This is a genomic window from Streptomyces sp. NPDC054796, from assembly GCF_053611545.1.
The window spans coordinates 1-52,158 of the sequence record NZ_JBSHAO010000060.1; the positions used below are offsets into that span (position 1 = coordinate 1).

A 52,158-nucleotide genomic window follows, 5' to 3' on the forward strand; every position below is an offset into this window, starting at 1 on the left:
GGCACCGACCCCCACCACACAGCACCCCACACGACCACCAGCACAAACCAAGAACCACGCGGCGCCAGCCACACCGCACCGCAACCACACACCGCGCCGAAGCCACCCGCCCGCACCCGGAACACAACGCACCGCCCAGCGCAGCGCCCCGCACCCCGTGCAGCCGCACAAAAATCAGCGCGGGACCCTACGGCACCCACCACACCGGCCAACCGTCCCGCGCAACACCCCTGTGAAGAGGGCAACCCACCAAACGGCGAACCGCCCAGCGCAGCGTTCCGGGGTGACCGTAGGAAGAATCGCTCGTTCTCGTGAACGTGGGATCCCAGGAAGCGACTTCACCGTATCCACCACACCCGTGGGCGCCGGACGAGGCGGTCGGCGTCGAGCAGGCGGAAGCCGCACTGGTGGAGCACTATCCACGTCTCGTGCGGCTCGGTTACCTCGTGCTGCCGCCCTCTCTCGGCCGTCACCGCCGCGTCCTCGCAGCGCACGCCCTGGCCCAGCGCGCCCTCCCCCGAGGCCGCACCACCACGCGCGCGATCCTCACCCAGCGCGCGCCCGGCGAAGCCCTCGCGCCCCGCGAAACCCCCGGCACCGCCCAGGCCGCCTTCGCCTGGATCCGGCTGCGCGTTCTGCGCGCCGCGCTCGCCGCCGAGCGGCCGAGGCGGCTGGGGCCGTGGCAGCCGAGGGCGCTGCGCGCCCTGCCGCCCCTCCCCGCGCCGCTGCCCCGCGTGTTCGGGCTGCGCCTCTTCCCCCGTTCCGGCGGCGCCGACGAACTGGCCCTGGACCAGGCGCTGTCGGCCGTGTCCGGCGCGGCCCGCGCCGTCTACGTGCTGCGTGGCCTGGAGGGCATGGCGGACCACGACATCCGCTCCCTGCTGCGCGCGGCCGACGTGCCGGACCCCGACGCGGCGCTGGCCGGTGCCGACCGCGTCGTCGCCCCGGCGGGCAGCAGGGACCAGTCGCTGCTGGAGTCCGTCGAGTTCGACCCGTGCTCGCTCCAGGCGCGTCCCACGGATCTGATGCGCCGCCGCCAGCACGCGCGCGCGGCGGTCGCCGTCGCCGTGGCGGCGCTCGTGGGCGGCGGGCTGCTGGGGCTGCCCGGCGACTCGTGGGGCCCCGACGGGCCCGCCGCGCCCCCGTACGCGCGCAACGCCACGGCTGAACGGGCCCTGGATCCGGACGCGTTGGCGCGCGCCGCGCCCACCGCGTGGCGCGACGCGGCACGGCTGGACTTCGCCGCGTGGCCCGCGCGCGGCGACCGCCTCGGGGACCGCGAGCTGCTGCGTCGCGCGCTGGCCGTGTGGGCGCGCCCGGGCCCCGAGGTGAGCGTCTCCACGACGCGCGGCACCCCGGCGGGCCCGCCGTCGGGCCCGCCCCGGCTGCTGTACGCGGGGACCGTGGACGGCGCCCGCGTGGTGCTGCTGCACGACGGGCTGCGGGTGGCCCGGTACGCGGAGTCGGCCGGTGCGGAGCGCGGGGGTGCCGCGCTGGACCTGGCGCGTACGGACGGCGCCGACGAGGTCTCGGCCGGCGCGCTCGTCGTCTCGCGAAGCGACAGCAACGTGCGCTATCTGACGGCTCCTTGGGTCGCGGGCGCGTCGACGGCTGACCTGCTGAGGCCCTCGGACGCGGGGCACCGGGTCGAGGTGGGCGGCGACGGGGTGACCGCGCCGCTGCCCGCTCCCCCCACGGGCGGTCGTGACTGCGCGCGCTGGCCGGGCCTGCTGCTGGACGTGCGGGGCCGCTCAGCGCCGTACCTGTACTCCGATCTGGGCGAGCTGACCCCGGCCCGCCTCACGGACGGCGCCCCCGGCGCCGGACCGGAGGGCTCGCGGGGCACCCCGGCGGACGCGACGGGCGCGGCGGCGCGGACCCGGCTCGCGCACGGTGCGTGCCGGCTGCCCGCGCTGGCGGGGCACGGGGTGCGGTCCGTCAACACGTGGCGGTTCGCCGAGCAGCCGCTGCCGGGCCCTGGACAGCCTGGCACGGCCGACTGGCTGTGCACGCGGGCCGAGACCTGGCGGGGCCAGGGGGCGCGGGCGGCGGCGGTGTTCAGGGCGCCCGCCCGCGAGCCGTCGGAGCCTGGCGCCGCTGCCTCCCCCGCCGTCGGCGGCCCGGCGTGCGGGCCTCGGGAGCCGCGGGTGCTGGGCGGGGTGATGTGGCGTTCGCGGGACGGCGACTGGTATGTGCTGGCGGCTGGCAGCGAGGAGGTCACCTCGGTCACGGCGACCGGCGACGTACGGGGCACGGAGAAGGGCCGCACTCTGGCGCTGCGCGCCGCGAAGGGCAGCCGCACCAGGCTCGTCGCGCGACTGGCGGACGGCACCTCGCTCCAGGCGCTCCGCTAGGGGGTGGCCCGTGCGGTCCGGTCGGACCGGCCCGTACTCACCGGGTGCGCAATCTTCTGCCGTACCCCTGTCGCCAACCGATACCCGACAGTACATTGACGCCATGTCTAATACGGCCAAGAGGCAGCCGGGGAAGCGGCCCGTGCCGGTCGCGTCCGAGCACACCGGGCTGAGGCCGCGCCAGGTCGCCTTCGACTGGTCGCGGACCCCGCTCCACTGGGTGCCTGGCGACCCCGCCACCACGCACACCATCAACGTGCTGCATCTGCTGCTGCCCGCGGGCGAGCGCTGGTTCGTGCACGTCTACAAGCAGGCGCTGCCCCTGATCCGCGACGCGCGGCTGCGCGAGGACGTGATCGGCTTCATCGGCCAGGAGGCGATCCACTCGCAGGCGCACGACGACGTGCTGCCGCAGTTGCGGCGCCTCGGCCTGGACCCCGATCCGTACACCGCCCAGGTGGACTGGTTCTTCGAGAAGCTGCTCGGCGACCGCACGCTGCCGCCCGGCAGGCCGCGCCGCTGGTGGCTGCTGGAGCGGATCGCGCTCATCGCCGCGATCGAGCACTACACCGCCTTCCTCGGCGACTGGGTGCTCAACGCCGAGGCCCTGGACCGCAAGGGCGCCGACCCGGTGATGCTGGACCTGCTGCGCTGGCACGGCGCTGAGGAGGTCGAGCACAGGTCGGTGGCCTTCGACCTGTTCCTGCACGTCGACGGCGCCTATTCGCGACGGGTGCGCACCTGGGGGCTCGCCTTCGGCGCGCTGGTCTTCCTGTGGCAGCGGGGCGTGCGGTTCTTCATGGAGAACGACCCGACGCTGACGGACGGCAAGGCCAGCTTCCGCGCGTTCCTGCGCGGCGGGCGCGAGGGCGTGCTGCCCGGGACCGGGGACATGCTCCGCTCCATACCCACGTACCTGGGCCGCACCTACCACCCTTCGCAGGAGTGCAGCACGGCGCAGGCAGTCGCCTATCTCGCGGGCTCGCCCGGCGCCAACGGGCAGGTCCCGGACCGTACTTCGGGAGGTGCCTGAGATGCCGCGCGCCAGGAACGTCGCGCTGGCCTTCGGCGCCGCGCTGCTCGTCAAGCGGGCCATGGGGCGCCGCATAGAGAAGTCCCCGCTGTGGCCGCTGCCCGCGCTGGACCGGCCCACTTCGGGCACGCGGGGGCAGCGTCGCACGGACACCGGCGTCGGCACCGGCACCGGCATGCGGCTCACCGTCACCGAGCGGGACACGGTGGCGGACGGGGTCGTACGGCTGCGGCTGAGCGGCGCCGAGGGTGCGCCGCTGCCCGCGTGGGAGCCGGGCGCCCACCTCGATCTGGTGCTGCCCTCGGGGCTGGTGCGGCAGTATTCGCTGTGCGGCGACCCGGCGGAGGCCGACGCGTACACCGTCGCGACCCGGCTCATCGGCGACGGGCAGGGCGGACGCGGCGGCTCGCGCGAGGTACACGAGAGGCTGCGCGTGGGTACCGAGGTCGAGGTGCGGGGGCCGCGCAACCGCTTCTCGCTGGTGGAGGCGCCCGCCTACCTCTTCGTCGCGGGCGGCATCGGCATCACGCCCGTCCTGCCCATGCTGCGCGCGGCCGAGGCGGCGGGCGCGCGCTGGCACCTCGTCTACGGCGGCCGTACGCGCGCCTCGATGCCGTTCCTGGAGGAGATCGCGAAGCTCGGCGGACCGAGGGGCATGGTGACGCTGGTGCCCGAGGACGAGGCCGGGCTGCCCGATCTCGCCGCGGCCCTGGCCTGGGCTCCCCCGGAGGCGGCGGTCTACTGCTGTGGGCCCGAGCCGCTGATGGCGGCGCTCGGCGCGCTGTGCGCCCAGGACCCGCCGGGTGGCGGGTTCCACCTGGAGCGGTTCGCCCCGGCGGCGGGCCCTGGACCCGGCGGGGGCGGCAGGGGCGGCGGGAGCGGCGGGAGCGGCGAGGACCACCCCTTCGAGGTCGAGCTGCGGCGCAGCGGCACGACGCTGACCGTCCCGGCGGACACGACGGCGCTGGCCGCGATACGCGAGGTGCGCCCCGACACCGCGTACTCCTGCGCGCAGGGGTTCTGCGGCACCTGTCAGACGCGGGTGCTGGAGGGCGCGGTGGACCACCGCGACGAGCTGCTGACGGACTCCGAGCGGGACGGTTCCATGCTGATATGCGTCTCCCGCGCGCGGGACGGGCGGCTGACCCTGGACATGTGAGAAACCGCCCCGCCCCCCCAAAAAAACCGGACCCGGAACCGGCCCCCGGGCCCGGTCAGCGCCGCCGCCCCTAGCACCCCGTGTCCCATGCGCCCCTTCCGCCCCTTGTCTGCCGGGCGGTCGGCGGGCTCGTTAGGGTTGTCCGCATGACCACTGGCGTGCGCCGCAGAATGGGTGTCGAGGAGCGGCGGAAGCAGTTGATCGCCGTCGCGTTGGATCTGTTCAGCCGACGCTCGCCCGATGACGTGTCGATAGACGACATCGCCTCCGCCGCGGGCATCTCGCGCCCGCTCGTCTACCACTACTTCCCCGGCAAGCACAGCCTGTACGAGGCGGCCGTGCGCCGCGCGGCCGACGAGTTGGCGTCCCGCTTCGTCGAACCGCACGAGGGGCCGCTCGGGGCGCGGCTGCTGCGGGTGATGGGCCGTTACTTCGACTTCGTCGAGGAGCACGGGCCTGGCTTCTCCGCGCTGCTGCGCGGCGGCCCCGCCGTGGGTTCCGCGCGGGCCAACGCCATGATCGACGAGGTGCGCAGGGCCGCCTACGGACAGATGCTCGCGCACCTCGGCCTGGAGGACCCGGGGCCCCGGCTCGCCCTCGTCATCCGCTCCTGGGTCGGCCTCGCCGAGACGACGGCGCTGACGTGGCTGGAGGCGCGTGCCATCCCGCGCGAGGAGCTGGAGCTCCAGCTCGTGCACGACTTCATGGCGCTGGCCGCCGTCACGGCCGCCTACGACCAGGAGGCGGCGGACACGGTGCGCCGCGTAGCGGCGCAGGAGCCCGCGGACGGGCCCTTCGGAGATCTCCTGGAGCGTCTGCGTTCGCTCATTTCTGGTTGATTTGTGAAGGTGATGTAACGTCAACTTCCTTCTTGTGTAGGGAATTTGAAGGCGAGAGGATCGGTCGCGGTCGTTCCGTGAACGACCGTGCTCACCATCCCCCGTTTCCGCACACCTGAAGGGCGGCTCCATGCCTGAAACGACCGAGACCCCGCTGTGGCTCCAGGGCCGGGAGGCGGTCATCGCGGCCTCGGACCCCGGCGAGTGGCGCAACGAGGCGCCGGACTATCACCTGTCGCACCAGGTGATGCCGGCGGAGAGAACCCACCACTTCCAGCCGGACCAGCTCGAAGCGATCGTGGAGACCCTCGCCCAGGTCTTCGAGATGGAGGTCTCGCACAAGGAGGACCCGGCGACCTGGGTGTCCATGGTCACCGACAGGTTCCGCACCCGTGTGAACGGCGGCGAGTGGGCCTCGGCCGCCGACATCGCCGAGCAGGGGAGCTACAACGTCCTCATCGGCGACAGCCCGTTCTACCGCCGTGAGCAGGAGGACTTCGCCTCCCAGCACCATGTCTTCCACACCGCCTTCCCCGGCGGCTTCTTCTGGGAGGTACTGGAGGTCCTCTCCCCGCCGCCCGTCATCGCCTTCAAGTGGCGGCACTGGGGCGACTTCTCCGGCGAGTACAAGGGCTTCCTGCCCACGGGCAAGCGCATCGAGATGTACGGGATGAGCGTCGCGACGGTCAGCGACGAACTCCAGTTGGTCGAGGTCGAGCACTTCTACGACCCGAACGCGTTCCTGAGCGGCCTCACGGGCGGCTGCCCCGTCGCGCACACGAACTGACCCGCGTGGTCCCCGGCCCCCTGGACCGGGGACCACGCCGCTCCGAGGACCGCGCCGCGCCCGTCAGCCCCGGGTGAAGACCGCGACGCTGCGGCCCTGCACGGTGAACGTCCCGGTCCGCGCGTCGTAGGCGGACCGCTTCACCACGGGGTCGGCGCCCTTCGCCTGGACGGGGTGGAGCCTGTAGCCGCGGCCCTTGGCGGCTGCGACGGTCTGCTCCTGTCGCTCCGGGGTGGCGTTGACGACGAGGACGAGCCCGTCGAGCCGCGCCGTCAGCACGCCCGGGGTCTCCTCCGTGCCGGAGAGGGGGAAGCTCAGCGCGCGCTGCACGGAGGCGGCGTCCCGCTTGCTGAAGGACGGCTCCGTGGTGCGGATGCGCAGCAGGTCGCGGTAGGCGGCGCTCGTCGCGTTGATCTCCGTGCAGGAGGGGGTGAGCCGGGGGTTGGTGAGCAGCGGCTTCGCGTAGGGCCACTTGGGCTCGTTGTCGGCGGCCGGGGGCAGGCCGCGCCCGAAGCCGTTGCCCAGGCGGCAGTCCCAGTGCAGTGCGTTGAACCAGTCGCCCGAGTCGTAGGAGTTGCGGTCGAGCGATTTGGAGCGCAGCAGGTCCGTGCCCGCCTGGGAGAGCGCGGGGCCCTGTGAGAGCGCGGCCGTGGCCATGGCGAGGACCTGCATGCGGGAGCGGTCGGCCGCCGAGGTGCCTGCGGGGAGTTTGAAGGCGAGGGCGTCGTAAAGGGTCTCGTTGTCGTGCGCGTCGGCGTAGGAGAGGGCGTCGCCCGGGACCTTCGCGTATCCGGCGGGCGCGCCGTTGTAGTCGACGTCGGAGCCCTTGACCTTCCGGCCCCGCGAGTCGGTGAAGGTGTAGTCGGCGAGGTTGCCGGTGAGGCCGACCTTGATCAGGTCCTGGTAGTGGAGGAGCCGGGCGCGCTGCTCCTCGCGGGTGCCGTTGGCAGGTGACGTGTTGGGGTCGGTGAACAGCCCGGAGGCGAAGCCCTGGACGCGGGGGTCCTCGTCGAAGGGGCCTCCGCCGCGCAGCGCGTCGCGGGAGCGGTCGGAGAAGGTGGCGACGCCGGTGCCCGCCATGTTCTTCTGCGTCGCCTGCGTGAAGCGCGCGTCGTCCGCGACCTCGCCGAAGTTCCAGCCCTCCCCGTAGAGGACGATGCTCTTCCCGTCGACGCCGTCCTTCGCCATCGTCAGCCGGTCGAGGGCCGCGCGGACGGCGAGGATGTTGGCCTTGGGGTGGTGGCCCATCAGGTCGAAGCGGAAGCCGTCCACCTTGTACGCGCGGGCCCAGGTGACCACGGAGTCCACGGTGAGCTTGCCCATCATGGCGTGCTCGGGCGCGGTGTTGGCGCAGCAGGTGGAGGTGGCGACGGAGCCGTCGGCGAGCAGCCGGTGGTAGTAGCCGGGCACGATGCGGTCCAGCACGGACTTCGGGTCCTGGCCGCTGGCCGAGGCGTGGTTGTAGACGACGTCCATGACGGTGCGCAGCCCGGCCCCGTTGAGCCCCGCGACCATCTCGCGGAACTCCTTCGTACGGGACGGGCCCGAGGGATCCGAGGCGTAGGAGCCCTCGGGCACGGTGTAGTGGAGGGGGTCGTAGCCCCAGTTGAAGGCGTCCTCGGCGGCGACCTCGCCCACGCACTCCTGCTGGCGGGGCGAGTCGGCGGGCAGCGCGGCGAGGTCGCAGCCGGGCTCGCGCTGGTCGGACCTTCGCTCGGGCACGGTGGAGAAGTCGAAGGCCGGGAGCAGGTGCACGTACGAGGTGCCGGAGCGGGCCAGCTTCCGCAGGTGCCGCATGCCGTCGGAGCCGCGGTCGGTGAAGGCGCGGTAGGCGCCGGGGTGCTTCGACGTGGGGTCGGAGACGGAGAAGTCGCGGACGTGCAGCTCCTGGATCTGCGCGTCGCGCAGCGGGGTGGCGCGCGGCTTGCGCAGGTTCCGCCAGCCGGCGGGGGCCAGCGCGGGGTCGTCCAGGTCGGCGACGACGCTGCGCTCGGAGTCGGTGGTCAGCGCGGTGGAGTAGGGGTCGGTGACCTCGTTGGTGACCACTTTCTGTGCGGCGGGGGCCCAGACGGTGACGCGGTAGCGGTAGGTGGCGCCCGCCCAGTCGTCGGTGTCGCCCGTCGCGCTCCACACCCCGCTGTCCGCGCTGCGGCGCAGGGGCACGGTGCGCCCGTCGATCTCGGCCTCGACCTCGCGTGCGGTGGGGGCCCAGACCGAGAGGGTGACGCGATCGCCATGGGGTCCGCCGTGGGGTCCGCCGTGGAAGTCGGGGCCGAGGGTGGCGCGGGTGGCCTTGCGCGCGTAGAGGTCGTCCAGGACGCCGGGTATCTGCACCCCTGTGGCCGCCGAGAGCGCGGTGCCCGCGTCCTCCCCCTCGCCCTCTCCGGCGACGGCCACGACCTGTCCGCGCAGTGCCTCGCGGAGTACGCCGGTGTCGCGTTCGGTGAGGCGGTAGGCGTCGTAGTCCGCGGCGAGGTGCGGGTGGGCCGCGCGCTGTGCGTCGCTGAGGCCGCCGGGGACGCGGGTGAGGGCGAGGCGCGAGGCGTCGCCCGCGAGGTCGCCGTCCCTGACGGTGAGGCCGCCGTCGGCCGCGTACGCGAGCAGGTGAGTGTCCGCCGCCTCGCCGAGGCCCTTGGGCCAGGCCACGGTGGTGCGGTCGATCCACTGCGCCCTGGCCGAGGCGAGGTCGAGGCCGTCGTCCTCGGCGGCGCCCGCGCCGGGTGCCCCTGCCCCGAGCAGGGTCAGCGGCAGCGCCAGCAGCAGGGCGCACAGGGCGAGTTGGCGGTGCCGTCTCACGTGCGGGGTTCCTCTCTGTCCGGTCTGTACGGGGTGCGGTCCTCCGGTGCGGCGGCGGGGCACGGGTACCCCCTCCCCCGCCGCCGCGCCGGAAGGTGTCAGCGGGTGGTCAGCGGGCGATCAGCAGGTGGTCTTGCCCGCGCAGAGCGCGAGCGCGGTGTTCGGGCCGAGCGTGGCCGTGACCTGGCCGCCGCTGACCGTGCGGGTGGTGCGGGTCTGGACGTCGCAGTACGTGCCGTCGGGCAGCGACGTGCTGTAGGTGCGGGTCAGCGAGGAGCCCTCGTGGTTGATCGCGACGAAGCCCTTGGTGCCGCGGCTGAAGGCGATGGCGTCGTTGCCGTTGTCCCACCAGCCGCGCACGTCGGTGCCGCGCACCGCGTTGCGGAAACCGACCATCGACTGGATCTCGGGCCAGGCGTGCTGGCACTTCCAGCCGCTGAGCCAGCAGGCGTCGACGGTGCCGCCGTTGGGCGGGCCCGCGTCGTTGTCGCCGAACTCGTAGCCGGAGTGGACGTCGGGCGAGCCGTAGGGCCAGGCGAGCATGAAGACGTTGGCCAGCGTGTAATCGGCGCCGTTCTTGTAGCTGAGGGTGGAGCCGTTGCGCTCGGTGTCGTGGTCGTCGACCATGACGGCGGCCCGGCCGCCGTCCATGTAGCCCCAGCCCGTGCCGTAGTTGGTGAGGTAGGCCAGCCTCTCGTTCTGGAAGACCCGCTTGAGGTCGAAGGCGTAGCGGAACTCCTGCACGTCGCCGACGCTCAGATACTCGCTCGGCGAGACGGCCTCGCCCGCGCCGTAGATGGCCTCCTGCTTCCAGACGATGTCCTGCCTGCTGAGCCGGGACCTGATGTCGGCCAGGTCGGCGGCTGGCATGTGCTTGGCCGCGTCGATGCGGAAGCCCGCCGCGCCCAGCGAGAGCAGGTCGTTCATGTACGCGGCGATCCGGCCGCGCACATACTCCTCGCCGGTGTCGAGGTCGGCGAGGCCGAGCAGTTCGCAGCTCTGGACGTGGTAGCGGTCCTGGTAGTTGTTGATCGTCGACTGGCAGTCGTTCATGTCCCAGACGGAGTACGTGCCGGGGTAGTCGTACTTCGTGTACGAGGAGCCGCCGGTGCCGGTGCCCGAGCCGGAGGTCATGTGGTTGATGACCGTGTCGACGACGACGCCGACCCCGGCCGCCCGGCAGGTGTCCACCATGCTCTTGAACTGGGCACGGTTGCCGAGCCGGCTCTCCAGCTTGTAGCTGACGGGCTGGTACTGGGTCCACCACTGGCCGCCCTGGATGTGCTCCTGGGGCGGGGAGACCTGGACGTAGCCGTAGCCGTTGGGGCCGAGCCTGCTGGTGCACTCCCTGGCGATGGAGTCGAAGCGCCAGTTGAAGAGGACGGCGGTGACGTCCTTGCTGCCGGGAGGTGCCGCCTGTGCCCGGGTGGGCGTGACGGCGAGCGCGGCGCTCACGCAGAGGGTGAGCGCGAGGACGAGCAGTGCGGTGAGGGGTCTCTGTCGGTACGCGGTGCGGATCTCGCGCGGGATCGTGGCCATGACGCCTCCGATGAGAAGCGAATGCGGGTGTCCGCCTCGGGGGCAACGCGCCGCGCCCGTAAGGCCGTTGAGGTTGAACCGGTCCGGCCGGCCGGGCGCGTGGAGCCCGGAACGGGCTCCCGGCCGGCCGGACCGGAGCGGTTGAGAACGTAACAGCTTGCAGAAACTTGTGGAAGAGATTGCGCAGAGGTTGCCGGACGGAATCCTGGAGGGGCCCAAGTGCCCCTCCAGGGCCCCGTCAAGCCGATCGTCAGGACGGCGGCGCCTGGCCCGTGGAGCCCCGCACCACCAGCTCCGGCTGGAAGACGAACTCCGCGTGCCGCACCGGGTCCTGGCCCGTCTCCTCCAGCAGCGCGTGCACGGCCGCGTTCGCCATCGCGCGCACGGGCTGGCGCACTGTCGTCAGCGGCGGGTCGGTGAAGGCGTTCAGCTCGGAGTCGTCGTAGCCGACGACGGACACGTCGCGCGGCACGTCGAGGCCCCGTTGCCGCGCGGCCCGCACCGCGCCCAGGGCCATCAGGTCGCTGCCGCAGACGATGCCCGTGCAGCCGCGGTCCAGCAGCGCCCCGGCCGCCGCGTGCCCGCCCTCGACGGTGAAGAGGGTGTGCTGCACCATGCCCTCGGCGGCGCCCACGTCCCCCGCACCCCCGGCCGTGTCGTCCAGCGCCTCGGCGAAGCCCTCCGCCTTGCGCCGCGCCGGGACGAAGCGTGCGGGGCCGACCGCGAGCCCGATCCGCTCGTGCCCCAGCTCGCGCAGATGCCGCACCGCGATGTGCGCCGCCGCGCGGTCGTCGGGCGAGACGAAGGGCGCGCTGATCCGCTCGTTGTAGCCGTTGACCAGCACGTACGGCACCCCGCGCCCCGCCAGCCGCAGATAGCGCTCCGGGTCGGCCGAGAGGTCGGCGTGCAGCCCGGAGAGGAAGATGATGCCGCTGACCCCGCGCTCCACGAGCATCTCGACCAGCTCGTCCTCGGTCGCCCCGCCCGGCATCTGGGTGCCCAGCACGGGCGTGTAGCCGTATCCCGAGAGCGCCTGCTCGATGACCTGCGCGAAGGCGGGGAAGATCGGGTTGGTCAGTTCGGGGATGACGAGGCCGACGAGTCCCGCGCTGCGCCGCCGCAGCCGTACGGGCCGCTCGTACCCGAGCACGTCGAGCGCGGCCAGCACCCGCTGCCGGGTCGCGTCGGCGACGCCCGACTTGCCGTTCAGCACGCGGCTGACGGTGGCCTCGCTGACCTCCGCCTGCTGGGCCACGGCCGCCAGCCGCCCGGTGGGCGGCCGGCCTGCGGGGAGGGGACCGGCGGGCTGGTGTCCGGCCGGAACGGCGGAGGTCACGCGCGATCCCCTTCCGCTTCCCCGCCGTCGCCACCGTGCCCGCCGTCGCCGTCGCCGTGGCCACCGTCGCCGCCGAGTCCGGCAACTGTCCACCAGGCCGTGGTGTCGGCGGGCAGCGCGGTGCCGCCGCCGTCGTACGGGCCGCTGGCCAGCAGCAGCTTCCCGAGCCCCGGCGGGAGCGGGGCCGGACGCGTGCCGGTGTTGGCCGTGCAGACGAGGTCCCCGCGCCGGAAGGCCAGCACGCCCTCGGGCGCCTCCAGCCAGGTGACCTCGTCGCCCGCGCCGAGACCGGGGTGCGCGCGGCGCAGCTTCAGCGCGGCGCGGTACAGCTCCAGCGTGGAGGCCGGGTCGCCGCGCTGCGCGGCGACGGCCAGCTTGCCCCAGCCCTCGGGCTGGGGCAGCCAGGAGCCGCCGGGGCCGAAGCCGTACGAGGGCCCGTCGGTCTCCCAGGGCAGGGGCACGCGGCAGCCGTCGCGCAGGCCTTCCTGCCCGTTGTCCCGGAAGAACGAGGGGTCCTGACGGGCCTCGTCGGGCAGCTCCGTGACCTCGGGGAGGCCCAGTTCCTCGCCCTGGTAGACGTACGCGGAACCGGGCAGCGCCAGCATCAGCAGCGCGGCGGCGCGCGCCCGCTCCAGGCTGCCGCCCAGCCGGGTGCGGTGCCGCACGACGTCGTGGTTGGACAGCACCCACGTCGCGGGAGCGCCGACGGGGCGCATGGCCGCGAGCGACTCCTCGATGACGTCGCGCAGCGCGCCGGCGTCCCAGTCGGTGTCGAGGTAGTGGAAGTTGAACGCCTGGTGGAGTTCGTCGGCGCGGACGTAGAGCGCCGTGCGCTCGGTGGTCGGCGTCCATGCCTCGGCGACGGCGATCCGCTCGCCCGGGTACTCCTCCAGCACGCGCCGCCAGGAGCGGTAGATCTCGTGCACCCCGTCCTGGTCGAAGTAGGGCACCCGCGACGTGCCCAGCAGCCGCGCCCGCTCGGACCCGCCCGCGTCGGGCAGCCCCTCGGCCTTGACGAGGCCGTGCGCCACGTCGACGCGGAAGCCGTCCACGCCCCGGTCGAGCCAGAAGCGCAGCACGGAGCGGAACTCGTCGTGGACGGCGGGGTTTTCCCAGTTGAGGTCGGGCTGTTCCGGGGCGAAGAGGTGGAGGTACCAGGCGCCGTCGGGTGTACGGGTCCACGCTGGACCGCCGAAGACGGACTCCCAGTCGTTCGGGGGCAGTTCGCCGTCCGCGCCCTTGCCGGGCCGGAAGTGGTAGCGGGCGCGTGCCGCCTCGTCGCCGCCGAGGGCCGCGCGGAACCAGGCATGCTGGTCCGAGGTGTGGTTCGGCACGATGTCCACGATCACGCGCAGGTCCAGCGCGTGCGCTTCCTCGATCAGCGCCTCGGCGTCGGCGAGGTCGCCGTAGCGCGGGTCGACGACGCGGTAGTCGGCCACGTCGTAGCCGCCGTCGGCCTGCGGCGAGGCGTAGAAGGGGCTGAGCCAGACGGCGTCCACGCCCAGCTCGGCGAGGTACGGGAGGCGGGCGCGGATGCCCGCGAGGTCGCCCGTGCCGTCGCCGTCGGCGTCGGCGAAGGAGCGCGGATAGACCTGGTAGATCACCGCGTCCCGCCACCACCCCGGGCCGTCGCCCGGAGCTTTGGCGACGAGGGTCGCGCCGGGGGCGGTGTCGTGCTGCGTCATGTCATCCCTGGTGGTGGAGAGTCGTGGTGGTGGGGGCGGTGTGCCGCCCGTGGCCGCCCATGGGTGTACGGGCGCCATGGGCATACGGGCGCGCGGCGCCGTGGCCCCGCGCCCGGAGAGCGGGCGGGGGCACCGTGCCGTGCCTGTGCCGGGCGGCCCGTCGTCAGGACGTGGTCAGTACGTGCTCAGGACGTGCTCAGGACTTGGTCGCGCCCGCCGTCAGCCCCGAGACCAGGTGGCGCTGTGCGAAGCCGAAGACCAGCGCGGCCGGAACCGCGATGATGACCGCGGCGGCCGTCATGGAGCCCCAGTCCGAGCCGTAGCGGTTGACGAAGGTCTGGAGCCCGCCCGCGAGGGTCAGGTTCTCCTCGCCCGTCATGAAGGCGGTCGCGTAGGCGACCTCGGCCCACGCGGTGACGAAGGTGTAGAAGCCCGTCACGGCGATGCCCGGCTTGGCGAGCGGGAGGATGAGGCGCCAGAACGTGCCGAAGGGGTTGAGCCCGTCCACCCGGCCCGACTCGTCGATGGCGACGGGGATCGTGTCGAAGAAGCCCTTCATCATCCAGGCGCAGAACGGCACCGCGATGGTGAGGTAGGTGATGATCAGCCCGACCGGCTGGTTGAGAAGACCCAGCGTGGCCATCGTGTTGTAGAGCGGCACGATCAGCACCGCCATCGGGAACATCTGGGTGATCAGCAGCACCCACATCAGCGGGCGCATCCCGGGGAAGCGGAAGCGGCTGATGGCGTAGCCGGTGGTGGCCGCGATGAAGACACCGATGAGTGTCGTGCCGAGGACGACGAGCAACGAGTTGCCGAACCACGTCAGGAAGTAGGTGTCGTTGACGACGTGGTCGTAGTTGTCGAGCGTGAAGTGGCTGACCAGCGAGGTGGTGAACGCGTCGCTCTTCGGCTTGAAGGAGGTCACCAGCAGCCACAGCGGCGGGAACAGCGCCACGACGGTCGCCACCAGCAGCCCGATGTGCAGCCCTGTGGAGGCGAGCGGTCCGCGCTCCCGGAAGGAGCGCCGCCGCTTCGGGCTGTCGTGTACGTCGGTACGCGCTTCGGCGCCGACGTCGGCGTTGGCACGGGCGGGCATCGTCACCACACCTCTCCCTGTCGGCGGAGCGACCGCCGGTAGAACACCGTGAACAGCGAGAGCAGCACGAGGATGAGCACTCCCCAGGCAGCGGACGTCGCGAAGTCACGGGGGCTGTTGACGAAGGAGAGCCGGAACGCGTACGTCACGAGGATCTCCGTGGAGTCCCCTGGCCCGCCCTTGGTGAGCAGATAGATGACGGGGAACATGTTGAAGGTCCAGATGGTGCTGAGCAGGACGACGGTGCTGCTGACGGACCGCACGCCGGGCAGCGTGATGTTGCGGAAGCGCTGCCACGCGTTGGCGCCGTCCATCTCGGCCGCCTCGTACAGCTCGCCGGGTATCGCCTGGAGCGCGCCCAGCATGGCGACGATCATGAAGGGGACGCCGAGCCACACGTTCACCGCGATGACGGCGATCTTGGCCCAGACGGGGTCGCCCAGCCAGGGCACGGCGTCGATGCCGCCGCCGTCGAGGACCTTGTTGAGGATGCCGTCGCGCTCGTTGAACAGCATCTTCCAGGCGAAGACGGAGACGAACGCGGGGATGCCCCACGGCACGATCATCGCGACGCGGTAGAAGGAGCGCCCCTTGACCTGCCGGTTCAGCATGTTGGCGAGCCCGAGCCCGAGCAGGAAGGTGACGCTCACACAGCCCACGGTCCACACCAGGGTCCAGCCGAGCCGGTCCCAGAAGACGCTGTCGGACAGGATCGCCTTGTAGTTCTCCAGCCCTGTGAACTCGTAGGTGGCGGGGATGTGGTTGACGCCGATGGTGCGCTCGACGTTGGCCTCGTCGGCGTCGGTCACCGACAGCCACAGGCCGCGGCCCAGCGGGTAGCCGATGATGACCCCGATGACGATCACGACGGGCGCGACCATCGTCCAGGCGTACCAGTGGGTGGCCAGCGCGCGGCGCAGCGGTCCCGGTGTGCCGGGCGGACGGCCGCCGCTTCCGGCGGTGCGGCCCGAGGAGCGGCCCGCCCCGCGGGCGGGGGCCTTCCGGCCCCCGCCCGCTCCGGCGTCCGCGCCCGCGCCGCCGCCCTGCGGCGCGGAGGGATCAGCAGTGTTCACAGCGGTCACTTGTAGCTCTTGAGGAGCTTGCGGAACTCGTCACCCGTGTTCTTCGCCGCGTCCTCCGGTGAGGTGTCGCCGAAGAGGACGCCGTCGACCTGGCCGCGGATCGGCTCGAAGAGGGAGTTGCCCTCCGCGATCCAGGGCCGCTGCACGGCCTTGTCCACGGCGGGCTTGAAGAACTCGACCATCTCGTTCTTCTTGACCGAGGGCTCCTCGTACACCGACTCGCGGGTGGGGAGCAGGCTGATCTCCTCGGTGGTGCGCTTCTGCACCTCGGCGCTGCTCATGTACTTGGCGAACTCCTGCGCGGTGCGCATGTTCTTGGTGCCCGCGTAGACGGAGAGGTTCCAGCCGCCCTGCGGCGAGCCCTGCGCCTTGCTGCCCGCCGGGACGGCCGCGACGCCGAGGTTGTCCTTGTTGTCCCCGGTGAACTCCTTGCCCTCGCGGGCTCCGGCGATGTCCCAGGGCCCGTCGATGATCATGGCGGCCTCGCCGTCCTTGAACGCCTTGAGCCCGTTCTCCTGGCCGTCGCTGCTGTCGGTCATGGCGGCCTTGGAGTCGACCAGGTCCTTCATCGTGGCGAACGCCTTGGCGCCCGCCGCGTCGTCGACCTCGACCTCCTTGGCCGTCGCGTCGACGAGGTCGCCACCCTCGCCGTAGAGGTAGGGCAGGAACCAGTACGGGTCGTCGCCGCGCAGGTAGAGCGCGGTGGCCCCGGTCTTGTCCTTGATCTTCGGCGCGGCCTTCTTCAGGTCGGCGAAGGAGGTGGGCACCTCGACGCCCGCCTCCTTGAGCAGCCGCCTGTTGTAGAAGAGGCCGAGGGTGTCGGTGACCTGCGGCACCGCGTAGGTCTTGCCCTCGTAGCGGGTGCTGCCCGCGGCCGTCTTGAGGTAGTCGGACTCCTCGTCCAGCGCCGGGGTGCCGTCGAGCGGCGCGAGGTAGCCGAGCTTGGCGAAGTCGGCGACCCACGCGACCTCGGTACGCATCACGTCGGGGGCACCGGAGTTGCCGCCCGCCGCGTTCTTGAACTTCTGGTTCGCGTCGCCGAAGTTGACGTGCACGTACTTGACGTTCACCTTCGGGTGCTTCTTCTCGAAGTCCTCGGCGATCTTCTTGTACGTGCCCTTCTCCGCGTCGTTCGAGGTGTCCCAGTAGGTGACGGTGCCCGCGATCTCGCCCTTGGCACCGTTGTCGCCCTCGTCCCCGCCCCCGCCGCATGCCGTCGCCGTCAGTGCGAGCACCGCCGCTGCCGCGGTGGCCCCTATGCCACGCCGCATGTCCCATTCCTCCCACATGTACGCCTGCGCCGTTGCGGCGCCGGGCTGCGGAGGAACGTAACAGCGCGTCAATCTCTGCGAAAGACCTTGCGGCAAATTTCTGCAAGTTAAGTTGCACGATCTTTCGCAAAACCTTGCACTGCTGCTACGTTCGCGTCCGCGGGGCCCGCCGGGTGACCCCGGGACGAACGGCCGCGTTGAGCCGCGTGCGGCTCCCCGCAGTAGGCGACCTTGCCGGTCCTACCCGAGAGGGATGGCTCATGCCCCAGCCCCAGTACGCCGTCAACACCGACCCCGCCGCCGACGGCGACTCCGCAGCCCCGTCGGGCTGGTGGCGCGACGCCGTCATCTACCAGGTGTACGTCCGCTCCTTCTCCGACAGCGACGGCGACGGCATCGGGGACCTCCCCGGCATCCGCCAGCGCCTCCCCCACCTCGCCGAACTGGGCGTGGACGCCGTCTGGCTCACCCCGTTCTACGCCTCGCCCCAGGCCGACGGCGGCTACGACGTGGCCGACTACCGCGCCGTCGATCCCCGCTTCGGCGACCTCCAGGACGCCGACGACCTCGTCCGCGAGGCCCACCGCCTCGGCCTGCGCGTGATCGTCGACATCGTGCCGAACCACACCTCGGACCAGCACGCCTGGTTCCGCGCGGCCCTCGGCGGCGACGAGGCGGCACGCGCCCGCTACCACTTCCGGCCCGGCAAGGGCGCGGACGGCGAACTGCCCCCGAACGACTGGGAGTCCGTCTTCGGCGGTCCAGCGTGGACCCGTACACCCGACGGCGCCTGGTACCTCCACCTCTTCGCCCCGGAACAGCCCGACCTCAACTGGGACAGCCAGGAGGTGCACGACGAGTTCGAGTCGGTGCTGCGCTTCTGGCTCGACCTCGGCGTGGACGGCTTCCGCATCGACGTGGCCCACGGCATGGTCAAGGCCGAGGGGCTGCCCGACATCGGCCGCAAGGAACAGGCCCAGCTCATCGGCGCCCAGGAGCTGCCCTTCTTCGACCAGGACGGGGTGCACGAGATCCACCGCTCCTGGCGGCGGCTGCTCGACTCCTACGAGGGCGAGCGCGTCGGCGTCGCCGAGGCGTGGGCGCCCAACGCGGGCCGCCTCGCGCTCTACGTGCGCCCCGACGAGCTGCACCAGGCGTTCAACTTCCAGTTCCTGCGCGCCTCCTGGGACGCCGTCGAGATGCGCGCCGTCATCGAGGAGTCCATGGCCGCGACCACCTCCGTCGGAGCCCCGACCACCTGGGTGCTGTCCAACCACGACGTCGTCCGGCACACCACCCGCCTCGGCGGCCTCGACCGCGCGCGGGCAGCGGCCATGCTGCTGCTCGCGCTGCCCGGCTCCGCCTACCTCTACCAGGGCGAGGAACTGGGCCTCCCCGAGGTCACGGACCTGCCCGACGAGGTGCGCCAGGACCCCGCCTTCTTCCGCTCGGGGCACGACGCCGGCGGCCAGGAGGGCCGCCGCGACGGCTGCCGCGTCCCGCTGCCGTGGGAGAGCGAGGGCCCCTCGTACGGCTTCGGCCCCGGCGGCTCCTGGCTGCCGCAGCCCGAGGAGTGGAAGGAGCTGTCCGTCGAGGCGCAGACCGGCGACCCCCGCTCCACCCTGGAGCTGTACCGCTCGGCCCTCGCCCTGCGGCACCGGCTGCCGGGGCTCGGGGACGGCCCGCTGGAGTGGCCGGAGGCGCCCGAGGGTGTGCTCGCGCTCGGGCGGCCTGGCTTCGTCTGCACCGTCAACACGCTCGACAAGGAAGTGGAACTGCCTGTACCGGGCCGTCCGCTGCTCTCCTCGGCTCCGCTGGACTTCTCCGGTGGCCAGGCCCGGCTTCCCGCGAATTCGTGCACATGGTGGGAACTCTGAGATGAGGCCGGTAAGGTCCGGTCCTGTGACCGCACGGCTAGCTGACATCGCAGCACAGGCGGGGGTCAGCGAAGCCACGGTCAGCCGGGTCCTGAACGGCAAACCCGGCGTCGCCGCGACCACCCGTGAATCCGTACTCGCCGCTCTCGACGTCCTCGGGTACGAGCGGCCCGTCAAGCTGCGCCAGCGCAGCGCCGGGCTGGTCGGACTGATCACGCCCGAGCTGGAGAACCCGATATTCCCCGCGTTCGCGCAGGTCATCGCGCAGGGCCTGACGCGGCAGGGCTACACGCCCGTGCTCGCCACCCAGACCCCCGGCGGCTCGACAGAGGACGAGCTGACGGAGATGCTGGTGGACCGGGGGGTCTCGGGCATCATCTTCGTCTCCGGGCTGCACGCGGACACCACGGCCGACATGCAGCGCTACGAACGGCTGCGCGGCCAGGGCGTCCCCTTCGTCCTCATCAACGGCTTCTCCACCAAGGTCCAGGCCCCCTTCGTCTCGCCCGACGACCGCGCCGCCATGCGGCTCGCGGTGACCCACCTCGTCTCGCTCGGCCACCGCGGCATCGGGCTCGCGCTCGGGCCGAAGCGGTTCGTGCCCGTGCGGCGCAAGATCGAGGGCTATCTGCGCACCATGGAGGAGCAGCTCGGCCTGCCCGAGCGGGAGGCGGAGCTGCTCGTCCAGCACTCCCTCTACACCCTGGAGGGCGGCCAGGCCGCCGCCTCGGCGCTGCTGGAGCGGGGCTGCACGGCGGTCGTGTGCGCCAGCGACATGATGGCGCTCGGCGCGATCAGGGCAGCGCGGCAGCGGGGGCTCTCGGTGCCGGGCGAGGTGTCCGTCATCGGGTTTGACGACTCCCCGCTGATCGCCTTCACCGACCCGCCGCTGACCACCATCCGGCAGCCCGTCACCGCCATGGGGCAGGCCGCGGTCCGGGCGCTGCTGGAGGAGATCGAGGGCACTCCGGCCCCGCACAGCGAGTTCGTCTTCCTGCCTGAACTGGTCGTACGCGGTTCAACCGCTTCCGCTCCCATGGTCCTCAAGAAGTCGGCCGATCGGATGACCGAAACGGCCGAAGACCCGACCGCAGGATGATCGGCGACGGCCCCCCTTCTGGCAAACTGATTCCCATGGGGGCACCGACGACGAGGACGACGGACACACGCCACCCGGCCGGCGCGACACCCGACGAGGAGCAGCGCGAGACCGGGGCCGAAGCCGAGGCCGGGGGGCCTCGGGACGGCGGACCGCGGGACGGCAGGGCGTGGCGGGCCGGCACACTGCTGGAGCGCGTACGCTCCCCGAAACGGCCCCGCATCTGGTTCGAGATCGCCCTCATCGCCGTCAGCTATTGGACGTACTCCCTCATCCGCAACGCCGTGCCCGAGCAGCGCGCGCAGGCCCTGCGCAACGCGGACTGGATCTGGGAGATCGAGCGGATCCTCGGCATCGCGGTGGAGCAGTCCATCAATCACGCGGTGAACAGCGTCACCTGGCTCATCGTGACGATGAACTACTACTACGCGACGCTCCATTTCATCGTCACCATCGCCGTCCTGGTGTGGCTCTATCTCGCCCACCCCGGGCGGTACGCGGCCACCCGCCTGGTCCTGTTCGCCACCACCGGCGTCGCCCTCCTGGGCTACTACCTCTTCCCCCTCGCCCCGCCCCGCCTGATGAACGGCGGCGATTTCATCGACACCGTCCAGGTCCACCACACGTGGGGCTCGATGGCCTCGGGGAACCTCGCGGAGATGTCGAACCAGTACGCGGCGATGCCGTCCATGCACATCGGGTGGTCGGTGTGGTGCGGGGTCACCATCGCCATGCTGGCCAGGACGGCGTGGGTCCGCGCGCTGGGGTACGCGTATCCGCTGACCACGCTGATCGTCATCGTCTGCACGGCCAACCACTTCTGGCTCGACGCCGTGGGGGGCCTGCTGTGCCTGGCCTTCGGCTTCGTCCTCTCCTACGGCTGGTACGGCCGCCTCTCCTACCGCCTCCCCCAACTGGTCCCGGCCACGGCGTAGAGGCCGCGCCCCCCATGGCGGGCCGGGCATGCGGGGTCGCTATTCGGCCGCGTCGTAGAAGAGCCGCTCCATCACGCCGCGCGCCCGGCGCGTCGTACGGCGGTAGTCGTCGAGCATGTCGCCGACGTGCCCCGGCTCGTACCCGAGATAGCGCCCCACCGCCGACAGCTCCCGCGACTCCGAGGGGAACGTGTCACCGGCACGCCCCCGCACGAGCATCGTCGCGTTGCGCACCCGCGTGGCCAGCAGCCACGCCTCGTCCAGGATCTCGGCGTCGTCCGTGTCGAGCAGCCCCGCCGCGTGGGCCGCTGCCAGCGCCTCGCGGGTCCGCGTCGTGCGCAGTCCCGGCTCGGCCCAGCCGTGCCGCATCTGGATCAACTGGACCGTCCACTCGACGTCCGTCAGGCCGCCGCGCCCCAGCTTCGTGTGCGTGGTCGGGTCGGCGCCACGCGGCATGCGTTCCGCCTCCATGCGGGCCTTGAGCCGACGGATCTCGCGCACCGCGTCCTCGCCGAGCCCCTCGTGCGGGTACCGCAGCGGGTCGATCAGGCCGATGAAGCGCTCGCCGAGGTCGGCATCGCCCGCGACGGGCTGGGCGCGCAGCAGGGCCTGGCTCTCCCAGACCGCCGACCAGCGGCGGTAGTAGGCGGCGTAGGAGCTGAGCGAGCGGGTCAGCGGCCCGCTCTTGCCCTCGGGGCGCAGGTCCGGGTCGATGATCAGGGGCGGGTCGGAGCTGGGGAGCTGGAGCAGCCGCCTGATCTCGGTGGCGACGGCCAGCGCCGCCTTCGACGCCTCCTCCTCGCCCACCCCCTCGCGGGCCTCGTGCACGAACATCACGTCGGCGTCGGAGGCGTAGTTCATCTCGTGGCCGCCGAAGCGGCCCATGCCGATGATGGCGAACCTGGCGGGCAGCTCGTCGCCCCACTGCTGGCGCACGGCGGAGCGCAGGGCGCCAGCGAGGGCGGCGGCGTTGAGGTCGGTGAGCGCGTTGCCGACGCGGTCGACGGCCGGGGCCGGGTCGTCGGCGACGGGGACCTCGTCGGTGCCGTAGGCGCCGATGACGTCGGCCGCCGCCGTGCGGAACAGCTCGCGCCGCCGCACGCCCCTGGCCACGGCCACGGCCTGCTCCGCGTCCCCGGCGCGGCCCACCGCTGACAGCACCTCCTGCGTGAGCGCCTCGCGCCCGCGCGGGCGCAGGTCGTCCGTCGAGCCGAGCAGCGCGACGGCCTCGGGTGCGCGCAGCAGCAGGTCGGGCGCGAAGCGTCCGGCGGACAGGACGCGGGCCAGGTTCTCGGCCGCGACGCCCTCGTCGCGCAGCAGCCGCAGGTACCAGGGCGTCTTGCCGAGCGCGTCGGAGACCTTGCGGAAGCCGAGCAGGCCCGCGTCCGGGTCGGCCGAGTCGGCGAACCAGCCGAGCAGCACCGGCAGCAGGGTGCGCTGGATGGCGGCCTTGCGGCTGACGCCGCTGGCCAGCGCCTCCAGATGGCGCAGCGCCCCGGCCGGGTCGGCGTAGCCGAGTGCCTCCAGGCGCTGGCGCGCGGCGCGCGGGGAGAGCCGGGCCTCGCCGACGTCGAGCTGGGCCACCGCGTCGAGCAGCGGCCGGTAGAAGAGCTTCTCGTGCAGCCGCCGCACGGCCGTCGCGTGCCGCCGCCACGTCTTGTGCAGCTCGGCGACGGGCTCGCTGCGGTAGCCGAGGGAGCGGGCCAGGCGCCGCTGGTCGGCCTCGGTCTCCGGCATGAGGTGGGTGCGGCGCATGTGGTGGAGCTGGATACGGTGCTCCATGGTGCGCAGGAAGCGGTACGAGGCGTCCAGCGCGGCGGCGTCCTGGCGGCCGACGTAGCCCCCTGCGGCGAGTGCTTCGAGGGCTTCGAGGGTGGTGGGGCTGCGCAGGGTGGCGTCGGAGCGGCCGTGCACGAGCTGGAGGAGCTGCACGGCGAACTCGACGTCCCGCAGCCCGCCGGGCCCCAGCTTCAGCTCGCGCTCGACCTGCGCGGCGGGGATGTTCTCGACGACGCGGCGGCGCATCTGCTGGACGTCGGTCACGAAGTTCTCGCGCTCGGCCGCCTGCCAGACCATGGGCCCGACGGCCTCCACGTACTGCTGCCCGAGCGCCAGGTCACCGGCCATGGGACGGGCCTTCAGCAGCGCCTGGAACTCCCAGGTCTTGGCCCAGCGCTGGTAGTAGGCCAGGTGCGAGGAGAGGGTGCGCACGAGCGGGCCGTTGCGTCCCTCGGGGCGCAGGTTGGCGTCGACGGGCCAGATGGTGCCCTCGGCCGTGGTGTCGGAGCAGATCCGCATCATGCGGGAGGCGAGGCGGGTGGCGGCCTGGAGCGCCTTGTCCTCGTCGGCGCCTTCGGCGGCCTCCGCGACGTAGATGACGTCGACGTCGGAGACATAGTTCAGCTCGTGGCCCCCGGCCTTGCCCATGCCGACGACAGCGAGGCGGCAGGAAGCGGCGTCCTCGGGCGCCTCGCACTCGGCGAGGGTGAGGGCTGCGCGGAGGGTGGCGGTGGCCAGGTCGGCGAGTTCGGCGGCGGTCTGGGCGAGGTCGCTGGTGCCGCACACGTCGCGCGCGGCGATGGACAGCAGGCAGCGCCGGTAGTGGTGGCGCAGCGCGTCGGGGTCCGTCACGTCTCCGAGTGCGGCCTCGAACTCCTCGACGCCGGGGTTGAGGTCGGCGGCCGACTCGTAGGTGACGAGCGCCTTCCAGTCCTCGGGGTGCCGGGCGAGGTGGTCGCCGAGTGCTTCGGAGGCGCCGAGCACGCCGAGCAGCCTGTCGCGCAGCGGCTTGCTGGCCAGCAGGGTGTCCAGCAGCTCCTGGCGGGGCCGCGCGTCGGGCTGTCCCCCGGCGCCGACGGCGCCCGCGCCCTCGACGGGCCCGGTGGACCCGGTGGACCCGGTGGACCCGGCCGCTCCGGGGGCCCCGGTGGACCCGGCCGCTCCCTCACCGGCGCGGCCCGGTACCTGCTCGGGCAGGGCCTCGGCGAGCCTGACGAGGCTGACCAGCGCGAGGTCGGGGTCCGCCGTGGCGCCGAGGGCGTCCAGCAGCCCGGCGTCGTCGCGGAGCGCGGCGAGGGCGGGGGCGTCGAAGAGCCGCTGCGCAGCGGCCGGGTCCGTGAACCCGTGCCGCAGATACCGCCCGAACCGGCTGTCCCGCCGCCCGCCCTGTGGCACGTTCGTCTCCGCCTCTCGTCTCTCTCGGGGTGGCCTGCTGATCGCTCACTCGCCGGAGGCCCGTCCCGCCCCATGATCTGCCTGTGTGCCGCGTCCCGCGCGGCGCCCTGTGACACGGGAAGCGACACACGGGACGCGGCCACGCCGACGGCGAGCACGCGCCCGAGGAGGCTTGCCCGTGCAGGGGCGCCGGGCCGGGGCCGGGGCGCGGCGGGCCGGTTACAGGACCGGCAGGGACTTGCGCAGCTCGAACGCCGTCACTTCGGAGCGGTACTCCTCCCACTCCTGCTTCTTGTTGCGCAGGAAGAAGTCGAAGACGTGCTCGCCCAGCGTCTCGGCGACCAGCTCGCTCCGCTCCATCAGCGTGATGGCCTCGCCGAGGTTCTGCGGAAGCGGCTCGATGCCCATCGCGCGGCGCTCGGAGTCGGACAGCGCCCATACGTCGTCGTCGGCGCCCGGCGGCAGCTCGTAGCCCTCCTCGATGCCCTTGAGCCCGGCGGCGAGCAGCACGGCGTAGGCGAGGTACGGGTTGGCACCGGCGTCCAGCGAGCGGACCTCGATGCGGGTGGAGCCCATCTTGCCGGGCTTGTACATCGGCACCCGGATGAGCGCGCTGCGGTTGTTGTGGCCCCAGCAGATGTACGAGGGGGACTCGCCGCCCTCGCCCGCCGTGCGGTTGGCGCCGCCCCAGATGCGCTTGTAGGAGTTGACCCACTGGTTGGTGACGGCGGAGATCTCGCCCGCGTGGTGGAGGAGCCCGGCGATGAAGGAACGGCCGACCTTGGAGAGCTGGTACTCGGAGCCGGACTCGTAGAAGGCGTTGCGGTCGCCCTCGAAGAGGGAGAGGTGGGTGTGCATGCCCGAGCCGGGGAACTCGGAGAACGGCTTGGGCATGAAGGTGGCCTGCACGCCCTGCTCCAGCGCGACCTGCTTCATGACCAGCCGGAACGTCATGATGTTGTCCGCCGTGGACAGCGCGTCCGCGTACCGGAGGTCGATCTCCTGCTGGCCCGGCGCTCCCTCGTGGTGCGAGAACTCGACGGAGATCCCCATCGACTCCAGCATGGTGATGGCCTGGCGGCGGAAGTCCATGCCGACGTGCTGCGGGGTGTGGTCGAAGTAGCCGGAGGAGTCGGCGGGCACGGGGCGGGTGCCGTCGACGGGCTTGTCCTTGAGCAGGAAGAACTCGATCTCGGGGTGGGTGTAGAAGGTGAAGCCGAGGTCGGAGGTCTTGGCGAGGGTCCGCTTGAGCACGTAGCGCGGGTCGGCGTACGAGGGGGAGCCGTCGGGCATCAGGATGTCGCAGAACATCCGGGCCGTGCCGGGGGCCTCCGCGCGCCACGGCAGTATCTGGAAGGTGCTCGGGTCGGGCTTGGCGATCATGTCGGATTCGTAGACCCGCGCGAAGCCCTCGATGGCCGAGCCGTCGAAGCCCATCCCCTCGTCGAACGCCTGTTCCAGCTCGGCGGGGGCCACTGCGACGGACTTCAGGAAGCCCAGCACGTCGGTGAACCAGAGCCGGACGAACCGGATGTCGCGCTCCTCCAGAGTGCGGAGCACGAATTCCTGCTGCTTATCCATATCCATCCATCCTCGCTGGTCAGGCCGCCCACTCCATGCCGAGGGGCATTTTGCGGGCACTTGAGCATCCCACCACACAGTTTCCGGGACATTGCGTACCCGTGCCCCGTGGGTGTACCCCCTTCCCGGCTCATGGTGCCTCCCGCCGGCGTCCCGGCTGCCCTCATTGTGGGGTACGTGCTGGATCTTGGTCGACCCGTGTTCGGAACGGACGGCCAACGGATGACCACGGAACGGCAAACAGCCGCGGCCCGGCATGTGGGGTACCGGGCCGCGGCCGTGGTGTGCGGTGACGCGGGTGGTGCTGACCGAGAGGGTGAAGCGGGCTGTGTGCCGGTGGGGGCCGGGTTCCGGTGTACGGGGTGGGGGGTACGGCGCTGGCGTCGCCGGGCCCGTACACCGGAGTCGCTCACCCGGAGCGGCTCACCCGGGAGCCCTTATTCGACGACGTTCAGCAGCAGGTTCGGGGAACCCTCGCCCGGGTTGCCGACGACGTCCTTGGAGGCGCCGTCGGTCAGTCCCTTGGCGACCGCCTCGGGCGTGGCGTCGGTGTGGCCCGAGAGGTAGACCGCCGCGGCGCCCGCGACGTGCGGGGAGGCCATGGAGGTGCCGGAGATGGTGTCGGTGGCGTCGTCCCCGGTGTTCCAGGCGCCGGTGATGTCCACGCCGGGGGCGTAGAGGTCCACCACGGAGCCGTAGTTGGAGAAGTCGGCCTGCGCGTCGGTGTTGTCCGTCGCGCCGACCGTCAGGGCCTCGGGGACCCGGGCCGGCGACGAGTTGCCCGCGTCGGTGCCCTCGTTGCCCGCGGCCACCGCGTAGGTGACGCCGGAGGCGATGGAGTTCGACACGGCCTCGTCCAGCGCCTCGTCGGCGCCGCCGCCCAGGGACATGTTGGCGACGGAGGGGCCCTCGTGGTTCTTGGTGACCCAGTCGATGCCCGCGACGACGCCCTCGGTGGTGCCGGAGCCCTGGTCGTCCAGCACGCGGACGGCCACGATCTCGGCCTTCTTGGCGACGCCGTGCGCCTCACCGGCGACGGTGCTGGCCACGTGGGTGCCGTGGCCGTTGCCGTCGTTGGCGTCCTCGTCGCCGTCCACGGCGTCGAAGCCGCTGGTGGCACGGCCGCCGAAGTCGGCGTGCGAGGTGCGGACGCCGGTGTCGATGACGTACGCCTTGACGCCCTCACCCGCGCTGTCCGGGTAGGTGTACTTCTTGTCGAGGTTCAGCTCGGGGGTGTCGATGCGGTCGAGGCCCCAGGAGGGCGGGTCGGCCTGCTCGCCGGTTATGGAGTGCTTCTGGTTCGCGTAGACCTTGTCCACGGCCGGGTCGGCGGCGAGCTGCTTGGCCTCGTCGGCCGACATGGAGGCGGAGTAGCCGTTGAGGGCGTGGGTGAAGGTTCTGTCCACCTTGCCGCCGTGCTCCTTGACGACGGACTTGCCCTCGGCCGAGGACGCCTTCACGGCCGACTTCTTCATCGTGACGATGTAGCTGCCCTTGACGGCCTTGGCGGAGTTCGCTCCGACGACGGTGCCTTCGACCGGGGCCGCGTTCGCGGGGAGGGCGGCGCCCGCTCCGACGGCGGCTGCTGCTACGGCCGCGGCGATCCCGACGGCAACCTTCTTACGCGTCACTGCCATTGCGAGGGTTCCTCCTCGTGTGGGGGGTGCGCTGTGGGGTGCGCGATCGAAGCTCAGCACAGTGACGCGGGCAGGACAAGGGTGGCCCCGAAAGGGGCTTTCCGGTCATTGGCGCAGGTTCAACTCACCTCGGACGCGGGCCCGATGACGGATTCCGCGTCCGGTGACGGACCCGAGGACGGACCCGGTGACGGGTTCGACGACGGGGTCCGCGACGGGTCCGCTGACGCATCCGGTGACGCGTCCAGCGACGGGTCGGGCGAAGGGGCCGTCGACGGGCTCGGCGGCTGGAGCACCCAGCCCAGGCTGGCCGCGCGCATGCCGAGCTGGAAGCGCGTGGACGCGTTGAGCCGGTCCATCAGCCCGTGCAGACGGCGCTGGAAGGTGCGGTAGCTGACACCGAGCTGACGCGCCATGACCTGGTCCGTCATCCCCGTCGTCAGCAGCGCCAGCAGCCTCGACTCGTCCGGCGTCGGACCGTCGGCCGCGCCCTTCGGGCGGCCACCGAGGTAGTCGGAGAGCGGCAGCGCACGGGCCCACAGCACCTCGAAGAACTCGCACAGCGAGTCCAGCAGCCCCGAGGGGTGTACCACCACGCTGCTGACCAGCTCGTGCGGGGCCGCGCGCAGCGGGATGAGGGCGATGCGATCGTCGGCGATGAGGAGCTTGGTGGGGGTGTCGGCCATCACCCGCGCGTCCTCGCCGAGTTCGGCGCAGTGCCCGATGTCGGTGTCCAGCCGGTGGAAGCTGGCCAGGCCGTCGGTGTCGTAGATGACGCGGTAGCCGATGCCCTGCCGCATCATCTGCTCCTGCACCGGCATGATCCCGGTCTTCGGGTCCAGCTGGTCCGGGTCGCTGTTGGCATACGGGGGCCGGTCGATGCCGCGTATCTCCTGGCGTGCGCTGCGCTGGAGCTGGTCGACCTGACGGATCACGGCCGCGCGGCCCGTGACGATCTCCACGAGGTCGACGGGGTCGCGGCCCGCCGCGTTGGCCCGGAAGCGCGCCGCCAGCACCTGGATATGGCGGCGGGTGCGGTGGATGGACTCCTCGCGGGCCAGCAGCAGGGACTCGAAGGCGACCTCGGGCGCGACGGGCAGATAGCGCTCCTCGCCGCCCCGCTCCCCGGAGAAGCGGCCTACCAGGCTCAGGCGTTCCAGCGAGGTCAGGCTCTCGCGGATACGGGGCGCGCCCAGACCGAGCGCCGCGCGCAGCTCGGAGACGGTGACCGCGCCGTCCACGAGCGCCTCGTAAGTCCGCTGCTGGACGGGGTCAAGTCCGAGTGCCTCCAACATGCACGCATCCTCCGTGGGGTGGCGAGTTCGCGTCAATGACCGAAGCCCGCCACGGCCCCCGCATTCCCCTCCCAACCCCCTGATACCACCCATACCGCTGGCGTGGTCCCGCCTCCGGCGTGCGACGGCCGGGGCGCCTCGCGCCTGGCCGGAACCGGACGTACCGGCCGGTCCGTCGCCACGCGGCAGAAGGGGGGACGGGCGCGCCCCGCCCCCTCCCAGAGGCATCGCGTCACTTTGACGGTTACGCGGTTACCCTTGGACCCGTGCCTCAACTACGTCTCGCCCTGAACCAGATCGACTCCACCGTCGGCGACCTCGACGGGAACGCCGAGTCGGTAGTCCGCTGGACCCGGCACTCCGTCGAGCAGGGGGCGCACCTCGTGGCGTTCCCCGAGATGATGCTGACCGGGTATCCCGTCGAGGACCTGGCCCTGCGGTCCTCGTTCGTCGAGGCCAGCCGCGCCGCGCTGCGCGCGCTCGCCGGGCGGCTCGACGAGGAGGGCTTCGGGCAGGTGCCGGTGATCGTCGGCTATCTCGACCGCGCCGAGCGGGCCACCCCCGCCTACGGGCAGCCCGCCGGCGCCCCGCAGAACGCGGCGGCCGTGCTGCACGGCGGCGAGGTCGTGCTGACGTTCGCCAAGCACCACCTCCCCAACTACGGCGTCTTCGACGAGTTCCGCTACTTCGTGCCCGGCGAGACCCTCCCGGTCGTCCGCGTGCACGGCGTGGACGTGGCACTCGCCATCTGCGAGGACCTGTGGCAGGACGGCGGCCGGGTGCCCGCGGCGCGCACGGCGGGCGCGGGGCTGCTGGTCTCCGTCAACGCGTCCCCGTACGAGCGGGACAAGGACGACACCCGCCTGGAGCTGGTGCGCAAGCGCGCCCAGGAGGCCGGGTGCACCACCGCCTACCTCGCCATGATCGGCGGCCAGGACGAGCTGGTCTTCGACGGCGACTCGATCGTCGTGGACAGCGCGGGAGAGGTCATCGCGCGGGCCCCCCAGTTCGAGCAGGGCTGCGTCGTCCTCGATCTCGACCTGCCCGCCGCCTCCGCCACCCCGCCCAGCGGCACGGTGGACGACGGGCTGCGCGTCGAGCACGTGGTGCTGTCCGAGGACCCGCTGCCCGCGTACGAGCCGGAGGTCACCGGCAGCGAGGCGCCCCGCCTGGAGGACGACGAGGAGATCTACACCGCGCTGGTCGTGGGCCTGCGCGCGTACGTCGCCAAGAACGGCTTCCGCTCCGTGCTCATCGGCCTCTCCGGCGGCATCGACTCCGCACTGTGCGCGGCCATCGCCTGCGACGCGGTCGGCCCGGACAACGTCTACGGCGTCTCCATGCCCTCCCGCTACTCCTCGGAGCACTCCAAGGGCGACGCGGCCGAGCTGGCCGAACGCACGGGGCTGCACTTCCGTACGGTGCCGATCGGGCCGATGTTCGACGCGTACATGGAGTCGCTGGAGCTGACGGGGCTCGCGGAGGAGAACCTCCAGTCCCGGCTGCGCGGCACCATGCTGATGGCGCTGTCCAACCAGGAGGGCCACATCGTGCTGGCCCCCGGCAACAAGTCCGAGCTGGCCTGCGGCTACTCCACGCTGTACGGGGACTCGGTCGGCGCGTACGGGCCGATCAAGGACGTCTACAAGACGAACGTCTTCCGCCTCGCCAAGTGGCGCAACCGCGCCGCTGCCGAGCGCGGCCACACCCCGCCGATCCCGGAGAACTCGATCACCAAGCCCCCGAGCGCCGAGCTGCGCCCCGGCCAGGTGGACACGGACTCGCTGCCCGACTACGACGTGCTGGACCGCGTCCTCAAGCTCTACGTGGACGGGGACAAGGGCCGCGAGGAGATCGTGGCCCGCGGCTTCGACGCGGAGCTGGTCACCCGCGTGCTGCGGATGACGGACACGGCGGAGTACAAGCGGCGCCAGTACCCGCCGGGCACAAAGATCTCCGCCAAGGGCTTCGGCAAGGACCGCCGCCTCCCCATCACCAACCACTGGCGCGACACGGGGGCGCCCCGGCGGGCGTGACCTGGGCTGCGGCACGCCGTGACGGGGTACGCCGTGGCACGGTGCGCCATGACGCGGCGCGTTCTTACGTGAAGGGCCCGCTCCCTCCGAGGGTGCGGGCCCTTCCGCGTGCTGTCCGGGCCGGACAGACGAGCGGCCCCTGTCAGGCCCAGGCGCCACCACCGCACGGGACCGGCCGGTCAGGCGGACCGGCCACGAGGCCGGTGCCCCCTCGGCGGCCGAGGCGCCCCCTGGCCACGCGGCCCACGGCCACCGCGAAGCGAAGAGCCCGCCCCCGAAGGGGCGGGCTCTCCTGCGTCACCGGCCGGGCCCGACGAACGGGGCCCGGGGCCCGGAGTCAGCCGGAGATCTCCGCGTGCTCCTCGCGGGCGGGAGCCGCGCCCCGTGCCACGACGCGCGAGATCGACCCCGTCGCGCCCCGGTCCAGGAAGCCCGCGAGGAGGGCCGTGGCCAGGCCCGCGAAGGCGAGCACCGCGCCGACCAGCGTGGGCGACGTCCAGCCGAAGCCCGCCGAGATGACGGCGCCGCCGAGCCAGGCGCCACCCGCGTTCGCGATGTTGAACGCGGAGTGGTTGGAGGCGGAGGCCAGCGTCGGCGCGTCATGGGCCTTGGTCATCACGAGCATCTGGATCGGCGTCGTCGTGCCGAAGCCGACCGCGCCGAGCACCACCACCATCACGAGCGCCGCCCACTGCACGTGCACCGCGTAGTTGAAGACGATCAGCGCGACGCCGAGCGCGGCCAGCGCCCCGTACAGGGTGGGCCGCAGGGCGCGGTCCGTCAGCGGGCCCGCGGCGAAGGCGCCGAGCGTCATGCCGATGCCGAACAGGGCCAGGACCAGCGTGACCGTCGAGTCGCCGAAGCCGGTGATCTTGGTCATCATCGAGGCGAGGTAGCTGTAGACGGCAAAGACGCCGCCGAAGCCGAGCACGGCGGTGAGCAGCCCGAGCAGCACCTGCCGGTTGCCGAGGGCCCGGATCTCGTGCCCGACGCCGCTGTGCTTCTCCAGCGGCAGCTTCGGGATCAGCACCGCGAGCGCCGCCATCGAGACCAGTCCGATGACGGTGACGACGAGGAAGGTGGCGCGCCAGCCGAGCTGCTGGCCGAGGGCCGTACCGGCCGGGACGCCGACGATGTTGGCCACCGTCAGGCCCATGAACATCACCGCGACGGCCCGCGCGCGCCGGTCCTCGGAGACCAGCCGCGCCGCGACCACCGCGCCGACGCCGAAGAACGCGCCGTGCGGCAGCCCGGCCAGCACCCGCCCTGCCATGAGGGTGCCGAAGCTGGGGGCGAGCGCGGAGGCGAGGTTACCGACGGTGAACAGTGCCATGAGCGCCAGCATCATGCGCTTGCGCGGGATGCGGGCGCCGAGCGCGGTGAGGAGGGGCGCGCCGACGACGACGCCGATCGCGTACGCGGAGACGAGGTACCCGGCCGTGGGCACCGACGTGCCCAGGTCGTCCGCGACGTTGGGCATGAGGCCCATCATGACGAACTCGGTCGTACCGATCCCGAAGGCCGATATCGCCAGGGCGAGCAGGGCCATGGGCATAGAGCAGGAACCTTTCCAGGCAGTGGTGGTCGTCGGGACAAGCCGACAGATGTAACAGAAGGGGTACTGCGGAGAAAAATTGTGCGAAGCGGAGCGTTCCACCCTGAACGACTCCGTAAGTTCTCCAGCAGAACAAAGTCTCGCACCCTCATTGTTCCTGGATGCCAACATCGCGTTTCGAGCGGGCTACAACACAGCGGCGCCCCGGTCGCGCACGGAGCGTGACCGGGGCATCGGGGCCCGTGAAAGCAGGAAGGGCTACAGCTTGACGGAGGCCGCCACCGGGAGGTGGTCGCTGCCCGTGGCCCCTAGGGTCCAGGACGAGACCGGCTCCAGCCCCTTGACCATGATCTGGTCGATCCGGGCCATCGGGAACGACGCGGGCCAGCTGAAGCCGAAGCCGTCGCCCGCCGCGCCCTGCGTGGAGCGCATCTGCGCGGTGACGGGGGCGAGCGCGCGGTCGTTCATGGTGCCGTTGAGGTCACCGAGCAGCACGATCCTGTCGGCCTTCTCGTGCTTGATGGCCTCGCCCAGCGCTGTCGCGCTGTCGTCGCGCTGCCCGGCCGTGAAGCCCGAGCGGAACTGCACCCGCACGGACGGCAGATGCGCGGCGTAGACGGCGACGTCGCCCTTGGGGGTCTCGACGGTGGCGCGCATGGCGCGCGGCCAGCCCATCTTGATGTCGACGCTCTTCGCGTCCTTCATCGGGTACTTGCTCCACACGCCGACCGTGCCCACCACCTTGTGGTACGGGAAGGTCCCGTCGAGGTGCATCTCGTACGAGCCCGCCTTGCCCGACGCGATCTCCTCCAGCGCGACCACGTCGGCGCCCGACCGGATCAGCCCGCGCGCGGTGCCCGCGAGGTCCTGGTTCTCCGCGTTGACGTTGTGGGTGACGACGGTGAGGTCACCGCCCGTCCCGGACTTGTCGGTGACCTGTCCGGCGAAGAGGTTCATCCACACGAGGACGGGCAGCAGCAGCGCGATCAGCGCCGTGGCGGAGCGGCGCAGCACCGCCAGCAGCAGGAGCACGGGGATGAGCACCCCGCCCCAGGGGAGGAACGTCTCCCACAGCGAGCCCAGGTTGCCGACGGCGTTGGGGACTTCGGAGTGCAGGATCAGCGCGAGGCCGAGCAGTACGGCGATGACCGCGATGATCCAGCCGCGCCGCCACATGCCCTCGCCGCCCCATCGTGCGAACGCGCGTCGCGCCCGGCTGCCGCTGTGCCGGAGGCGGGGGCCCTGACCCCGGTCCCCCTCGGCAGTCTCCGAGGCTTCCGCCATGTCCGCGCGTGCCATCCGCTGTCCTCACTCGCCTGTGCCGTATGCCCGTATGCCCGTATGCCCGTATGCCCGTATGCCGGAAGAACGATAAGCGCCGCAGGGAATGTCATGAAATTCCCGTCAGCCCGACCGCTTTGAAGAGCCGTACGGTGCCGTGCCGTACGGAGTGCAGGACGAATGCCGCGGCACGTGAGGTTCCGGTACCCGGAGATCATTTCTGGCCTGTGACAAAAACCGCACATTACCCTTCGTACATCAGCCCGCGGGGCCCACGCGGACGTTCTGCCGAGCCGGTGCGCGCGTGCCCGCGGGCGGGCAGGTCGCAGGGTAGGCAGAGAGCCGGATCACCGCGCAACTCGCCTGTCTCCGGCCCGCGTCACGGCACACCCCGCGAGCATCCCGCGCGCACTCCGCGAGCGCCCCGTGCAGCGTCTCACGGCGCCGACGGGGACGGGGACACAGGCGCGCGCAGCCGCTACCGGCGCGCCCCCACCGAGCGCTCGCCCCGCCCGCCGCGCCCGTCGCGTCCGCCCCGCTCCGGCCCCTTCGGCGCCGGGGGCTTCCCCGGCAGCCACAGGAGCACGACGAGCGCGCCCAGCACGGCGACGGCGGCCGAGCCGAGCACGGTCATGTGCATCGCGTCGACGAACGCCGCCTTGCCCTGCTCCACCAGCGCGTGCCCCGCCGGGCCCATCCGCTCCGCGACGGTCAGGGTGGCCTCGATCGACTCCCCCGCGGCGTGCCGGGCGCCCGGCGGCAGCGCGGACAGCTCGTCCTCGACGCCGTCGCGGTACGTCGTCGAGAGCAGCGATCCGAGGACCGCGACCCCCAGGGCGCCGCCGACCTGCCGGAACGTGTTGTTGACCGCCGAGGCGGAACCCGCCTTCTCCCGGGGCAGCGACTGCATGATCGAGACCGTGGCGGGCGGCATGATGTGCGCCATCGCCGTGCCCTGGACGAAGAAGAGGGCCTCCAGCCCCCAGACGGGTGTGGTCTCGTCGAAGAGGAGGAACGCCGACATGCCCGCCGCGATCAGCAGCATCCCCGTCGCGCACACCGCCTTGGCCCCGAACCGCTCGACCACCAGGCGTGCCCGTGGCGCGAAGACGAGCTGGGCCAGGGCGAGCGGCAGCATCAGCAGTCCGGCCTCCAGGGGGCTGTAGCCGCGCACGCTCTGGATGTAGAAGACGGAGAAGAAGGTCACGCCCATGAGCGCGAAGAAGACGAGCGCGATGGCGACGACGGCGGCCGAGAAGGCGGGCTTCCCGAAGTGGCGGACGTCGAGGGCCGGGTGGTCGACGCGCCGCTCGTACAGCACGAACCCGGCCAGCACCAGCAGCCCGCCGGCCACGGTGAGCAGCACCCGCGGGTCGGTGAAGTCGGCCAGCTGGCCGCCCCTGATGATCCCGTACACCAGCAGGACGAGACCGGCGACGGACAGCAGCACCCCGACCGGGTCGAGGCGCCCCGGCGCGGGGTCGCGGGAGTCGGGCACCAGCACGGCCATGGCGATCAGCGCGACGACGACGATGGGCACGTTGACCAGGAAGACCGAGCCCCACCAGAAGTGCTCCAGGAGCAGCCCTCCCGTGATCGGCCCGATGGCGATGGCGAGGCCGACGCCGCCCGCCCAGATGCCGATGGCCTTGGGCTGCTCGTCGCGCTCGAAGACGTTCATCAGGACCGCCAGCGTCGCGGGCATCACGAACGCGCCGCCCAGGCCCATCACGGCCCGGAACGCGATCAGCTCGCCCGGTGAGGAGGAGACGGCGGCCAGCACGGAGCCGGTGCCGAAGACGAGGATCCCGGCGAGCAGTACCTTCTTGCGGCCGAGGCGGTCGCCGAGCAGCCCCGCGGTGAACAGGAGCCCGGCGAAGACCAGGGTGTAGGAGTTGATCGCCCACTCCAGCTGGCTCTGCGTCGCGCCGAGCCCGGTGGGCGGGGGCTGGGCGATGGTCTTCATCGCGACGTTGAGGATCGAGTTGTCCAGCACGACGATCAGCAGGCTGAACATCAGCACGGCGAGGATGGCCCAGCGACGCCGGTGCACCGCCTCCGGCACCTGCCTGGCCACGGGTACGTCCGCGGGTGCGCTCATGCGAGCCAGGCTAATGTGATTTCCGATACGGCACCGTCTCGTATCACCGAGCTCTCGCCGAGTTCTCTCCCAGGGGGGAGAGGGAGAGGGACCAAGCTCTCCCCCGGGCACACTTCCCCCGGCGCTTCGCGCCGTGCCAGCATGGCGGGGTATCCGGGGACGCCGTAAGGGCGCCTCGAGACGACGGACACAGGGAGCACGTGCGATGACGCATGCCCAGAAGCAGCCTGCCCGGAAGACGCCCGCGCAGCAGACGCCCGCCCAGGAGACGCCCGGCCAGCAGGACAAGGCCCAGGCCCAGGGCCCGGCCTCGGCCCCGGCGTCCAAGAAGCAGCCCGCGACGCTCTACGGCGGCGCGAAGAACCGCCGCGTCACCATCCGCGACCTCGCCGCCGCCAAGGAGCGCGGCGAGAAGTGGCCCATGCTGACCGCCTACGACGCGATGACCGCCTCCGTCTTCGACGAGTCCGGCATCCCCGTCATGCTCGTCGGCGACTCCATGGGCAACTGCCACCTCGGCTACGAGAGCACCGTGCCCGTCACGCTGGACGAGATCGCGATGCTCTCGGCCGCCGTCGTACGGGGCACCAAGCGCGCCCTCATCGTGGCCGACCTGCCCTTCGGCACGTACCAGGAGGGCCCCACCCAGGCGCTGCGCAGCGCCACCCGGCTCATCAAGGAGGCGGGCGTGGGTGCGGTCAAGCTGGAGGGCGGCGAGCGCTCGGCGCACCAGGTCGAGCTGCTCGTGCAGTCCGGCATCCCCGTCATGGCCCACGTGGGGCTCACCCCGCAGTCCGTGCACTCCATGGGGTACCGCGTGCAGGGCCGCGGCGAGGAGGCGGCGCAGCAGTTGCTGCGGGACGCGAAGGCGGTCCAGGACGCGGGCGCGTTCGCCGTCGTCCTGGAGGCCGTGCCCGCGGCGCTGGCCGCCGAGGTGACGCGCTCGCTGTACGTGCCCACCGTCGGCATCGGCGCTGGCGCCGAGTGCGACGCGCAGGTCCTGGTGTGGACCGACATGGCGGGGCTGACGCCGGGGCGCGTGCCCAGCTTCGTGAAGCAGTACGCGCGGCTGCGCGAGACCCTGGGCGACGCGGCGAAGACCTTCGCCGAGGAGGTCGTCTCCGGTTCCTTCCCGACCGAGGACCACAGCTTCGCGTAAGCCCCCGAACGGGGCCGCTGAACGGGGCCGACGAGCGGGCCTGAGCGGAATTGGCGGGCGCGGGCCCGAGCAGGGTTCCGCGGGCGGGGCGCGGCCGGGTGCCGCGTCCCGCTCCGTGCCGTGTCGGCGGGCTGTCGGCGGCGTATCGGCGGATTGTCGGTGGCTGCTGTCACTCTGGGCGACATGACGCGACAGAACACGAAAGCCGGCCGCGGCCCCCATGCCGTCGAGGTCCGCGGGCTGGTCAAGCACTTCGGGGAGACGAAGGCGGTCGACGGCATCGACCTGGACGTGCGCGAGGGCACCGTGATGGGGGTCCTCGGGCCGAACGGCGCGGGCAAGACCACCCTCGTGCGCATACTGTCCACGCTGCTGGCCCCGGACGCGGGCACGGCCACCGTGGCGGGGTTCGACGTGGTGCGCCAGCCCCGCGAGCTGCGCCGCACCATCGGCCTGACCGGTCAGTACGCCTCGGTGGACGAGAAGCTCTCCGGCCGGGAGAACCTCTACATGATCGGGCGGCTGCTCGATCTCTCCCGCGCGGACGCGCGCAAGCGGGCCGACGAGCTGCTGGAGCGGTTCTCGCTGACGGAGGCCGCCAAGCGCCCGGCGAGCAAGTACAGCGGCGGCATGCGCCGCAGGCTCGATCTCGCCGCTTCCATGATCGGGCGCCCGCGCGTGCTCTATCTGGACGAGCCGACGACGGGCCTGGACCCGCGCACCCGCAACGAGGTGTGGTCCGAGGTGAAGAACATCGTCGCCGAGGGCAACACGGTGCTGCTGACCACCCAGTACATGGAGGAGGCCGAGCAGCTCGCCGAGGAGCTGACCGTCATCGACCGCGGCAGGATCATCGCCGAGGGCCGGGTGCCGGAGCTGAAGGCCAAGGTCGGCGGGCGCACGCTCCGCATCCGCCCCGCCGAGCCCGGCGAACTGCACCGCATGGTCGGCGCGCTCGCGCAGGCGGGCATCGACGGCGTCGGCGGCGCGAGCATCGACCCGGACGAGGGGGACGTGAGCGTGCCCATCGTCAGCGACGAACAGCTCACCGCCGTCGTCGGCCTGCTGGGCGAACGCGGCTTCGCCATCGCCGACATCGCCACCCATCTGCCCAGCCTGGACGAGGTGTTCCTCGCCATCACCGGCCAGAAGGCCACCCACCTGGACAGCTCCGACACCCACGAGGAGGTCGCGGCGTGACCACCGCCACCGTTTCCGAAGCCCCCGCCACCACGACCGGCGGCGGCCCGGCGCAGGGCCCGCCTCGGCAGCGCGCGGCCGAGGGCCGCATCGGCCTGCGGGCCAATCTGCGGCACATCGGCGCCCTCGTGCGCCGCAACGCGCTCCAGATCAAGCAGGACCCCGAGTCGATGATGGACGCGCTGCTGATGCCCATCATCTTCACCCTGCTGTTCGTGTACGTCTTCGGCGGCGCCATCGGCGGCAGCGGGGGCGGCGCGGCCCGTGACCAGTACACCGCCTATCTGATCCCCGGCATGATGGGGATGATGGGCCTGAACATCGCGATGGCGGTGGGCACGGGCATCAACGAGGACTTCCGCAAGGGCGTCATGGACCGCTTCCGGGCCATGCCCATAGCCCGGTCCTCCGTGCTGATCGCCAAGGTGCTCGTCGAACTCGTCCGGATGCTCGTCGCCATGTGCGTGCTGCTGACGGTCGGCGTCGTGGTCGGTTTTGACATCAACGGGCACTGGCTGGGGCTGCTGGGCGCGATCGGCGTGGCCACGGCGTTCGGCTCCGCGCTGGTGTGGATCTTCATCCTGCTGGGGCTGACGATGCGCACGGCGCAGGCCGTGCAGGGCATGTCCATCCTGATCCTGATGCCCCTCCAGTTCGGCTCCTCGGTCTTCGTGCAGCCCGACACGATGCCGGGTTGGCTCCAGGCGTTCACCGAGGTCAGCCCGCTGACGCATGTGGCGGACGCGGCACGCGGCCTGATGCTGGGGCACGGCTCCGTGGCCTCCCCCGTGCTCTGGACGCTCGTGTGGTCGGTGGGTCTGACGGCCGTCACGGCGCCCGTGGCGATCATGAAGTTCCGCAAGAAGACCTGACGGGCCACCGCGGGCACAGCGGGGGCATGCGGGAGTGTGAGGGGGACAAGGGGGGTGAGGGGGCAGGGAGACTCAGGCGCGCGGGCCGGGCCGTCCCGCGCCCCTCTCCCGGGCCGCACGGCTCACCAGCGCTGTGGCCTCCTCGATGGAGAGACCACCGCCTCTCGCGTACGCGTGGACGTACGCCTCGTCGGCACCGGCACCGGCACCGGCCGCGTGCCCGTCCGCGCTCCGCGCCGCGAACACCGCACGCACCGCCGTCTCCGCGCTCCGTCGGCTCTCCACCTCGACCGGCTGCGGCTGATAGCCCTCGGGATGGACGCTGTGGGCGTCGTTGACCGCGAGGAGTGTGGCCGCGAGTTCCGGATCGCCCAGCTCCGCCAGCGCGTGGGCCGCGGTGACGACCTCATGGAGGAGAAAGTTCGGGGAGACGAGGTTGCCCAGCCTGGTGCTGACGCGGCCGATGGCCTCGTCGGCCTTGGACAGCGCGGGCGCGTACTCGCCGTCCAGCACGAACAGCCAGGCCAGCAGGCCCTGCGCGATGCCGCAGAACAGGTCGGGTGCCCTGTCGCGGAACTGCCCCTCCATCGCCGACACCAGCGCACGCGCCCGCGCCGTCTCGCCGGTCCTGCCGAGCCGGACGGCGTGCTGCACGGCCGCGAAGTTGGGGACCTCGCCGCCCGACGCCCGCTCCAGCTCATCGACGGCCCGCGCCAGCAGCTCGTCGCCCTCGGCCACGGCGTCGGGATCGCCCGTCTCCGTCAGCGCGCTGCCCAGCCTGGCCCGCAGCACGGGCATCTGGCTGAGCGCACCGAGCGCCTCGGCGTGCTCGATCGCGCGCCGGTAGTCCTCGGCCGCCGCGGCGAACTCGCCCCGCATGCAGTGCGATTCGGCGCGGCCCGCCAGCGCCTCCGCGGCGCCCCACGTGTCGCCGAGCCGCCGGAAGATCTCCAGGCTCTCCTCCGTGTCCCGCGCCGCCTGGAGCACGGCGCCGGGGTGTTCGCCGGTCAGCTTGGCGCGCAGTTGCAGCACGAAGGCCAGCTCCCAGTCGTACCCGTAGCGACGGCAGCCCTCGACCGTCGCGGCAAGCATCCCGTGGAAGCGGTCGGCCTCTCCGTCCAGCAACCAGGCGAAGATCCACATCATGCCCGGCAGCCGGCAGGTCTGCGGCTGGCCCGGCGTGTACGTCTCCCTGACGCGGCGGAAGTGCGCCTGCCACTCCGGGCTCTCCGACCAGATGACGCTCTCCTGCTTCTCGGAGAGCGCCATCAGGGCCACCCCGCGCCTGGCCTCCTGGAACAGCTCCTCGCGCATGGGCGGCGGCGCGTCGGTGCAGCGCTCCATGAGGGAGGGCGCCTTGGCGGTGACGGGCCCGCCGAAGGGGTCGGGGCCGAGCCCCATGACGGTCTCGGCCCATGTACGGGCCTCGACCCGGTGGTCCCGCACCTGCCAGAACCAGCTCATCGACAGCACCAGGCACAGCGCCTCGTGCTCGTCGCGCGCGGCGACGGCCCGCCGCAGCGCGGTACGGATGTTGTCGTGCTCGCGCTCCAGGCGCTCCAGGTGGCTGCCCTGGTCCGGGCCGTGCAGCAGGGGTTCGGCGGTACGGGCCAGCTCGCGGTACGCGACGAGGTGCCGCCGCTCCGCTGCCGCCCGTTCGCCGGGCACCTCGTCCAGCCGCTCCCCCGCGTACTCGGCGACGGTCTCCAGCAGCCGGTACCGCATCCGACCCGACGGCCCGCCCCCGTCCGACGGCACGGGGCTGGCCACGACGAGCGACTTGTCGACGAGGGAGCCGAGCAGCGCGGTGACGTCGCGGGGCGGGACGGGGGCGGGGACTCCCGTAGCGGGGTCGGGGCCGGGGTGCGCGAGGCCGGGGTGCGCGAGGCCGGGGTGCGCGGGGTCGGGGTCGCCGCAGACCTCCTCGGCCTGTTCCAGCTCGCAGCCGCCGGAGAAGACGGACAGCCGCCGCAGCACGGCCCGTTCGCCGTCCTCCAGCAGGCCCCAGGACCAGTCGACCACGGCGCGCAGGGTCTGCTGACGCGGCAGTACGGTGCGGCTTCCGCTGGTCAGCAGCCGGAAACGGTCGTCGAGCCGGTCCGCGAGCTGACGCGGGGTGAGCGAGCGCAGCCGGGCAGCGGCGAGTTCGATGGCGAGCGGCAGCCCGTCGAGACGGCGGCAGATCTCCGCGCACGCCTCGGGGTCGTCGGCGGTACGGAACCCGGGCCGCGCGGAAGCGCCCCGGTCGTCCAGCAGTTGGAGCGCGAAGGGATCGGGCAGCGGTTCCACGGTCCGCACGGACTCCCCCGGCACGCCCAGCGGCTCCCTGCTCGTGGCCAGCACCGTCACCCAGGGGCAGTCCGTGAGCAGGCGCTCGACGAGGGTGGCGGCGGCGTCGATGACGTGCTCGCAGTTGTCGAGGACGAGCAGCATGCGGCGGGCGGCGCAGCGCTCGGCGAGCTGCGCGAGCGGGTCGAGCGCGTGGGGGTCGGCGGCGGCGCGCAGCTCCTCGGCCGTCGAGCCGCGCAGGACGGTCTCCCGGCCGCCGAGCGCGGTGAGGACGGCCTCGGCGAGATATGCGGGGTCGCGTACGGGGGCGAGTTCGGCGACCCACACCCCGTCGGGCCACGGGCCGCCTTCCGGCGCGGCGGGTCCGGCTGGCTCGGTGCTGGAGGCCGCCGCCTCGGCCGCCTCCAGCGACAGCCGTGTCTTCCCGGCACCACCGGGCCCGGTCAGCGTCACCAGCCGCGCCCCGGCCAGATCGTCACGCAGCGCACGGATCTCGGCGTCCCTGCCGACGAACGAGGTCAGCCGGGCCCGCAGATTGCCCGGCCTGGCGGGCCCGAGGTGCCCGACACCATGCGCACCGGACCCGGCGAAGACACCGGGCACGGGCGCGAACGGGGCCCCGGACGCGGACCCAGCTCCGGGTACGGGCCCAGGCCCCGGACCGGCTCCAGGCGCGGGTGCGGGTCCGGTTCGCGGACCAGCCCCGGGCGCAGGCCCAGGCCCCGCTCCGGGCACGGAACCAGGCGGAGCCACCGGTCCGGGAGCAGCGGCAGGTCCAGTCCCGGTCACCGGCCCGGCCCCGGATGCGGGCCCAGCTTCAGACGCGGACACGGACGCGGCGCCAGCCCCGCTCCGGGAGCCGGACGCGGGCGTAGGCGCGGACTCAGCCCCGGTCCCAGGCTCAGGTGCGTGCGCGGACGCGGGCGCGGGCGCGGACTCAGCACCGGTCCCAGGCGCAGGTGCGGACTCAGCACCGGCCCCAGGTGCGGGCCCCGGCCCGGGCACCGGCCCGGTCTCGTGCCCGGCCCCAGGCGCAGGTGCGTGCGCGGGCGTAGGCGCAGACTCAACACCGGTCCCAGGCTCAGGTGCGTGCGCGGACGCGGGCGCGGATTCAGCACCGGCCCCAGGTGCGGGCCCCGACTCGGGCACCGGCCCGGTCTCGTGCCCGGCCCCAGGCTCAGGCGCCGTTCCGCTCGTCGGCGCGGTCCCGGGTACGGGCCCAGACCCGGGCGCGGACGCGGCACCGGCCCCAGGCGCAGGCGCGGACTCAGCACCGGCCCCAGGTGCGGGCCCCGACTCGGGCACCGGCCCGGTCTCGTGCCCGGCCCCAGGCGCAGGCGCCGTTCCGCTCGTCGGCGCGGTCCCGGGTACGGGCCCAGACCCGGGCGCGGACGCGGCACCGGGCGCGCTCCCGGTCCCAGGTGCGGGCGTCACCGGACCAGTTCCGGGCGCAGGCCCCGGCGAGGTCGCCGGTCCTGGTGCAGGCGCGGGCGCGGGCGCAGGTGCCGGGCCAGTCCCCGGAGAGGGGCCGGGCGTGCCGGTCGCTTTCGGGGGCTGCCGGCGTTCGCCGCCGCTCAGCAACTCCTCGTGCAGGGCCCGCAGTCCGGGGCCAGGGTCGGTGCCGAGGCGGTCGGCGAGAGTGGTGCGTACCTCCTCGTACGCCGCCAGCGCCTCCGCCGGGCGGCCCGCGTCGCGCAGGGCGCGCAGGAGCAGCGCCTGGAGGGGTTCGTCCAGCGGGTGGCCTGCGGCGAGCTGACGCAGCGTGGGCAGCGCGCTGTCCGTGTGGCCGAGGGCGAGCGCGGCCTCCAGCCGGGTGCGGCGCGCGGCGAGGTGCAGGGCCTCGGCGCGGACGCCCGCCGCGCCGCCCCCGTCGGGGAGGTCGGCGAGGGGCGGCCCGCTCCACAGGGCCAGCGCGTCGTCCAGCAGGGCCGCGCACTTCTCCGGGTCGCCGTCCTTGAGGGCGCGGGCGCCCTCGTCGGCGAGGTCCTCGAAGCGGAAGAGGTCGATGTCGTCGCGTGCGGCCACGAGCCGGTAGCCGCCGTCGCCCGAGGCGACGTGGTCCCGGCCGAGGGCGCGGCGCAGCCGCCCCACCAGGGCCTGGAGCGCGCCGATCTCGTCGGCGGGCGCGTCCTCCCCGTCGGACCACACCTCGGCGATGAGCGCGCTCACGCGTACCGTGCGTCCGCCTGCCAGCGCGAGCGCCGCCAGCAGCGCGCGCAGCCGCGCTCCGCCCAGGGGGACGGCCGTGCCGTCCTCGCGGAGCGCCCGCGTGGATCCCAGAACGCGATATCGGTAGCGCACTCGTTCATATTGCCAGGCGCGCGGGGAGGACAGCGGCGCGGTGTTCCGCGCACCGCCCCAGCGGTCCTCCGCACACCGCCCCACCCGCGCCTTCCACCACACGCCCCCGGCGGCTACGCCCCGTCGCCGTTCTCGTCGAGGTCGATGGCGACCTCGTCCGGGACGATGCCCTTCACCGGGGGGAACATCATGGAGCCCTCCTCGTCGGCGACGTCCACGGCCACTCCCGCCGGCACCCCCAGCTCCGGAACCATCACGTCCAGCAGCCGCGCGCCCAGTACGGCCGCGTACTCCCACTCCTCGTCGGGCGCCGCGCCCCGGGCCCGTGCGAACCGGGCCAGCGCGTCCTCGTCCGTGAAGGCGTAGATCCAGCGGATGCCGCCGTACTCGGCGGTCCACATCCCCGACTCGGCCAGCGGCACCAGCACCGCCGTGCGCCGGAACTCCCCGATCATCGCCTGTGGGTCGCCGACTCCCGCGCGTACCGCGGCGATCTGCTCAGTCAATTCCACCGAGTTCCCCCGACTTCGCTCCCGCACCTGCCACTGCCCCTGCCACGGCCGTCTGCGTGCCGTTCCTCTGCACCGTACCCAGAGCGGTCAGGAGCGTCCCACCCCACGGACAGCGCCGTAGCGAAAGTCGCGGGCCACCAGCGGGCGTGCGCGGGAAAGTACGGTTCCCCCTCGACCCGGCACCCGCACAACTCGCCCCCGCGCACCGGTCACCGGTACGGTCTGGGCTCATGACCAGCGCCTCCACCCATCCCGAACACCATCGCATCAGCCCGGTCTTCCTCGGGCTCGTCGTGCTCATGCTTGCCTCGGGGTGGGCCGTCTGGTCGGGCTGGGCCGACATCACGGGGCTCGCCGTCTTCCTCTTCGTCGTCTCCGGCTGGATCGTCTCGCTCTGTCTGCACGAGTACGCGCACGCCCACACGGCGCTGCGCGGCGGCGACACCTCCGTCGGCGCGAAGGGCTATCTGACGCTCAACCCGCTCAAGTACACGCACGCGCTGCTCAGCATCGTGCTGCCCGTCATCTTCGTGATCATGGGCGGCATCGGGCTGCCCGGCGGCGCCGTCTACATCGAGCGGGGCCGCATCAAGGGCCGCTGGAAGCACAGCCTGATCTCGGCCGCCGGGCCACTGACGAACGCGCTCCTGGCCGCGCTGCTGACGGCGCCGTTCTGGCTGGACGCGATGGCGGACGTGCCGTACGCCTTCCGCTACGCGCTCGCGTTCCTCGCGATGCTCCAGGTGACGGCGGCCATCCTGAACTTCATCCCGGTTCCGGGCCTGGACGGCTACGGCGTCATCGAACCCTGGATCTCACCGAACCTGCGCCGCCAGGCCGAGCCCTTCGCGCCCTTCGGGCTGCTGATCGTCTTCGGCTGCCTGTGGATCCCGGCGGTCAACGGGGTCTTCTGGGACGGGATAGGAGAGGTCATGGGCTGGCTGGGCGTCTCCGACCTCGACGTCAGCTACGGCTACGAGTTCTTCCGCTTCTGGCAGGGCGAGCCGCAGATCACGGTCACTCCCCCGCTGTAGCCGGGGGCCCGGCGGGGGCGGCCCGGCGGGCGCGGCGCGCGTAGTACCAGGCCATGTTCGACGTCAGCCCCGTCAGCAGCACCCACACGATCCCCAGCACCAGGCTGCCCTTCGTGAAGGAGACGACGGCCGCGGCCACGGCGAGGACGCAGACGACGACGGCGCAGAGGGCGAAGCCCCGGGAGGAGCGGGGGGTCAGGGCTGGCATGGGGGTGATCTCCAGAGGGTCCGGCGTGTGCGGTACGGCCCGCCCATTGTCCCCCATGCCAGGACACGTCCCTCGGCCCCCATGCCCGGACACGTCCCTCGGCCCCCATGCCCGGACACGTCCCTCGGCCGCCGTCCCCGAAGCGTCCCCGGGCGACGGGGTGCCGGTGCGCCCCCGGGCCGGGTGCCGACGGGTCTAGATGTCGGTGAGGCGGACGCCCGCGTGCGCCTTGTAGCGGCGGTTCACGGAGATCAGGTTGGCGACGAGGGACTCCACCTGGTGCGCGTTGCGCAGGCGCCCCGCGAAGACGCCCCGCATGCCGGGGATGCGGCCCGCGAGGGCCTGGACGGTCTCGCAGTCGGCCCGTACTTCGCCGAGCACCATCACATCGGTCTCGATCTCCTCGACCTCCGGGTCGGAGAGGAGGACGGCGGAGAGGTGGTGGAAGGCGGCCGTCACGCGCGAGTCGGGCAGCAGGGCCGCGGCCTGCTCCGCCGCGCTGCCCTCCTCCGGCTTGAGCGCGTAGGCGCCCTTCTTGTCGAAGCCGAGCGGGTTGACGCAATCCACGACGAGCTTGCCGCTCAGCTCCTCGCGGAGGGACTCCAGGGTCTTGGCGTGCCCGTCCCACGGGACGGCGACGATGACCACGTCGGAGCGGCGCGCGCACTCGGCGTTCTCCGCGCCCTCGACGCCGTGCCCCAGTTCGTCGGCCGCCTGCTGGGCGCGCTCGGCCGCGCGGGAGCCGATGATCACCTTCTGGCCCGCCCTGGCCAGCCGGTAGGCGAGGCCCCGGCCCTGGTCACCGGTGCCACCGAGGACTCCGACGATGAGCCCGGACACGTCGGGAAGGTCCCAGGGGTCCTTCTTGGGGGCAGGCGCTGCGGGGGATGAGGGAGAAGTCATACGGCGATCCTGCCACCCTGGCCCGCGCCCCGTCCTGACGGCATGCAGTGAAGGTGATCACGTGCCCGCGCACCCCGACGGGGTCACACGGTCACGCCTTGACGCTCCCCTCCGTGAGCCCGGTGCGCCAGTACCGCTGGAGCGCGCCGATCAGGAGCATCAGCGGGACGACGGAGAGGAAGGCGCCGCCCACCGTGTACTGGTACAGCTCGGGCTGCCTGTCCGCGTAGCCCTGCCAGCCCGTCAGGCCGAGCTGGATGGGGTAGAGGCTGGAGTCGGAGAGCATGACCAGCGGCAGGAAGAAGCTGTTCCAGATGTGCACGAACTGGAAGAGGAAGACCGTCACCAGCGCCGGGCTCATCATCCGCAGGGCCAGCACCCGGAAGATGCGCCCCTCGCCCGCGCCGTCGATGCGCGCCGCCTCCAGTAGCGAGTCGGGCACGGCGGCCGTCGCGTAGATCCGGCACAGGTACACCCCGAACGGGCTCACCATGCTGGGCACGAGCACGGACCAGTACGTGTTGACGAGGCCCAGCTCACTGAAGAGCAGATACAGGGGCAGGGCCAGCACGGTGTGCGGGAGCAGCACGCCCGCCAGGACGATGTTGAAGACGGTCTCCCTGCCCCGGAAGGCGAACTTGGCGAGCGCGTATCCGGCCGCAGCCGACAGCAGCGTGGCGGCCACCGCGCCGCCGCCCGCGTACAGCAGGCTGTTCAGGGTCCAGCGCAGGAAGATGCCGTCGTCGTACGAGAGCATCTCGCCGAGCCGCTGGAAGGGGCGGGGGTCGGAGAACCAGAAGCCGAAGGTGCCGAAGAGGTCGCCGGTGCTCTTGGTGGCCGAGACCACGAGCCAGTAGACGGGGAGCAGGAAGTAGAGCGCGGCCACCGTCAGCAGGGACAGGGTGATGATGCGGTAGCGCGCCGGGACGCGGTCCACGGGCCGGACGCCGCTCACGCGCCGCTCCCCCCACTGCCCCGTCGGCCGTCCCCTCGGCGGCCGACGAGCCGCAGGAAGCCGAAGGACAGGACGCAGGCGACGAGCGCGATCAGCACCGCCTCGGCGGCGGCCACGTGCTGGTCGTTGCTCTTGAACGCCTCGTGGTAGGCGTGCAGGTTCGGGGTGTAGCCCGAGTCGATGACCGAGGCCAGGGGTTTCAGGACCATGGGTTCGGCGAAGAGCTGGACGGTCCCGATGATGCTGAAGACGGTGGTGAGGACGAGCGCGGGACGGATGAGGGCGAGCTTGATGTGCCGGGCGATCTGCCAGGACCCGGCGCCGTCGATGCGCGCCGCCTCGTACAGCTCCTGCGGTACGGCCTTGAGCTGGGCGATCAGGACCAGCATGTTGTAGCCGGTGAACTGCCAGGTGACGATGTTGGCGATCGACCACAGCACCGTGCCCCGGGAGAGGAAGTTGACGTCCCAGCCCACCGCCTGCGCCATCTCCACCAGAGGGCTGATCCCGGGCACGTAGAGGAAGCCCCAGAGGATGGAGGCGATCACTCCGGGGACCCCGTACGGCAGGAAGTACGCCGTGCGGAAGAAGCCGACCCAGCGCGCCGAGGCGGCCTCCAGGAGCAGCGCGAGGGCCGTGGCGAGCAGGATCATCAGCGGGATCTGCACGGCGGCGAAGAGCAGCACGCGCCCGAAGCCCGCGAGGAAGCGGCCGTCCTGGAGCGCGTGGGTGTAGTTGGACAGCCCGGCGAAGGCGGTGGTGGTGCCGCCGAGTCCGAGGGGTCCGCTGCGCTCGGGCCGCAGCAGGCTCTGGTAGAGCGCGTAGCCGATGGGCGCGACGAAGGTGAGCAGGAAGAGGGCCGCGAAGGGCAGCAGGAACCCGGCCGCGGCGCGCGCGTTGCGCGCGCCGTGCCGACGCGCGCCGTTCACGGCCAGCAGCCCTGGCCCGGGGCGCACGTCGGGCCCCGCGCCGCCGGGCCCGGGCTCGGGCTCAAGTCCGGAACCGCCGCCGGAACCGGGAGTGCCGAGCGGGCCGCCGGGCGGTCCAGGACTGCCCAGCGGGCCCGCGCCCGTCGTGCCTTCGCTCACCCGGCCTTCACCTTCAGCCCCTTGCCCTTGAGGTCGTCGAGGGTCTGCCGCTGCACGGTCTTCAGCACCTCGCGGAAGGAGATGGACGTGTCCGAGAGCGCGTCGGTGAAGGCGTCGCCGAGGCGCTGGTAGAGGGTGTCCATCAGCGGCCCCCACTGCCAGCTCGTGTCCACGGCCTTGTCGGCCTTCTCGAAGACCTCGCTGTACCGCTGGCCGCCGAAGAAGTCCTTCTCCACGTCCAGGTCGGAGGGCGCCCAGCCCTCCGCCGCCGCGGGCCAGCCCGCGCCGCCCGCGATGAGGGCCTCGATCGCCTCGGGATCGGAGTTGAGCCAGACCGCGAAGTCCATCGCGTCCTCGGGGTACTTGGTCTTCGCGAAGACGGCCGTCGTGGAGCCGCCCCAGTTGGCCTGCGCGTTGTCGCCCTTCTTCCACTGCGGGAGCGGGACGACCCGCCACTTGCCCTTGGTCTTGGGCGCGTTGCCGACGAGCAGCGCGTCGCCCCAGCTCGCGCCGATCCAGGCGACGATCTTCCCGGTCTGCACGTTCTTGTACCAGGCGTTCTGCCGGTCCGGGTCCGTGGTGATCAGCTTCTCGCGGACCAGGTTCTCCCAGTAGTCGGCGATCTTTCGGGTGGGCCCGTCGTCGATGCTGACGGTCCACTCCTCGCCCTCGACGGAGAACCACCTGGCCCCCGCCTGCCAGGCGTAGCCCGCGAAGCGGTTGCCGTTGGGCGGCGAGAAGGTCTCGATGTAGGCGCCCTTGTCGCGGATCGCGCGGGCCGCCTCCTCGTACTCGTCCCAGGTCGTGGGGACGTCGATGCCCCACTCGTCGAAGAGGTCCTGGCGCACGAACAGGCCCATGGGCCCGGACGCCTGCGGGATCGCGAAGACGGAGTCACCGAAGACGGACTGCTTCCACTGCCACCCCGTGAACTTCTTGCGGACGTCCTCGGCGCCGTGCTCGGACAGGTCCAGCAGCCCGTTGTCGAGGAGGAAGCTGGGCACGGCGGGGAACTCGATCTGGCCGAGGTCCGGCGGGTTGCCCGCCTTCACCGCCGCGTGCATCTTCGCGTACTGCGCGCCGTCGACGGCCGACACCTTCTCCACGTCGACCTGGACCTCGGGGTGCTGCTTGTTCCACATCCCGACGGGCTTCTCGATGCCCGGCACCCAGGACCAGAAGGTGAGGGTGATCTTCTCGCCCTTCTTGCGGCCCTTGGGCTCGTCCCCGTCGTCGTCCGAGCCGCACCCGGCGACCGCGAACGCCGCCGCGGCACCGGCCCCGGCGAGCACCGCCCGCCTGCCGGGCGACTGCCGTCCTTGCGCAGGCGTACCGCTCATACCAGCTCCTCCACGGGAACGCGCCGGAAAGTGATGGTGGAGTAGGGACTGGAGTCCCCCGTCTCGTACAGCAGGCCCACCGTCGTCCCGTCGACGCGGACCAGGTCGGAGTAGGCGGCGGGCCGCTCGTCCACGACGTGCGCCGCCACCCATGTGACGCCGCCGTCCGGGCTTCTCCGCACGACCATGCGCTCGCGCCGCTCCGCGTGGGAGGGACCGGAGAACAGCAGCACGTCCGGATCGCGGAGCTGGAGCACGCTGCCCTCGCACACCGGCACCGTCAGGCCCGTCTCGGGCTGGAAGGGCTCGGTCAGGGTCTCGCCGCCGTCGGCCGAGTAGGCGTCGGCGCGGTTGCCGGGGGCCGTGGCCTCGGTGCGGGTATTGAGGTAGATCCGGCCGTCGGGGAGTTCGGCGCCCGTCGTCTCGTTGACGTTCACATAGCCGTCGGGGTTGTCGTCGACGTAGCCGATCCGCCAGGTCTGGCCACCGTCGTCGCTGAGCAGGTCGTGACCGCCGTTGTACTTGCCCTCGGTGCCGTCGTCGCCGCCCGTCGGCGGGATCGAGTGGTTCGCCGGGACGACGAGCCGCCCGGCGTGCGCGGCACCCGTCAGCTCCATGGCATGGCCCGGCGTCGTCGCGTACCAGCGCCACTCCGGGCGCTTCGCCGTCTCGGTGATCTCCCGCGACCGGGTCCAGGTGGCCCCGCTGTCACCGCTCTCGCACACCCACACCCGGCGCCCGTCGGCCGCCGCGACCCGGCCGCGCCGGATGAGGCTCTCGGTGGCCGAGGCGGCGTTGGTGACGTAGACGAGGACGAGGGTGCCGTTCTGGCGAACGATGGGCGACGGGTTGCCCGCCGTACCGCTGCCGTGCACCGCTACCACCTGCAACGGGCCCCAGTTCAGGCCGCCGTCGGTGGAGCGGCGCTGCACGATGTCGATGTTGCCGGTGTCGGACGTCGAGTTGACCCGTCCCTCCGCGTACGCGAGGAGCGACCCGTCGGGAGCCTTCACACAGGCGGGGATCCGGAAACTCGCATACCCGTCGTTTCCCGCCCGGAACGGAACAGAGGTCTCGTACGGCATGGAGCGGCTCCCCAACTCCCAGAGGTAGGACGTCCCTTGTCCTGTCGCGACAGTAGGCACGCCCCAACTGGCCGTCAAGGAAGCGGACATGAACGATCACGGCCCGGCTCATCCGCCACGGGGAGCGCTCGGGCACGGCGCGCACCACGCCCCCCGGGCACGCCGGACGCCCCACTCGTTCCGGGCCCGATCGACGGAAACCGCCCGTCCGGGTGGTGACGTACGGCATCATGCCGGGCCATGGATGCCGTGAGGGTCGCGCTGCTGCGCGAAGTGCTCGCCGGAACGGAGTGGTTGCAGTCCACCCGACGGTTCGCCGGGACGCTGCGGTCGTCCGTGACGCCACGGGGCGGCGGGCTGCTGCTGGTGGGTACGGAGTCCTACGAGCCGTGGCACCTGGCGGCGCACCTCGACGACGAGGCCGCGTGGTCGGGGACGCCCGAGCTGTCGCCGACGCTGGTGCGGTACCGGGTGCCGCATTCGGCGCCCGCGCATCTGTCGGTCGGGCTGGGGCGGATCGAGGCCGCGGGGCGTGCGGAGACGCTGCTCGTCGTGACGCCCGAGGAGCCCGGTGAGGGGCTTCTCGAACGTGTTCAGGACGCGCGGCGCGCGGGGGCGACGGTGTTGGCGCTCGACGAGGACGCGGCGGATTCGGCGTCCGGGGAGCTGAGGGGGATCGCGCACGATGTGCTCACCGCCGACGCCGCGGAGGTCGACCTCGACACCGTGCAGCACCTGGTGTCCGCGGCGGCCGGTGAGAACAGCCTCCCCGTCGCGGGCCCGCGCAAAGGTTTCCGCGACCGCCTCTCCCGCCTCGCCGACCAACTGACGTCCCCGCCCCCGCCCCGCTGGTAGGGGGCGAAACGGGGGGTGGCCTGTAGACGGGGGTGTTGCGCGGGACGGTTTGCCGGTGTGGTGGGTGCCGCAGGGTCCCGCGCTGATTTTTGTGCCGCCGCACGTGGTGGGGGGCGCTGTGTGGGGCGGTTCACCGTTTCCGGGTGCCTGGCCGGTGGCTTCGGCGCGGCGTGTGGTGCGGTGCTTTGCGGCTGGCGCCGCGTGATTCCGGGTTTCCGTTGGGGTTGTGGGCGCGTGGGTGCGGGGTGTCCGGTGCCGCGCCGGGGTGTCTCCTCGGCGTGAATCTTTCGTTTTCGGCTTTCCGCCGTCGTTCGTCTCGACCTGCGGGGACACCCCACCGCGTCCCCGTCCCGCCGGTGGCCCACCTCCACTCCGGGTCCGCCGGGGCCGGTTCCATGGCGTGCTGCGGCACGCTCTCAGCGCGGGACCTCCGGTCCCCACTCCACGGGCCCACCGTCCCGCGCAACACCCCCTTCGCAGGGCGCCTACCCGAGTGCCCCCTTGGGGGGTCGTCCGCGTGCAGCGACCCGGTGGCGCGGGTTGTGCCCCTCCCGCGAGGCGCACAGTGGTGGTGTATCGGTGCCGGCACGGCACCGATACACAGCATGGGAACAACCGAAGTGGTCACCGGCGTGCGGTTGGCCACCGGGTGGGAGGTGGTGCGGTGGGGTGTCCCCGCAGGTCGAGAAAGTCACCGGCGGAAAGCCGACAACGAGACCTTCACGCCGAGGAGACACCCCACCGCGGCGCCGACCCCCACCACACAGCAACCCCACACGGCCACCGGCACAAGCCAAGAACCACGC

At 72.4% G+C, this 52,158-nt stretch carries 34 protein-coding genes and 2 pseudogenes; 14 read left to right on the top strand and 22 right to left on the bottom strand.

What is annotated here, in order from left to right; genetic code table 11:
- Positions 1–317 precede the first annotated feature (317 nt).
- From ACWGJ2_RS33630 to ACWGJ2_RS33650, 5 genes are all read left to right on the top strand, one after another.
- Positions 318–2,354, top strand: a complete 2,037-nt coding sequence (locus ACWGJ2_RS33630; protein ID WP_453350146.1) for a hypothetical protein — start codon at positions 318–320, stop codon at positions 2,352–2,354.
- Positions 2,355–2,457: 103 nt separating this feature from the next.
- A complete protein-coding gene (locus ACWGJ2_RS33635) occupies positions 2,458–3,387 on the top strand; it encodes a metal-dependent hydrolase (protein ID WP_453350119.1) in 930 nt (309 codons plus the stop codon).
- A 1-nt stretch (position 3,388) separates the two neighbouring features.
- On the top strand, positions 3,389–4,546 hold the full coding sequence (locus ACWGJ2_RS33640) for a PDR/VanB family oxidoreductase (protein WP_453350120.1): 1,158 nt from the start codon (positions 3,389–3,391) through the stop codon (positions 4,544–4,546).
- A gap of 146 nt (positions 4,547–4,692) precedes the next feature.
- A complete protein-coding gene (locus ACWGJ2_RS33645) occupies positions 4,693–5,385 on the top strand; it encodes a TetR/AcrR family transcriptional regulator (RefSeq protein WP_453350121.1) in 693 nt (230 codons plus the stop codon).
- Positions 5,386–5,515: 130 nt separating this feature from the next.
- Positions 5,516–6,172: a SnoaL-like polyketide cyclase gene (locus tag ACWGJ2_RS33650; protein WP_453350122.1), complete on the top strand. Its 657-nt coding sequence runs from the start codon at positions 5,516–5,518 to the stop codon at positions 6,170–6,172.
- Between the two features lie 63 nt (positions 6,173–6,235).
- Here the strand turns inward: ACWGJ2_RS33650 and pulA are convergent.
- The 7 genes and pseudogenes from pulA to ACWGJ2_RS33685 form a co-directional block, all read right to left on the bottom strand.
- Positions 6,236–8,890 (bottom strand): annotated as a pseudogene (pulA, locus tag ACWGJ2_RS33655) (pullulanase-type alpha-1,6-glucosidase); the annotation flags it as partial.
- Between the two features lie 198 nt (positions 8,891–9,088).
- Positions 9,089–10,507, bottom strand: coding sequence for an alpha-amylase (locus tag ACWGJ2_RS33660; RefSeq protein ID WP_453350123.1), 1,419 nt, complete (start codon positions 10,505–10,507; stop codon positions 9,089–9,091).
- A gap of 250 nt (positions 10,508–10,757) precedes the next feature.
- Positions 10,758–11,771: a LacI family DNA-binding transcriptional regulator gene (locus tag ACWGJ2_RS33665; RefSeq protein WP_453350147.1), complete on the bottom strand. Its 1,014-nt coding sequence runs from the start codon at positions 11,769–11,771 to the stop codon at positions 10,758–10,760.
- Between the two features lie 155 nt (positions 11,772–11,926).
- A pseudogene (locus tag ACWGJ2_RS33670) lies at positions 11,927–13,528 on the bottom strand (glycoside hydrolase family 13 protein); the annotation flags it as partial.
- Positions 13,529–13,724: 196 nt separating this feature from the next.
- A complete protein-coding gene (locus ACWGJ2_RS33675; RefSeq protein WP_453350148.1) occupies positions 13,725–14,627 on the bottom strand; it encodes a sugar ABC transporter permease in 903 nt (300 codons plus the stop codon).
- Between the two features lie 2 nt (positions 14,628–14,629).
- Positions 14,630–15,508 (bottom strand): carbohydrate ABC transporter permease, encoded by an 879-nt coding sequence (locus tag ACWGJ2_RS33680; RefSeq protein ID WP_453350149.1) that lies wholly within the window; start codon positions 15,506–15,508, stop codon positions 14,630–14,632.
- Between the two features lie 197 nt (positions 15,509–15,705).
- Positions 15,706–16,980, bottom strand: a complete 1,275-nt coding sequence (locus ACWGJ2_RS33685; RefSeq protein ID WP_453350124.1) for an extracellular solute-binding protein — start codon at positions 16,978–16,980, stop codon at positions 15,706–15,708.
- A gap of 260 nt (positions 16,981–17,240) precedes the next feature.
- On the opposite strand from ACWGJ2_RS33685, the gene ACWGJ2_RS33690 reads away from it, so the two are divergent.
- The 3 genes from ACWGJ2_RS33690 to ACWGJ2_RS33700 are packed head-to-tail and all read left to right on the top strand — an operon-like array spanning position 17,241 to position 20,891.
- Positions 17,241–18,857, top strand: a complete 1,617-nt coding sequence (locus tag ACWGJ2_RS33690; protein ID WP_453350125.1) for a glycoside hydrolase family 13 protein — start codon at positions 17,241–17,243, stop codon at positions 18,855–18,857.
- A 25-nt stretch (positions 18,858–18,882) separates the two neighbouring features.
- Positions 18,883–19,956 (top strand): LacI family DNA-binding transcriptional regulator, encoded by a 1,074-nt coding sequence (locus ACWGJ2_RS33695; RefSeq protein ID WP_453350126.1) that lies wholly within the window; start codon positions 18,883–18,885, stop codon positions 19,954–19,956.
- Positions 19,957–19,991: 35 nt separating this feature from the next.
- The gene (locus ACWGJ2_RS33700; RefSeq protein ID WP_453350127.1) at positions 19,992–20,891 is read left to right on the top strand and encodes a phosphatase PAP2 family protein; all 900 of its coding nucleotides are present in this window, start codon (positions 19,992–19,994) and stop codon (positions 20,889–20,891) included.
- 39 nt (positions 20,892–20,930) lie between these two features.
- Here ACWGJ2_RS33700 and ACWGJ2_RS33705 read toward each other — a convergent pair whose 3' ends face one another.
- From ACWGJ2_RS33705 to ACWGJ2_RS33720, 4 genes are all read right to left on the bottom strand, one after another.
- A complete protein-coding gene (locus tag ACWGJ2_RS33705; protein WP_453350128.1) occupies positions 20,931–24,065 on the bottom strand; it encodes a bifunctional [glutamine synthetase] adenylyltransferase/[glutamine synthetase]-adenylyl-L-tyrosine phosphorylase in 3,135 nt (1,044 codons plus the stop codon).
- A gap of 219 nt (positions 24,066–24,284) precedes the next feature.
- Positions 24,285–25,646: a type I glutamate--ammonia ligase gene (gene glnA, locus ACWGJ2_RS33710; RefSeq protein WP_453350129.1), complete on the bottom strand. Its 1,362-nt coding sequence runs from the start codon at positions 25,644–25,646 to the stop codon at positions 24,285–24,287.
- A 437-nt stretch (positions 25,647–26,083) separates the two neighbouring features.
- Positions 26,084–27,283, bottom strand: coding sequence for a S8 family peptidase (locus ACWGJ2_RS33715; protein WP_453350130.1), 1,200 nt, complete (start codon positions 27,281–27,283; stop codon positions 26,084–26,086).
- Between the two features lie 119 nt (positions 27,284–27,402).
- A complete protein-coding gene (locus tag ACWGJ2_RS33720; RefSeq protein WP_453350131.1) occupies positions 27,403–28,578 on the bottom strand; it encodes a helix-turn-helix transcriptional regulator in 1,176 nt (391 codons plus the stop codon).
- A gap of 266 nt (positions 28,579–28,844) precedes the next feature.
- Between ACWGJ2_RS33720 and ACWGJ2_RS33725 the strand changes: the two genes are divergently transcribed.
- Complete coding sequence (locus tag ACWGJ2_RS33725) at positions 28,845–30,614, top strand: NAD+ synthase (RefSeq protein WP_453350132.1); 1,770 nt, start codon at positions 28,845–28,847, stop codon at positions 30,612–30,614.
- A gap of 337 nt (positions 30,615–30,951) precedes the next feature.
- Here ACWGJ2_RS33725 and ACWGJ2_RS33730 read toward each other — a convergent pair whose 3' ends face one another.
- The 3 genes from ACWGJ2_RS33730 to ACWGJ2_RS33740 all read right to left on the bottom strand — a co-directional run bounded on the left by ACWGJ2_RS33730 (position 30,952) and on the right by ACWGJ2_RS33740 (position 35,551).
- Entirely contained in the window at positions 30,952–32,169 is a 1,218-nt protein-coding gene (locus ACWGJ2_RS33730; protein WP_453350133.1) for an MFS transporter, read from the bottom strand.
- Positions 32,170–32,427: 258 nt separating this feature from the next.
- The gene (locus ACWGJ2_RS33735) at positions 32,428–33,345 is read right to left on the bottom strand and encodes an endonuclease/exonuclease/phosphatase family protein (protein WP_453350150.1); all 918 of its coding nucleotides are present in this window, start codon (positions 33,343–33,345) and stop codon (positions 32,428–32,430) included.
- Between the two features lie 583 nt (positions 33,346–33,928).
- Complete coding sequence (locus ACWGJ2_RS33740) at positions 33,929–35,551, bottom strand: MFS transporter (RefSeq protein WP_453350134.1); 1,623 nt, start codon at positions 35,549–35,551, stop codon at positions 33,929–33,931.
- A 205-nt stretch (positions 35,552–35,756) separates the two neighbouring features.
- On the opposite strand from ACWGJ2_RS33740, the gene panB reads away from it, so the two are divergent.
- The 3 genes from panB (at position 35,757) to ACWGJ2_RS33755 (ending at position 38,782) form a co-directional block, all read left to right on the top strand.
- A complete protein-coding gene (gene panB / locus ACWGJ2_RS33745; protein ID WP_453350135.1) occupies positions 35,757–36,710 on the top strand; it encodes a 3-methyl-2-oxobutanoate hydroxymethyltransferase in 954 nt (317 codons plus the stop codon).
- A gap of 183 nt (positions 36,711–36,893) precedes the next feature.
- Entirely contained in the window at positions 36,894–37,910 is a 1,017-nt protein-coding gene (locus tag ACWGJ2_RS33750; protein WP_453350136.1) for an ATP-binding cassette domain-containing protein, read from the top strand.
- Positions 37,907–38,782 carry an ABC transporter permease gene (locus ACWGJ2_RS33755; protein WP_453350137.1) on the top strand — a complete coding sequence of 292 codons (876 nt, stop codon included), beginning with the start codon at positions 37,907–37,909 and terminating at the stop codon, positions 38,780–38,782. The genes ACWGJ2_RS33750 and ACWGJ2_RS33755 overlap by 4 nt, the downstream gene beginning before the upstream one ends.
- 72 nt (positions 38,783–38,854) lie before the next feature.
- Here ACWGJ2_RS33755 and ACWGJ2_RS33760 read toward each other — a convergent pair whose 3' ends face one another.
- The gene (locus ACWGJ2_RS33760) at positions 38,855–43,372 is read right to left on the bottom strand and encodes a BTAD domain-containing putative transcriptional regulator (RefSeq protein ID WP_453350138.1); all 4,518 of its coding nucleotides are present in this window, start codon (positions 43,370–43,372) and stop codon (positions 38,855–38,857) included.
- Positions 43,373–43,485: 113 nt separating this feature from the next.
- A complete protein-coding gene (locus ACWGJ2_RS33765; RefSeq protein WP_453350139.1) occupies positions 43,486–43,884 on the bottom strand; it encodes an SseB family protein in 399 nt (132 codons plus the stop codon).
- A gap of 230 nt (positions 43,885–44,114) precedes the next feature.
- Here ACWGJ2_RS33765 and ACWGJ2_RS33770 point away from each other — a divergent pair, with 230 nt between their 5' ends.
- Positions 44,115–44,918: a site-2 protease family protein gene (locus ACWGJ2_RS33770; protein WP_453350140.1), complete on the top strand. Its 804-nt coding sequence runs from the start codon at positions 44,115–44,117 to the stop codon at positions 44,916–44,918.
- Here ACWGJ2_RS33770 and ACWGJ2_RS33775 read toward each other — a convergent pair.
- The 6 genes from ACWGJ2_RS33775 to ACWGJ2_RS33800 all read right to left on the bottom strand — a co-directional run bounded on the left by ACWGJ2_RS33775 (position 44,902) and on the right by ACWGJ2_RS33800 (position 50,497).
- Positions 44,902–45,126 carry a hypothetical protein gene (locus ACWGJ2_RS33775; RefSeq protein WP_453350141.1) on the bottom strand — a complete coding sequence of 75 codons (225 nt, stop codon included), beginning with the start codon at positions 45,124–45,126 and terminating at the stop codon, positions 44,902–44,904. The genes ACWGJ2_RS33770 and ACWGJ2_RS33775 overlap by 17 nt on opposite strands.
- 195 nt (positions 45,127–45,321) lie before the next feature.
- Entirely contained in the window at positions 45,322–46,029 is a 708-nt protein-coding gene (gene npdG, locus ACWGJ2_RS33780; RefSeq protein ID WP_453350142.1) for an NADPH-dependent F420 reductase, read from the bottom strand.
- A 91-nt stretch (positions 46,030–46,120) separates the two neighbouring features.
- Entirely contained in the window at positions 46,121–46,966 is an 846-nt protein-coding gene (locus ACWGJ2_RS33785; RefSeq protein WP_453350151.1) for a carbohydrate ABC transporter permease, read from the bottom strand.
- 14 nt (positions 46,967–46,980) lie between these two features.
- The gene (locus ACWGJ2_RS33790) at positions 46,981–47,940 is read right to left on the bottom strand and encodes a carbohydrate ABC transporter permease (protein ID WP_453350152.1); all 960 of its coding nucleotides are present in this window, start codon (positions 47,938–47,940) and stop codon (positions 46,981–46,983) included.
- A gap of 128 nt (positions 47,941–48,068) precedes the next feature.
- The gene (locus tag ACWGJ2_RS33795) at positions 48,069–49,412 is read right to left on the bottom strand and encodes an ABC transporter substrate-binding protein (RefSeq protein ID WP_453350143.1); all 1,344 of its coding nucleotides are present in this window, start codon (positions 49,410–49,412) and stop codon (positions 48,069–48,071) included.
- Complete coding sequence (locus tag ACWGJ2_RS33800; protein WP_453350144.1) at positions 49,409–50,497, bottom strand: sialidase family protein; 1,089 nt, start codon at positions 50,495–50,497, stop codon at positions 49,409–49,411. Before ACWGJ2_RS33800 ends, ACWGJ2_RS33795 begins: the two co-directional genes overlap by 4 nt.
- Before the next feature lie 240 nt (positions 50,498–50,737).
- Here ACWGJ2_RS33800 and ACWGJ2_RS33805 point away from each other — a divergent pair, with 240 nt between their 5' ends.
- Positions 50,738–51,352, top strand: coding sequence for a hypothetical protein (locus tag ACWGJ2_RS33805; RefSeq protein ID WP_453350145.1), 615 nt, complete (start codon positions 50,738–50,740; stop codon positions 51,350–51,352).
- Positions 51,353–52,158: the final 806 nt, after the last annotated feature.

Bases quoted from the DNA above. Each gene is read 5' to 3' on its own strand.
- ACWGJ2_RS33635 (WP_453350119.1), top strand. From the start codon at position 2,458: ATGTCTAATACGGCCAAGAGGCAGCCGGGGAAGCGGCCCGTGCCGGTC.
- ACWGJ2_RS33640 (WP_453350120.1), top strand. From the start codon at position 3,389: ATGCCGCGCGCCAGGAACGTCGCGCTGGCCTTCGGCGCCGCGCTGCTC.
- ACWGJ2_RS33645 (WP_453350121.1), top strand. From the start codon at position 4,693: ATGACCACTGGCGTGCGCCGCAGAATGGGTGTCGAGGAGCGGCGGAAG.
- ACWGJ2_RS33650 (WP_453350122.1), top strand. From the start codon at position 5,516: ATGCCTGAAACGACCGAGACCCCGCTGTGGCTCCAGGGCCGGGAGGCG.
- ACWGJ2_RS33660 (WP_453350123.1), bottom strand. From the start codon at position 10,507: ATGGCCACGATCCCGCGCGAGATCCGCACCGCGTACCGACAGAGACCC.
- ACWGJ2_RS33675 (WP_453350148.1), bottom strand. From the start codon at position 14,627: ATGCCCGCCCGTGCCAACGCCGACGTCGGCGCCGAAGCGCGTACCGAC.
- ACWGJ2_RS33680 (WP_453350149.1), bottom strand. From the start codon at position 15,508: ATGGTCGCGCCCGTCGTGATCGTCATCGGGGTCATCATCGGCTACCCG.
- ACWGJ2_RS33685 (WP_453350124.1), bottom strand. From the start codon at position 16,980: ATGCGGCGTGGCATAGGGGCCACCGCGGCAGCGGCGGTGCTCGCACTG.
- ACWGJ2_RS33690 (WP_453350125.1), top strand. From the start codon at position 17,241: ATGCCCCAGCCCCAGTACGCCGTCAACACCGACCCCGCCGCCGACGGC.
- ACWGJ2_RS33700 (WP_453350127.1), top strand. From the start codon at position 19,992: ATGGGGGCACCGACGACGAGGACGACGGACACACGCCACCCGGCCGGC.
- glnA (WP_453350129.1), bottom strand. From the start codon at position 25,646: ATGGATAAGCAGCAGGAATTCGTGCTCCGCACTCTGGAGGAGCGCGAC.
- ACWGJ2_RS33715 (WP_453350130.1), bottom strand. From the start codon at position 27,283: ATGGCAGTGACGCGTAAGAAGGTTGCCGTCGGGATCGCCGCGGCCGTA.
- ACWGJ2_RS33720 (WP_453350131.1), bottom strand. From the start codon at position 28,578: ATGTTGGAGGCACTCGGACTTGACCCCGTCCAGCAGCGGACTTACGAG.
- ACWGJ2_RS33730 (WP_453350133.1), bottom strand. From the start codon at position 32,169: ATGCCCATGGCCCTGCTCGCCCTGGCGATATCGGCCTTCGGGATCGGT.
- ACWGJ2_RS33735 (WP_453350150.1), bottom strand. From the start codon at position 33,345: ATGTGGCGGCGCGGCTGGATCATCGCGGTCATCGCCGTACTGCTCGGC.
- ACWGJ2_RS33740 (WP_453350134.1), bottom strand. From the start codon at position 35,551: ATGAGCGCACCCGCGGACGTACCCGTGGCCAGGCAGGTGCCGGAGGCG.
- panB (WP_453350135.1), top strand. From the start codon at position 35,757: ATGACGCATGCCCAGAAGCAGCCTGCCCGGAAGACGCCCGCGCAGCAG.
- ACWGJ2_RS33750 (WP_453350136.1), top strand. From the start codon at position 36,894: ATGACGCGACAGAACACGAAAGCCGGCCGCGGCCCCCATGCCGTCGAG.
- ACWGJ2_RS33770 (WP_453350140.1), top strand. From the start codon at position 44,115: ATGACCAGCGCCTCCACCCATCCCGAACACCATCGCATCAGCCCGGTC.
- ACWGJ2_RS33775 (WP_453350141.1), bottom strand. From the start codon at position 45,126: ATGCCAGCCCTGACCCCCCGCTCCTCCCGGGGCTTCGCCCTCTGCGCC.
- npdG (WP_453350142.1), bottom strand. From the start codon at position 46,029: ATGACTTCTCCCTCATCCCCCGCAGCGCCTGCCCCCAAGAAGGACCCC.
- ACWGJ2_RS33795 (WP_453350143.1), bottom strand. From the start codon at position 49,412: ATGAGCGGTACGCCTGCGCAAGGACGGCAGTCGCCCGGCAGGCGGGCG.
- ACWGJ2_RS33800 (WP_453350144.1), bottom strand. From the start codon at position 50,497: ATGCCGTACGAGACCTCTGTTCCGTTCCGGGCGGGAAACGACGGGTAT.
- ACWGJ2_RS33805 (WP_453350145.1), top strand. From the start codon at position 50,738: ATGGATGCCGTGAGGGTCGCGCTGCTGCGCGAAGTGCTCGCCGGAACG.